General features: G+C 69.2%; 31 protein-coding genes, 1 tRNA gene and 2 pseudogenes (1 of these 34 cut by a window edge). 9 read left to right on the top strand and 25 right to left on the bottom strand.

Annotated elements, in window-relative coordinates:
- Window positions 1-1,337: 1,337 nt before the first annotated feature.
- The 8 genes from FE633_RS29460 to FE633_RS29425 all read right to left on the bottom strand — a co-directional run bounded on the left by FE633_RS29460 (window position 1,338) and on the right by FE633_RS29425 (window position 12,268).
- Complete coding sequence (locus FE633_RS29460; protein WP_138048217.1) at window positions 1,338-2,477, bottom strand: LCP family protein; 1,140 nt, start codon at window positions 2,475-2,477, stop codon at window positions 1,338-1,340.
- A 343-nt stretch (window positions 2,478-2,820) separates the two neighbouring features.
- Window positions 2,821-4,881 carry a transcription termination factor Rho gene (rho, locus tag FE633_RS29455; RefSeq protein WP_138048216.1) on the bottom strand — a complete coding sequence of 687 codons (2,061 nt, stop codon included), beginning with the start codon at window positions 4,879-4,881 and terminating at the stop codon, window positions 2,821-2,823.
- Window positions 4,882-5,266: 385 nt separating this feature from the next.
- A complete protein-coding gene (gene thrB / locus FE633_RS29450) occupies window positions 5,267-6,184 on the bottom strand; it encodes a homoserine kinase (protein ID WP_138048215.1) in 918 nt (305 codons plus the stop codon).
- A 259-nt stretch (window positions 6,185-6,443) separates the two neighbouring features.
- Window positions 6,444-7,502, bottom strand: a complete 1,059-nt coding sequence (gene thrC / locus FE633_RS29445; RefSeq protein ID WP_119099298.1) for a threonine synthase — start codon at window positions 7,500-7,502, stop codon at window positions 6,444-6,446.
- 6 nt (window positions 7,503-7,508) lie between these two features.
- Window positions 7,509-8,801, bottom strand: a complete 1,293-nt coding sequence (locus FE633_RS29440; RefSeq protein ID WP_138048214.1) for a homoserine dehydrogenase — start codon at window positions 8,799-8,801, stop codon at window positions 7,509-7,511.
- A gap of 203 nt (window positions 8,802-9,004) precedes the next feature.
- The gene (gene lysA / locus FE633_RS29435; protein ID WP_138048213.1) at window positions 9,005-10,396 is read right to left on the bottom strand and encodes a diaminopimelate decarboxylase; all 1,392 of its coding nucleotides are present in this window, start codon (window positions 10,394-10,396) and stop codon (window positions 9,005-9,007) included.
- 28 nt (window positions 10,397-10,424) lie between these two features.
- Window positions 10,425-11,537 carry an ArgS-related anticodon-binding protein NrtL gene (gene nrtL / locus FE633_RS29430; protein WP_138048212.1) on the bottom strand — a complete coding sequence of 371 codons (1,113 nt, stop codon included), beginning with the start codon at window positions 11,535-11,537 and terminating at the stop codon, window positions 10,425-10,427.
- A gap of 236 nt (window positions 11,538-11,773) precedes the next feature.
- Window positions 11,774-12,268 (bottom strand): response regulator, encoded by a 495-nt coding sequence (locus FE633_RS29425; RefSeq protein ID WP_138048226.1) that lies wholly within the window; start codon window positions 12,266-12,268, stop codon window positions 11,774-11,776.
- A gap of 232 nt (window positions 12,269-12,500) precedes the next feature.
- Between FE633_RS29425 and FE633_RS29420 the strand changes: the two genes are divergently transcribed.
- Window positions 12,501-12,572, top strand: a tRNA-Arg gene (locus FE633_RS29420).
- Between the two features lie 170 nt (window positions 12,573-12,742).
- Here FE633_RS29420 and FE633_RS29415 read toward each other — a convergent pair.
- Window positions 12,743-13,072, bottom strand: coding sequence for a winged helix-turn-helix transcriptional regulator (locus FE633_RS29415; RefSeq protein WP_246113879.1), 330 nt, complete (start codon window positions 13,070-13,072; stop codon window positions 12,743-12,745).
- 147 nt (window positions 13,073-13,219) lie between these two features.
- Here FE633_RS29415 and FE633_RS29410 point away from each other — a divergent pair, with 147 nt between their 5' ends.
- On the top strand, window positions 13,220-13,639 hold the full coding sequence (locus FE633_RS29410; protein WP_138048211.1) for a YybH family protein: 420 nt from the start codon (window positions 13,220-13,222) through the stop codon (window positions 13,637-13,639).
- Window positions 13,640-13,707: 68 nt separating this feature from the next.
- Here FE633_RS29410 and FE633_RS49325 read toward each other — a convergent pair whose 3' ends face one another.
- From FE633_RS49325 to FE633_RS29370, 8 genes and pseudogenes are all read right to left on the bottom strand, one after another.
- Window positions 13,708-14,286 carry a hypothetical protein gene (locus FE633_RS49325; protein WP_138048210.1) on the bottom strand — a complete coding sequence of 193 codons (579 nt, stop codon included), beginning with the start codon at window positions 14,284-14,286 and terminating at the stop codon, window positions 13,708-13,710.
- Window positions 14,287-14,437: 151 nt separating this feature from the next.
- Window positions 14,438-14,884 carry a hypothetical protein gene (locus FE633_RS29400; protein ID WP_138048209.1) on the bottom strand — a complete coding sequence of 149 codons (447 nt, stop codon included), beginning with the start codon at window positions 14,882-14,884 and terminating at the stop codon, window positions 14,438-14,440.
- A gap of 204 nt (window positions 14,885-15,088) precedes the next feature.
- Complete coding sequence (locus tag FE633_RS29395) at window positions 15,089-15,301, bottom strand: hypothetical protein (protein ID WP_138048208.1); 213 nt, start codon at window positions 15,299-15,301, stop codon at window positions 15,089-15,091.
- 377 nt (window positions 15,302-15,678) lie between these two features.
- Entirely contained in the window at window positions 15,679-15,966 is a 288-nt protein-coding gene (locus tag FE633_RS29390) for a DUF6881 domain-containing protein (RefSeq protein ID WP_138048207.1), read from the bottom strand.
- A 4-nt stretch (window positions 15,967-15,970) separates the two neighbouring features.
- On the bottom strand, window positions 15,971-20,368 hold the full coding sequence (locus FE633_RS29385; protein ID WP_212747294.1) for an HYD1 signature containing ADP-ribosyltransferase family protein: 4,398 nt from the start codon (window positions 20,366-20,368) through the stop codon (window positions 15,971-15,973).
- A 7-nt stretch (window positions 20,369-20,375) separates the two neighbouring features.
- Entirely contained in the window at window positions 20,376-20,687 is a 312-nt protein-coding gene (locus FE633_RS29380) for a hypothetical protein (RefSeq protein WP_138048206.1), read from the bottom strand.
- 165 nt (window positions 20,688-20,852) lie between these two features.
- Window positions 20,853-21,377, bottom strand: a pseudogene (locus tag FE633_RS29375) (hypothetical protein); the annotation flags it as partial.
- Window positions 21,260-21,826, bottom strand: a complete 567-nt coding sequence (locus FE633_RS29370) for an MMPL family transporter (RefSeq protein WP_246113883.1) — start codon at window positions 21,824-21,826, stop codon at window positions 21,260-21,262. The pseudogene FE633_RS29375 and the gene FE633_RS29370, both read right to left, overlap by 118 nt.
- Before the next feature lie 691 nt (window positions 21,827-22,517).
- On the opposite strand from FE633_RS29370, the gene FE633_RS29360 reads away from it, so the two are divergent.
- The 4 genes from FE633_RS29360 to FE633_RS29345 are packed head-to-tail and all read left to right on the top strand — an operon-like array spanning window position 22,518 to window position 29,950.
- The gene (locus FE633_RS29360) at window positions 22,518-22,943 is read left to right on the top strand and encodes a CU044_2847 family protein (protein WP_138048204.1); all 426 of its coding nucleotides are present in this window, start codon (window positions 22,518-22,520) and stop codon (window positions 22,941-22,943) included.
- Window positions 22,927-25,224: a VMAP-C domain-containing protein gene (locus FE633_RS29355; protein ID WP_138048203.1), complete on the top strand. Its 2,298-nt coding sequence runs from the start codon at window positions 22,927-22,929 to the stop codon at window positions 25,222-25,224. Before FE633_RS29360 ends, FE633_RS29355 begins: the two co-directional genes overlap by 17 nt.
- The gene (locus FE633_RS29350) at window positions 25,221-26,213 is read left to right on the top strand and encodes an AAA family ATPase (RefSeq protein WP_138048202.1); all 993 of its coding nucleotides are present in this window, start codon (window positions 25,221-25,223) and stop codon (window positions 26,211-26,213) included. The genes FE633_RS29355 and FE633_RS29350 overlap by 4 nt, the downstream gene beginning before the upstream one ends.
- A gap of 2 nt (window positions 26,214-26,215) precedes the next feature.
- Window positions 26,216-29,950 (top strand): SAV_2336 N-terminal domain-related protein, encoded by a 3,735-nt coding sequence (locus FE633_RS29345; protein ID WP_138048201.1) that lies wholly within the window; start codon window positions 26,216-26,218, stop codon window positions 29,948-29,950.
- Window positions 29,951-30,135: 185 nt separating this feature from the next.
- Here the strand turns inward: FE633_RS29345 and FE633_RS29340 are convergent, their stop codons facing one another.
- The 5 genes and pseudogenes from FE633_RS29340 to FE633_RS29320 form a co-directional block, all read right to left on the bottom strand.
- On the bottom strand, window positions 30,136-31,770 hold the full coding sequence (locus FE633_RS29340; protein ID WP_138048200.1) for a type 1 periplasmic-binding domain-containing protein: 1,635 nt from the start codon (window positions 31,768-31,770) through the stop codon (window positions 30,136-30,138).
- A gap of 5 nt (window positions 31,771-31,775) precedes the next feature.
- On the bottom strand, window positions 31,776-34,034 hold the full coding sequence (locus FE633_RS29335) for a hypothetical protein (RefSeq protein WP_138048199.1): 2,259 nt from the start codon (window positions 34,032-34,034) through the stop codon (window positions 31,776-31,778).
- Window positions 34,031-34,819, bottom strand: coding sequence for a hypothetical protein (locus FE633_RS29330; RefSeq protein WP_138048198.1), 789 nt, complete (start codon window positions 34,817-34,819; stop codon window positions 34,031-34,033). The genes FE633_RS29335 and FE633_RS29330 overlap by 4 nt, the downstream gene beginning before the upstream one ends.
- 250 nt (window positions 34,820-35,069) lie before the next feature.
- Window positions 35,070-35,318 (bottom strand): annotated as a pseudogene (locus tag FE633_RS29325) (transposase); the annotation flags it as partial.
- Between the two features lie 89 nt (window positions 35,319-35,407).
- Window positions 35,408-36,367 (bottom strand): AraC family transcriptional regulator, encoded by a 960-nt coding sequence (locus FE633_RS29320; protein WP_138048197.1) that lies wholly within the window; start codon window positions 36,365-36,367, stop codon window positions 35,408-35,410.
- Here FE633_RS29320 and FE633_RS29315 point away from each other — a divergent pair.
- Together FE633_RS29315 and FE633_RS29310 are read left to right on the top strand one after the other, a co-directional pair.
- Window positions 36,320-36,649: a pyridoxamine 5'-phosphate oxidase family protein gene (locus FE633_RS29315; protein WP_246113884.1), complete on the top strand. Its 330-nt coding sequence runs from the start codon at window positions 36,320-36,322 to the stop codon at window positions 36,647-36,649. The genes FE633_RS29320 and FE633_RS29315 overlap by 48 nt on opposite strands.
- 247 nt (window positions 36,650-36,896) lie before the next feature.
- Complete coding sequence (locus FE633_RS29310) at window positions 36,897-37,910, top strand: hypothetical protein (RefSeq protein ID WP_138048196.1); 1,014 nt, start codon at window positions 36,897-36,899, stop codon at window positions 37,908-37,910.
- Between the two features lie 256 nt (window positions 37,911-38,166).
- Here the strand turns inward: FE633_RS29310 and FE633_RS29305 are convergent, their stop codons facing one another.
- Together FE633_RS29305 and FE633_RS29300 are read right to left on the bottom strand one after the other, a co-directional pair.
- On the bottom strand, window positions 38,167-38,859 hold the full coding sequence (locus tag FE633_RS29305; RefSeq protein ID WP_138048224.1) for a methyltransferase domain-containing protein: 693 nt from the start codon (window positions 38,857-38,859) through the stop codon (window positions 38,167-38,169).
- A 177-nt stretch (window positions 38,860-39,036) separates the two neighbouring features.
- Entirely contained in the window at window positions 39,037-39,495 is a 459-nt protein-coding gene (locus tag FE633_RS29300; protein ID WP_246113878.1) for an SRPBCC family protein, read from the bottom strand.
- 313 nt (window positions 39,496-39,808) lie between these two features.
- Between FE633_RS29300 and FE633_RS29295 the strand changes: the two genes are divergently transcribed.
- Complete coding sequence (locus FE633_RS29295; RefSeq protein WP_138048194.1) at window positions 39,809-40,219, top strand: VOC family protein; 411 nt, start codon at window positions 39,809-39,811, stop codon at window positions 40,217-40,219.
- 207 nt (window positions 40,220-40,426) lie between these two features.
- Here the strand turns inward: FE633_RS29295 and FE633_RS29290 are convergent, their stop codons facing one another.
- Window positions 40,427-40,748: the end of a TetR/AcrR family transcriptional regulator gene (locus tag FE633_RS29290; RefSeq protein WP_138048193.1), read on the bottom strand. The gene runs 326 nt beyond the window's last position; the window shows 322 of its 648 coding nt (coding positions 327-648); its start codon lies off the right edge, out of view; its stop codon occupies window positions 40,427-40,429.

The following is a 40,748-nucleotide window of genomic DNA, read 5'->3' as shown; positions in this document are numbered from 1 at the left end:
GGCGTGCGGGTACCCGGCCGGGGGCGTGCGGGTACCCGGCCGGGGGCGTGCGGTTGCCCGGCAGGCACCTGTACGGGTGCCCGCCGGGGGCTCGCGAGTTGCCCGGCCGGAGCCAGTGCGGGTGCCCAGCCGAGCCCTGAGCGGGTGCCCCGCCGGAGGCTCGCGCGGGTACCCAGCCGGGGTCGCACACGGTTGCCCCGCCGGAGCCCATGCGGGCGCCCGGCAGAAGCCTCGCGCCGGTCCCCGGCAGGAGCGCGTGCGAGGACCCCGGCCGGATCCGATGCGGTTACTCGGCCGGAACCCGGACGGTTGCCCAGCGGGGGGCATGCGGTTACCCGGCCAGGGGCACCCGGTTACGAGGCCGGAGCCAATGCGGGCACCCGGCAGAAGCCTCGCGCCGGTCCCCGGCAAGAGCCCGTGTGTGGCCCGACCGGAGCCTGTGCGGCTACTCGGCCGAGACCCGTGCGGTTGCCCAGCCGGGGGGCGCGGTTACCCGGCAGGCACCTGCACAGATGCCCGGCCGGAACCCGTACAGGCGCCCCCGCCGGGGTCGCTCGGGTGGTCGGCTGGGGGCCCGGGGCAGCTGGCCGGAGCCTCGCGCTGGTACCCGGTGGGCGCGCCTGTTCGGGTAGCCGACCAGAGGTCGTGGCCGCACCCGGCCCGGGGCACGTACGAGGCCCGGAAGGCACCTGTGCAGGCGCCCCGCCGCAGCCCGTGTGAGAGCCCGGCCCGAGCCCGTGCGGCTACTCGGCCGAGACCCGTGCGGTTGCCCAGCCGGGGGGGCGCGGTTACCCGGCAAGCACCTGCACACATACCCGGCCGGAACCCGTACAGGCGCCCCCGCCAGGGTCGCGCGGGTGGCCGGCTGGGGGCCCGGGGCAGCTGGCCGGAGCCTCGCGCTGGTACCCGGTGGGCGCGCCTGTTCGGGTAGCCGACCAGAGGTCGTGGCCGCACCCGGCCCGGGGCACGTACGAGGCCCGGAAGGCACCTGTGCAGGCGCCCAGCCGCAGCCCGTGTGAGAGCCCGGCCCGAGCCCGTGCGGCTACTCGGCCGAGACCCGTGCGGTTGCCCAGCCGGGGGGGCGCGGTTACCCGGCAAGCACCTGCACATATACCCGGCCGGAACCCATACAGGCGCCCCCGCCAGGGTCGCGCGGGTGCCCCGGCAGGGGCTCGCGCGGGGGTTCCGGCCGGGGCTCGCGCGGGGGTTCCGGCCGGGGCTCGCGCGGGGGTTCCGGCCGGGGCTCGCGCGGGGGTTCCGGCAGGAGTCCGGCTGGGGCCCCTGCGGGAGCCTCCCGCGGGTGGGCGGCAGGTGTGCCTGTGCGGGGCGCCCGGGCGTCAGCCGGGACTGACGACTCCCTTTGCGCCTCCGGAGGCGGTGCCCTTCGTGGCGGACTTCGGGATGGGCCGGTCGGCCCTGAGCGCGGCCCAGACGCGCTTGGCCTTGGTCTTGTCGATGAGGACCCGGTTGGTGTCCGCCGCGTCGTACTGGACCGGCATCGTCACCATGTTCATGTTCCCGGGGCTGATGCTCTTGAGCCCGTTGGCGAAGGAGGCCAGGTCCTTGACCGAGTCGAGCTCGGAGTCGGTGGTGACGGTCTTCGTCGCGGTGTCGGCGAGATCGAACAGCTCCTTCGGGTTGCTCAGTATGCCGATCTCCTTGACCTGTTCGACCAGAGCCTTGATGAACGCCTGCTGGAGCTGGATGCGGCCGAGGTCGGATCCGTCGCCCACGCCGTGCCGGGTGCGGACCAGGCCGAGGGCCTGCTTGCCGGTGAGCTGGTGGGTGCCGGCCTTCAGGTCGAGGTGGCTGTCGGGGTCCGAGATGTTCTTAGTCGTGGTGACCTTGACGCCGCCGAGCTCGTCGATGAGCTTCTGGAAGCCGCTGAAGTCGACCTCGATGTAGTGGTCCATACGGATACCGGTCATCGACTCGACGGTCTTCACCGCGCACGTCGCCCCGCCGGTGCTATACGCGGAGTTGAACATCGCGGCCGTCGCGCCGTCGTGCTCGACACCCTTGCTGTCGGTGCACTCGGGGCGCTTGACGAGGGTGTCCCTGGGTATCGAGACCACACTGGCCTTCTTGTGGCCCTTGTAGATGTGCACGACCATCGCCGTGTCCGAGCGGGCCGAGCCGTCGTCGGTGCCACCGCCCAGCTTCTTGTTGCTGCCGGAGCGGGTGTCGGAGCCCAGTACGAGAATGTCCTGCGAGCCGTTGTCGACGTCCAGGGGCCGGTCGCTGCCGAGGGCCTGGTTGATGTCGACGCTGTTGATGTTGCCGTTGAGCTTGAAGTACACGTAGCCGAGGCCGGTGCCGCCCAGCACCACGATGCCCGCCGCCGCCCAGGCCGTGATGAGAAGGGCCTTGCGGCCCTTGGTGCGCGGCTTGCGGCGGTGGCCCTTGGCGCGGTGGCGCGGGCCGCTGGGGCCGGAGGCTTCCGCGGTGCCGGGTCCCGGCGTGCTCTCGGCAGACATGTGCTCCTCAGTTCTCGTTCGGTCGGTTACCCCCTGCTTTCGGGGTCAGGCACGGTCATCGGCCCTGACATACCCGTCAGCGCCCGTCAGGTCAGACGGCGAAACCGAAAAAAGGGTTGCACAACGCACCGTGGTCAACCTGTGGGCCAATGTGCACAATTTGTAACCACGAAGATCGTCGGCCAACCGCTCACCTGCGATTTCAGGCCAATACAACGCGCAGCCCGCGATCTGTGGCCCCACCCCGCCATGTGGCCAAGGTCTCGCCGAGCGCATACAAAAGGGCCGCCCCCGTCACGAGCGTGACGGGGGCGGCCCTCAGAAACGAACGCTGACGCCGGCCTCAGTCGCCGTTGGGCATCGGCGTCGTCTTCTGGATCTGCAGCAGGAACTCGCCGTTCGACTTCGTCTGCTTCATCTTGTCCAGCAGCAGCTCGATCGCCTGCTGCTGGTCGAGCGCGTGCAGCACCCGGCGCAGCTTCCAGGTGATGGCGAGCTCGTCGCTGCCGAGCAGCAGCTCTTCCTTACGGGTACCGGACGCGTCCACGTCCACCGCCGGGAAGACGCGCTTGTCGGCGAGCTTCCGGTCGAGCTTGAGCTCCGCGTTGCCGGTGCCCTTGAACTCCTCGAAGATCACCTCGTCCATGCGCGAGCCGGTGTCGACCAGCGCGGTGGCCAGGATGGTCAGCGAGCCGCCGTCCTCGATGTTGCGCGCGGCACCGAAGAAGCGCTTCGGCGGGTACAGCGCGGTCGAGTCGACACCACCGGACAGGATGCGGCCGGAGGCCGGGGCGGCGAGGTTGTACGCACGGCCCAGACGCGTGATCGAGTCGAGCAGTACGACGACGTCGTGACCCAGCTCCACCAGGCGCTTGGCGCGCTCGATGGCCAGCTCGGCGACCGTGGTGTGGTCCTCGGCCGGGCGGTCGAAGGTCGAGGAGATGACCTCGCCCTTCACCGACCGCTGCATGTCGGTGACCTCTTCCGGACGCTCGTCGACGAGGACGACCATCAGGTGGCACTCGGGGTTGTTGTGCGTGATCGCGTTGGCGATCGCCTGCATGATCATGGTCTTGCCGGTCTTCGGCGGGGCCACGATCAGACCGCGCTGGCCCTTACCGATGGGCGCGACGAGGTCGATGATGCGGGTGGTCAGCACCCCCGGGTCGGTCTCCAGACGGAGCCGGTCCTGCGGGTACAGCGGCGTCAGCTTGTTGAACTCCGGTCGGCCGCGGCCGAGTTCGGGCGCCATGCCGTTGACGGAGTCCAGGCGGACCAGCGCGTTGAACTTCTCACGGCGCTCGCCCTCCTTGGGCTGGCGGACCGCGCCGGTGACGTGGTCGCCCTTGCGCAGACCGTTCTTGCGGACCTGGGCGAGGGAGACGTACACGTCGTTCGGGCCCGGGAGGTAGCCGGACGTACGGATGAACGCGTAGTTGTCGAGGATGTCCAGGATGCCCGCGACGGGGATCAGAACGTCGTCCTCGGCGACCTGCGGCTCGGCGATCTCGTCACGGCCACGGCGGCCACGGCGGTCCCGGTAGCGACCGCGACGGCCGCGGCGGCCGCCCCCGTCGTCGTCGTAACCGTCGTCCTGGCGGTCCTGGCGGTCCTGGCGGTCCTGGCGGCCGCCGCCCTGCTGCTGGCCGCGCTGCTGGTTGCCGCCGCCGCCCTGGTTCTGCTGGTCGTCGCCCTTGCCGCGGCGGTCGCGGTCCCGGCCGCCCCGCTCACGGTCACGGTCACGGTCACGGTCACGGCGGCCCTGACGGCCCTGACGGCCATCGCCGCCCTGGTCACCGGCGTCGCCCTTGGCCTCGCCCTGGGGCTGCGGCTGAGTCTGAGCCGGAGTCTCGGCCTTCGGCTCGGTCTTCGCCTCGGCGGCGACCGTCTCAGGGGCGCCCGCCTCGGCGGTGGCCCGGCGACGGCGGCGCTCCCCGGCGGGGGCGTCGTCGCTCGCGGGCTGACCGGGAATCTCGATCTGCTGCTGGGCCACGGCCTTCTCGGCCTTCTCGGCCTTGCCCGCCGGCTTGTCCTGCTTGGCCTGCTTCTCGGCGGACTTCCCGGTGGGAGACGCGGCGTCCTCCCCCGTACGAGCCTTCGAGGTGGCCCGGCGCTTCGGCTTGGTCTCGGCGGCTGCCTCGGCGGTCTTCGCCGGGGCACCCCCTCCCGCCTGCGCCTCCTTGATGACCTCGATCAGCTGGCTCTTGCGCATCCGCGCGGTGCCCCTGATGCCGAGGCCGGATGCGACCTGCTGCAGCTCGGCCAGCACCATGCCCTCAAGGCCGGTACCGCGGCGCCGACGGGAGCCCGAAGCACCGGTGGCAGGCGCGGCGGAGGCGTCCGTGGCGGGCGCGGCAGCGGTCTCCTCGACACGTGCGCCCATCAGATCGGTGGTGTCGCTCACGAAGGGTCCTTCCCTGGAGCGGACGTCGGCCTGTCTGGCTCGGCGACCGTTTGTGCTGTCCGGCTTTGGTCTGTGTGTGGACCGTGCCGGGGCGGTGGTCCGCCAAAGAGGCGGAGGGGAATATCTGGTGATGGCGTTTCCCGGGGCCGTGACACTCAGGTTCGGTGTCGGTCGGCTCGGTGACGCCGGTTCCGGAGCGTGCTCAGTACTGCTCAGCGCATAGCATCCAGTGCGTGGCACAAAGCAGTTTGGGGGGCTCCCGGAAGAAGGTCTGTCCCGGACGGGGACACGAAGCACCTCGCCATGGTGGGGTCGGGTGCAGACTTGAGGTTAACACTACCGGATCCAACAAATATTCCCCCTCTCCAAATCCGGCAACCGTGTGTCAGGTGGCAAGCGGCAGCACGCTCGCTCCCTGGGCATCGAGGCTCAGCCGGTTGGCCGCCCAGCCCTCGCCGGCCAGGCGGGAGACCTTGTCGGCGGCCGCTTCGTCGGCCAGCGCGAGCACCGTGGGGCCCGCGCCGGAGATCACCGCGGGGATTCCGTCGGCCCGCAGCCGCTCCACCAGGGCGGCGCTCTCCGGCATGGCGGGGGCGCGGTACTCCTGGTGCAGACGGTCATCGGTGGCGGGCAGCAGCAGCTCGGGGCGCCTGGTCAGGGCCTCGACGAGCAGTGCGGCGCGGCCCGCGTTGGCGGCGGCGTCGACGTGTGGCACGGTGCGCGGCAGCAGGCCGCGGGCGGTCTCGGTCAGGACCGGTTTCCCCGGTACGAAAACCACCGGAACGATGGAATCGGCGGGCTCCATCCTGATGGCGCGGGCGGCGCCGCCCTCCATCCAGGACAGCGTGAAACCGCCGAGCAGACAGGCCGCGACATTGTCGGGGTGGCCCTCGATCTCGGTGGCGAGCTCAAGGAGCGCCGCGTCGTCGAGCTTGCTGTCGCCGCCTATGGTCACGGCGCGCGCGGCGACGATGCCGGCGCAGATCGCGGCGGACGAGGAGCCGAGGCCGCGGCCGTGCGGAATGCGGTTGGCGCAGACGATCTCGAGGCCGCGCGGCTGTCCGCCCAGCAGATCGAAGGCGGTACGCAGGGAACGTACGAGGAGGTGACTCTCGTCACGCGGAAGTGTCTCGTCGCCCTCACCTGCGATGTCGATGTTCAGTCCGGAGTCGGCCACTCGGACGACCACGTCGTCGTAGAGCCCCAGCGACAGGCCGAGGGCGTCGAAGCCCGGACCGAGATTGGCGCTGGTGGCGGGGACGCGCACCCGGACGGCGGCGGCGCGGAACGCTGGACCGGCCATCGCTCGATGACTCTCCTTGAGCTTGAGCTGCGAGATTTTCGAAATCCTGCGAGACGAACGGAAGACCACGGAAAGACCCTGCGGCCGCAAGGACGGCGCGGCACCGCGGCATATGCGGCGGGCGGGTTCCTTACAGCCTATCGAAGGAAGGTTCTGTGGCGACATAGGGCGCACAGGAGGCGCACGATGCGTGTCGTAAGCCCCCCGTGCACCCGCCGTCAGGTCTGGTGACAGGTTAGCCGTCAGGTGTGATGACAGGTTATGCGAGACCGAGGCGTTCCGCGGCCGTGGCCGCGTCCACCGGGACCGTGACGGGCTGCGGGGCGCCCGCGACGGCCCAGTCCGGGTCCTTGAGGCCGTTGCCGGTCACCGTGCAGACGATCCGCTGGCCCGGGTCGACCTTGCCCTGCTCGGCGGCCTTCAGCAGGCCGGCGACGGACGCGGCGGACGCGGGCTCGACGAAAACGCCCTCCTGAGAGGCCAACAGCCGGTAGCAGCGCAGAATCTCACGGTCCGTCACCTCATCGATGAACCCGCCCGATTCGTCCCGCGCGGCCAGCGCCAGCTTCCAGGACGCGGGGTTGCCGATCCGGATCGCGGTGGCGATGGTCGACGGGTCCTTGACGACCTCGCCGCGCACGATCGGGGCGGAACCGGCGGCCTGGAAACCCCACATTCGGGGGGTCCGCGCGGCGACACCGTCGGCGGCGTACTCCTTGTAGCCCTTCCAGTACGCCGTGATGTTGCCCGCGTTGCCCACCGGCAGGACGTGGATGTCGGGTGCGTCACCCAGCATGTCCACGATCTCGAACGCGGCGGTCTTCTGCCCCTCGATGCGCACCGGATTGACTGAATTCACCAGCGCCACAGGGTAGTTCTCGGACAGAGCGCGCGCGAGGGTGAGGCAGTCGTCGAAGTTCCCGTCCACCTGAAGGATCTTCGCGCCGTGCACGAGCGCCTGGCCCATCTTGCCGAGCGCGATCTTGCCCTGCGGAACGAGAACGGCGGACACCATTCCGGCCCGTACGGCATAGGCGGCCGCCGAGGCGGACGTGTTGCCGGTGGAGGCGCAGATGACGGCCTTCGCGCCCTCCTCCTTGGCCTTGCTGATGGCCATGGTCATGCCGCGGTCCTTGAAGGACCCGGTGGGGTTCGCGCCCTCCACCTTGAGGTGGACCTCACAGCCCGTGCGCTCGGAGAGCACCTGCGCGGGCACGAGGGGCGTGCCGCCCTCGCGGAGCGTCACGACCGGCGTGCTGTCGGATACCGGCAGCCGGTCCCGGTACTCCTCTATGATTCCGCGCCACTGGTGGGTCATTGCTGGTTACTCTCCTTCAACCCGCATGATGCTGGCGACACCCCGCACGGTGTCGAGGTTGCGCAGCGCCTCGACGGTCCCGTTCAAGGACGCGTCGGACGCACGGTGGGTGACGACGACGAGGGAGGCCTCGCCGTCCTTGCCCTGTTGGCGAACCGTATCGATCGAGACACCGTGCTCGGCGAATACGGTTGCAACCTGGGCGAGAACACCCGGTTTGTCGGCCACATCGAGGCTGATGTGGTACCGCGTGACCACCTCGCCCATGGGGGACACGGGCAGCTGGGTGTACGCGGAGTCGCCCGGTCCGGTCGCGCCGCTGAGCCGGTTGCGGCAGACGGCCACGAGGTCGCCGAGGACCGCGGAGGCGGTGGGCGCACCGCCCGCGCCGGGACCGTAGAACATCAGCTGGCCAGCGGCGTCCGACTCGACGAAGACGGCGTTGTACGCGCCGCGCACGGAGGCGAGCGGGTGGGTCAGCGGAATCATCGCGGGGTGCACACGGGCGGTCACGGACCCCCCGTCGGCCGCACGCTCACAGATGGCGAGCAGCTTGATGGTGCAGCCCATCTCCTTCGCCGAGGCGAAGTCGGCGGCGGTGACCTCGGTCATGCCCTCGCGATACACGTCGTCGAGGCGCACGCGCGTGTGGAAGGCGATTCCGGCGAGGATCGCGGCCTTGGCGGCGGCGTCGAACCCCTCGACATCGGCGGTCGGGTCGGCTTCCGCGTACCCGAGCGCGGTGGCCTCGTCGAGGGCTTCCTGATAACCGGCCCCCGTGGAGTCCATCTTGTCGAGGATGAAGTTCGTCGTGCCGTTGACGATGCCGAGCACGCGGTTGACCTTGTCGCCGGCGAGGGACTCGCGCAGCGGCCGGATGAGGGGGATGGCGCCCGCCACGGCCGCCTCGTAGTAGAGGTCCTTGTCGTGTTCCTCGGCGAAGGCGTGCAGCGCGGCGCCGTCCTGGGCGAGCAGCGCCTTGTTGGCGGAGACGACGGACGCACCGTGCTCGAGGGCGGTGGTGATCAGGGTCCGGGCGGGCTCGATGCCGCCGATGACCTCGACGACCACGTCGATGTCCCCGCTTTTGACCAGGGCCGTCGCGTCCGTGGTGATGAGTTCGGCGGGAATGCCCTCGCGCACCTTGGAAGGCCTTCGTACGGCGACCCCCGCCAGCTCGACGGGGGCACCGATCCTGGCGGCGAGATCGTCGGCGTGCGTCGTCATGATGCGCGCCACCTCTGAGCCGACAACCCCACAGCCCAGCAGCGCCACCTTCAGCGGACGCGTACGCATCATCCGACCTCGTTTCCTCATACCGTCACGGTTGGTCCAGTCTCACTCACCGAACGGGACTTTCTGCCCTTCGTCCGGATTGTGAGACGTCTATTTCATTTCCCCGGCGGCCGATCGCAGGAGATCTTCCGCCCCTTTTTCCCTTGGGGATTGGTTTGTTGACCCCGCCCGGGACAGGCCCCGGGCGGGGTCTTGGCGGGAGTGACTCATCCGACATCGAGGCGCAGCAGATCCTCCTCCGTCTCCCGGCGGACGATCGTCCGGGCCTCGCCGTCACGGACCGCGACGACGGGCGGGCGCAGAGCGTGGTTGTAGTTGCTGGCCATGGAGCGGCAGTACGCGCCGGTGGCCGGGACGGCGATGAGGTCCCCGGGCGCGAGGTCGGCGGGCAGGAAGGCGTCCCGCACCACGATGTCGCCGCTCTCGCAGTGCTTGCCGACGACGCGGGCGAGCATGGGTTCGGCGTCGCTCACGCGCGAGACGAGGGCGACGCTGTACTCGGCGTCGTACAGCGCGGTACGGATGTTGTCGGACATGCCGCCGTCTACGGAGACGTACGTACGCAGTCCGTCGAGCGGCTTGATCGTGCCGACCTCGTAGAGGGTGAAGGCGGTCGGGCCGACGATCGCGCGCCCGGGCTCGACGGAGATGCGCGGAGTCCCGAGACGCGCGGCCTCGCACTCGCGCGTGACGATCTCGCTCAGTGCCTTGGCGATCTCGTGCGGCTCGCGCGGATCGTCCTCGCTCGTGTAGGCGATACCGAGGCCGCCACCCAGGTCGATCTCGGGCAGTTCGACGCCGTGCTCGTCGCGGACCTCGGCGAGGAGCTTCACGACCCGGCGCGCGGCGACCTCGAACCCGGCCATGTCGAAGATCTGCGAGCCGATGTGCGAGTGGATTCCGACGAGTTCGAGCCCGTCGAGCGCGAGGGCCCGCCGTACGGCCTCGGCGGCCTGCCCGTCCGCGAGCGCGATGCCGAACTTCTGGTCCTCGTGAGCCGTGGCGATGAACTCGTGCGTATGCGCCTCGACGCCGACGGTCACCCGGATCTGCACGCGCTGCCGCTTGCCGAGGGACTCGGCGATGTGCGCGACGCGGACGATCTCCTGGAAGGAGTCGAGGACGATACGCCCGACGCCACTCTCGATGGCCTTGGTGATTTCGTCGGTGGACTTGTTGTTGCCGTGAAAGGCGATGCGATCGGCGGGCATGCCGGCGGAGAGGGCGGTGGAGAGCTCGCCCCCGGAGCAGACATCGAGGTTGAGCCCCTCCTCGTGCAGCCAGCGCACGACGGCACGGGAGAGGAAAGCCTTGCCGGCGTAGAAGACGTCGGCGTCGTGCCCGAAGGCCGTACGCCAGGCACGCGCCCGCGCCCGGAAGTCGGTCTCGTCGATGAAGTAGGCGGGGGTACCGAACTCCTCGGCGAGCTTCGTCACCTCCATACCGCCCACGGTGACGACTCCGTCGGGCGTACGGGTGACGGTCTGCGCCCAGACCTTCGGATCCAGGGCGTTGAGGTCGGTGGGCGGAGCGGTGTAGTGCCCCTCGGGCAGAACATCGGCGTGACGGGGCCCGGCGGGATGTGCGGAACGGCTCATGGCGTCTCTTCTTGGCTCTCTTCGGACTTCAGAGGTGTTCGGGTGCGTCGATGCCGAGCAGGGACAGGCCGCCGGCCAGCACCGTCCCGGCGGCTTCGGCAAGCGCGAGCCGGGCGCGGTGGGCGGCCGAGGGTTTCTCGTCACCGAGCGGGAGGACCCGGGTGGCCTCCTGGTAACGGAGGAAGGCATCGGCGACGACCACGAGGTGGCGGGCCAGGCGGTCGGGCGCGTGCTGGTTCGCGGCGGTGGTGAGGGCCGGGGGGTAGCCGGCGAGGGCGGTGAGGAGGGAGGGCGGCAGGTTGTTGGTCTCGTTCTGGCTCTCCTTCAGGCTCTCCTTTTGGCTCTCCTTCGGGCGTACGTCGCCGGGGGCGCTGTCGAAGCCGAGGTCCGCGGCGTTCCGGCTGAGGGCTCGGGCGCGGGCGTGGGCGTAACGGACCCGGAAGAGGGGGTTGGTCTCGCGCTGCACGAGGTGGTCCGCGGTGATGCGGGGCCGGTCGTGGGGGGCGGGGTGGAGGAGAGCCCAGCGACCTGCGTCACGACCCAGGGGGGTGGGGTCCTCGGGCGCCGGGACGGGCCGGAGGTTCACGTCGAGATCCTCCAGGGCGGCGGGAGTGCCGGGCCTGCCGTGGGCTTCCACGGTCACGCCGAGGGGGCCCGCCCACGCCGGGTCCAACTCCCTCTCGCAGGACGTACGGACGAGGATGCCCTGGGTACGGAGGATCCGCGCGAGCACCTGCCCGGTGACCGCGGCACGCACCTCGCACGGGTGGTGCAGCCGCTGGATCCGCCCGGTCGGCTCGTCGACGTACCCGTAACGGACCCCGCGCCGCAGGATGTCCCGGACCAGGGCTTCGGCTCCCCCGTCGAGGGTGATGTTGAGGAAACCGGCCCCGGTGATCTCGACGCCGGAGACCCCCTCGGCGTCGGTGATGTGCGTCCGCAGGATCTCCGCGACCTGAAGGGACGGGCGCCCGGCGGGCCGGGCCAGCTGCAGGGCGACGTTCGTGGCGTAGTCACCGCATCCCCCGGGCCCCGGCGGCGCGACCATCGCCCGCGAGGGCACGGCCACACTCAGCTCACCGGCGTCCACGGCGCGGCGCACGGCGCGCAGGACGGTACGGGAGAGCTCGACGGGGGTCACGGGGACAAGCGTATGGGAGGAGGGGGGCGGGTAGGCGAACGGGTTTGAGGAGGGTCCGGGATGTGGACGGGGGGCTGGGTGGGATGCGCGGGACGGGCGGGACGGGCGGGATGGGGACGGCGGGTGATCGCCGACCGGAGGTCTGGCCGCCCACCGGAGGCTGGTTGCCGACTGGAGGCTGGCTGCCGACCGGAGGCTGTTTGGCGATCGGAGGCTGGTTGCCGATCGAATAGCGGTCAGCCGGCAGCGCCGGTCCGCCCGGCACGCTCGGCCTCCCCCTCCACCCCGTACGAACTCTCGACCGACGCACCCTCGATCAACGGACTCTCGATCAACGGGCTCTCCATCGATGGACTCCCGAACGACGCACCGCGGCTCCGCCGCTCCATCAACTGCCTTACGATCCGCACGAGTTCGGCGGGCTCGAAGGGCTTGGCCAGAAAGGCGTCGACCCCCAGGTCCAGCCCACTCTCGACCTCGTACTGCGTACACGCGCTCACGATGGCGAGGGGCAGATTCCGCGTCCCCGGATCGGCACGGAGGCGGGCGGCCGTCCGCAGCCCGTCCAGCCGGGGCATCACCACGTCCAGGGTGAGGACATCGGGCCGCACCTGATGAACGACATCCAGACACTCGGCACCGTCGGCCGCGGTCACGACCTCGAAACCCTCCAGTTCGAGGTTGACCCTGATCAACTGCCGGATGACCTTGTTGTCGTCCACAACAAGCACCCGACCGGACGCGCCTGGCACAACTCGAGAGTAGGTCTCCCCCCACGCCCGCGTCCGGCTTTTCCCCACTTCCACCCCACCCGGAGTCCCCGTTCCGCGCCCCGCTCCCCCGCCCAACCCCGGGGCCGGCCCCTCCCTCACCCCCACTCCCCACCCCTCAAAACCCGTTCATGCCACCCCCAAAAGAGCTGGTAGGGTTCTACCCGTCGCCGCACACACCGCGGACCGACACGCCCCCGTAGCTCAGGGGATAGAGCAACGGCCTCCGGAGCCGTGTGCGCAGGTTCGAATCCTGCCGGGGGCACCCTGTATGAGGTGCCTAAAGACCCCGTGACCAGCGAGTTCGCTGAGTGCGGGGTCTTCGCGTATGTGCAGCTGTGTGCCGCCCGGAGCGACCGTATGTCGGGGTCCGTGGACGAGCTGTGGACGGGATCTTGGGGCATCGCCGCAGGTGAGACGGCTGGGTCCGGCGGATCACCGAAGAGGGCTTGTCGCACAACTGCTCTCAGCCCCGGTGTCTCGTGTTGAGGCTTCGGCCCCCCAGTCCCACAGAGCCTGGAGGACAGGGCCGAGGCGGTGTCCACTCGGGGTGAGCGCGTAGCGCACTCGCGGCGGCCAGCCCGGTCGACGGTCGCGCTCGACAACTCCGGCCTCGCCGAGCTGCGCCAACCGGTCGGACAGCACCTTGTCCGACAACATGGGCAGGGCCAAGCGCAGCTCGCTGTAGGAGCGGTCGCCACGCAGCAGCTCGCGAACCACCAGCGTCGTCCAGCGGCCGTGCAGGGCCGCCAGCGTGATCTCCACCGGGCACGCGGGGGTAGGCGCAGTGACGTTCGCGCGCGGGTCGTCGGGGAGCCCTGCCGGGTGACCAACCATTCGGTGAGTCACGAGATCGCCTCCTAACGTGTTGGGCACTTCGATTCTCCCGGCCCGGAAGGACGTCTGTCGATCATGCGAGAACTGGCCGATCGGCCTGAAGAGGTGCCCGCAGTGTTCGCCGAGCGGTTCAACAGCGGCGACGCCACCGCGTTGGCGCAGGTCTACGAGGACGCGGCTGTGCTGGTCCCGCAGCCGGGAACGGGGGTGACCGGCCCGGACCTGCACGCCGCCAACGGCCGCCTGCAGCAGCTCGGAGTTCCTATCTCGGTCCGTCCGCGGAATGTGTACCGCAACGGAGACCTGGCGCTGCTGATAGTCGACTGGGCCATCGACGGGACCGACCGGGAGGGACAGGCTGTGCACGTCGAGGGCACTGCCACCGACGTCGCCCGGCGGGGTTCGGACGGCCGTTGGCGGTACGTCATCGACAACCCCTTCGGCACCCGGGCACAGCAACTCCTCACCGAGGACGCCGCGGAACCAACGTTCTGAGTGAGCACACCTGGAAAACAACGAGGCCCCTGGTAGATGCCAGGGGCCTCAGACACGATCAGGCGGGGTCACTCGTACTCACGAAGCAGGTCCTCGATACGCCGGTTGGCGACGTCCTGCCGTCCGTCGAGGCACTTCGCGTAGCGGGTCAGCAGGACCTCAACGCTGTTGCCGAGGACTGCACCCTGTACTTCAGCGAGCGGCAAGTCCAAGGCAGCCCCGTCCGTCCCGCGAGCCAGCAAGACGCCCTTGTCGGCTGCCTGCGCCCCGGTGCGCGAAGGGCCGAGATCCCAACTCGAGGGGTCCGACCCGGCGGACTGGCTGTCCGGCTCCCCGAGTCCGTAGCCCACGGCATGCACCACTGCTCCGCCGGTGAAGGCGGAGACGAGGGAACTCGCAGCGGAATCGAGTTGGGCCTGCTCGCCGCGGCGCTTGCGTACGACCATGGGCAGCCCCAACACGACGACCCGCAGCGCCAGCAGGCCAGCTACGGCCAGACCGGAGGCGTCTTGTGGGCGTGCGACGACGAAGACCACGGTGACGATGGCAGCGGGGCTGAAGAGAGCCGCGTAGAGCAGTGCGGGATGAATTCGCATGCCGGACAGGTAGGTCTTCGGTGACTCGGTCGGCGTCAGTTGTGCCGGCACATTCGCGTTCCCGCCCATGATCCGGACGGACCGCAAGTGAATGCCCGAGGCCCTGGCCCATCTACCGTGCGGCGGATCACCGACGCGCTCACCGTCGCAGGACACTGCGTGCAGGCCATTCCCGCCCTTCACCACGCATCAACGACCAGGATCATGAGGACTTCCAGGAATCTACTTCCTCATCCGGGCTGATCCGGATGGTGCGGGCGAATTCGTCAACATCGTCGAGAGCCCGGAGGATCCGGCCGGCGTCGGGATCGGCCAGGATGATCAGGACGTCCGCGGCTTCCTTGCCCTTCTCGTAGCGCCAGGCGTAACGGAGGCCGACGTGCACCTCGTTGCTGTCCTCGTCCTGGTAGTAGCGCAGCACCCGCAAGCCGGCTCCCAGATGCGGGGAGTCGAAGTCCTCGACGATGGGGGGCTCGACGGCGTAGCTCGCATCGGCGTGGGTCAGCTCACGCAGTGCCGTTTTCCGGTCTTCGCCCTCCTCGATCTCCACCAGGTCGACATACGCAGGAAGCGGGATCTCCCGCGGGTGCGGGAGATGGAGGAAGACCTCGAAGTCCGGAAAGGCTGCGGGGGCCCTGATCGCGTACATCAACAGGATGTTGGTCAGCAGGTCGACTTCGCCCGGTTTTGGCTTCTCCGACGCGAAATCCTCCCAAAGACCCTCGGCGAAGTAGCGTGCCCACGCCCTCAGGCGTTTGTGCCTCCTCGACGTCCTCAAGACCCGGTTCCGGCCACATGAGCGGGATGCGGATCCAAGGGGACAGATCCATAGCGTGCTTGACGTTGAGCCAGCTCACTCATAACTCCATCTGAACGTGCCGACCACCGCGTCGAACAACTCGACCAGCACGCCGGTGAATTCACTTTCGAGATCGCCGTCACCCGGTGTGGAGAAGTTGATGCTGATCCAGCGACCGGGAGCGGCGGCGGTCGTGCACCGTGAATCGGTGATTCGGCTGCACGGGTCCGCTTCCGTGATGGAGAAAGTAGGCGGCGCCCCAGTCATGCGCCCCGTCAGGGACTCGAACCCGCCACTAGCGCCCCCGGCCTACCGGTTCAGCTGCACCACCGTCTAGATGACCAGCTGCCCCACCGCCGACCAGCGGTTCCGCCCGCCCCCATGCTCCGAGTGCCTCGCCAGGGGATTCCCAACTGTGAGAGTGCCAGTAAAGGCCTGAAGGACTCACCGACCCGCTCCCGGGTCGATCGGAACGAGCCGAGATCACCCCTCCACCATCACCGTGGCACAAATACGCAGGTCCTAGACTCCTGCGTCTGGGCGCTGACTTACCTCTTCCTCGACGCCTCGGTACCAGGTGCGCCTTCACGTCCCTCTGACGGTCGCCTCACGGGTCGGCGTTGATCCCACGCTGAGCGTCGACCCTACTGCCTTCCGCTGAAGCGGGCGCGATTCCACTCTTCCTCGAATTCATCGCGGCTGATAATGAATGCAGAGAACTCGGGTTGCGCTGCGACCTCTTCGATTGGGCCAACAGGGATTTCACTGAGCCCGATCTCACCGGTTTCGTGAGACGAGTCCGCCTTCAGCAGACGTCCATCCCGATACCGTTGAATCTTACGGACTTCGTATCCGTCCTCGCCGATTTCGCTGAACAGGGTGACTGGCTCGACGTCGAAATCGTGCAGCCAGTGCACCTTCCAGTACTCCACTTGTCTAGCTCTTTCCATGGTTGACGATGCGTCCGGCAAGGTCCAGGGGGCCCTGGTTCGGCACGACGAAGACGTCCGGGCGCTCAACAGACCTCATCACCTGAAGGCCGCGCACATCAACCTCGATGTAGTGACTGAACTTTTGACCCGCCCAGGGTACTCGAAGGAACGCGAACGAAAGCTGACCAGGCGTCTTCGTCCCCGGCTTGATATCGGACAAGTACTGCCCGTCGCCGAATCTGGCGTCCTTCGGGTTGTGTTCCTTGAGCGATGGGCGGAGCGCGCCGCTCTCGAGGATGCCCTTGTACCCCTTCTCGTTTGTGTAGTGGAACAATGAGGTGATTTCACCGTCAGGAACCTGCTCAACACGATAGGCGCAGGCGTCCGGAGCCAGCCCCAGCGGATCTGTCGCAGCGTGAGGATTATCGACGTACGTGTTCGGGTTCGGTGCAGGCATGAGACCCAGAGGGTCGGAACTGACATACCGCGCCGTCTCGGGGTCGTAATGACGGAAATAGTTGTAGTGCAGACCGGATTCGGGGTCGAAGTACTGTCCGGGAAATCGGAGAGGCGTGTACGCCGCGCTTTCCGAATCCCACGCGGTAGAGCCCCAGAGGGTGCTGCGCGTACGCCAGGCGACATCGCCGTTATCGTCGATGAGTTCGACGGGCGTGCCGACGAGGTCGGTGACGATGGCGAAGAACCGGGCGTCGATCTCTTCCTGAGGCGCGTCGGCGGCGGTGATGCGTTCTGCCTGAGCGACGGGCTGGAGGCCCTGGTGGTCCCAGGTGAGAACGATGGGATCCGGTTGGGTGGCGGAGACGGTGCTCTGCTCGCAGAGGGTGGTGCCGTCCCAGGTGAAGTCGACCTGCTCGACAACCGATTCGCCGTCGGCCGCGAGGCGTTGCTTGGCTGTGCGGCGGCCCAGTGGGTCGTAGAGGTAGCGCCAGCGGCTGCCGTCCGGTGTGACCACGGAGACCAGGCGGTCTTCCGCGTCCCAGGTGTAGCGCCAGGTGTCGGGCTTGCGGGACAGGCGCCTCTTCTGACGTAGGACGACACGTCCTTGGGCGTCGTGTTCGTAGCGGACGTTCCCGGCGCGGGTGATGCGGGTGCCCGCGTATGCGCGGGTGCCTGTCGCCTCCTGGCCGGGATGGGCTGTCGGCCATGCGGCTTCGGTCTGGTTTCCGGCCTCGTCATAGGCGTACCGCTCGGTCCAGTCCCGGGCGTGCACGGCGGTTACGCGGCCTGCGGCATCGAGATCGAAGGTGCGTGTGCCGTTCAACCGGTCGTCGTGCCGGATCAGGTTTCCGTCGGGCCGGTAGGTGTAGGCGTGTGACTGAACGATTCGGCCGGCGCCGTCGACCACCGACTGGGAGGTCAGGCGGCCCGTGCCGTCGTAGGTGTTCGTCAGGCTCATGGTCCCGTCGAGGTGACGGGTCAGTTCCCTGCCGGCCGGGTCGTATGCGAACCGGAGGGTGTGTCCGGCCGTCACCAGCCCGACACGGTGGCCTGCCGCGTCGTAGTCCCATTGGCTGGTTGTTCCCGTGGGGGTGGTGCGGTGCGTGCGACGGCCCAGGGCGTCGTATCCGTAGTGAATGGTTCGGCCGTTGACCGTTTCGGACAGCACCCGGCCGACAGCGTCGCGTTCCAGGGTGAGAGTCGCATCCGGTCCGACCGCTTGGACGAGTTGGCCGCTGGGGTCGTAGGTGTAGGTGATGACCGCGCCGTCGGCGTCTTTGCGGATGATCTGGCCGAGTGGGTCGTGCTCGAAGCGGCTGATCTTGCCCAGGGCGTCGGTGCGGGTTTCGATGCGTCCTGCTGGGTCGTGAGCGTAGGTGAGGGTGCGGTTGTCGAAGTCCGACTCGGATATCAGCCGCCCGGCCGGGTCGTACACGTAGTCCCAGCTGAGGCCCTGCGGGTTGGTGACCTTCGTGAGTCGCAGTTCGGTGTCGTGGGTGAACTCGTGGCGTACGCCGTCGGAACCGGTGCGGGCCGCTATCAGGTCGAAGTGGGTGTACTCGAAGCGGGAGACCGCTCCTGTCGCATCGGTGTGGCTGGTGCAGTTGCCCTCGCCGTCGTAGCTCCAGGACTCGGTGGCTCCGTCCGGGGCGACGGAAAGGGCCAGCTTGCCTTCGGTCGTCCATTCCAGGCGTGTTGTGGCCCCTGAGGGGTCTGTAATCACGGTTGGACGCCCGAAGGAGTCCCGCTCAAACGTTGTGACGGCACCCAGCGGGTCGGTGACCTTGAGTGGTAGGCCAGCTGCGTCGCAGCGGATGAGCGTTGTGTTGCCGAGCGCGTCGACGGTGGATGTGTGGTGGCCAGCTCGGCTGTACGTGACGCGCGTTGTGGCGCCGGTCGGATCGGTCACGGCGGTGCGGTTGCCGCGCTCGTCGTACTCCAGATGCCACAGAGCGCCGTCGGGGCCGGTCACTGCTGTGGGCAGGTCGAGCCCGTTGTATTCGGCGACCGTCCGACGGCCGTCCGGGCGGAGGACGACCGCTACTCGCCCGCTGGGGGTGTAGGTGTACCGGGTGGTGTGGCCGAGCGCATCGGTGACGGCAGTCAGCCTGTTCTCGTCGTCCCACTCCTGGAGGGTCACCTGCCCCAACGGATCGGTGGAACAGATGAGACGGAACGCCTCGTTGTGCTCGTATCGCCTCACGTGTCCCAAGGAATCGGTGACCGTGGTGGTTCGGTTGGTGTCGTCGTAGACGAGGGTGCCGGACAGGAAGCCGTCGCTGCCCTCGGTGTGGACCACCCGGCCGCGTTCGTCGTAGGTGTAGGCGTAAGTGGTGCCGTTGCGGTCGCTCCACGAGGTGATCCGGCCCGCCTCGTCGTAGGTGAACCGCATTGGTAGGCCCGAGGAGTTGGTGACCTCGATGAGGTGTCCGTCCTCGTCGTAGCCGTACGAGACCAGCGTGGTGCTGTCGCCTGCCGGCCGCTCGCGGTCGAGCAGCCGCAGAGCTGCGATGCGAGGGAGATCGGGGTGGCGGTCGATCGCGATCCGGTAGCCGCCAGCGTGTGTGACCTCGGTCGGCGTGCCGTCGTCCGCGTAGTGGATGGTGATGCGCTGGCCGTTGCGGTTGACGATCGCCTGCAGGGGCAGGTCGACCGAGTCGCCTTCGTCCGTGGCGAGTGGGCTGTGGAAGACATAGCTCAGCCCGGTGTCCGGGTCAGTGATGCGCAGAGCGCCGTCTGCTGTGCTGTCCCAGGTAAGGGGTATTCGCGGGCCTGTCTCCGGGTAGATGGGTTCCTCGGCGTCGGGAGCAGGGTGGGAGTAGACCAGACGGGCTCCATCAGGAGCGGCGTAGATGATGCCTTCGTCGTCGGCCTGCAGGCGCTGGTCGAGTGTGGAGGCCCAAGACGGCCCGAACCAGCCGCCCCACCGGTAGGAAGAGAGATGGGTACGCTGCAGAACCAGCTCAAGAGTGCCCGGCAGCTGGACGTCGGTCTGCGGCAGCAGCATGTCGCCAGTGGCCACGTCGATGGGGTCGAGATCGCATTTCTTGAGCGCGGCCCGGATGGAGGCGGGCAACTCTTCCGCCTCCGAGGGGCGCAGCTTGAGCCGTGACAGGCCCGAGCCGTCGAGCTTCAACGTTTTACTCAGCTTGGCGAGTTCACTGGGCTTGAGGGCCTTGAGCCCCTTGCCCAGGCCCTTGGCGAGCACGCCGAAGCCGACGCCCAGGATGGCGCCCTCGGTCAGCAGAGTGGCCAGCTTCTTGGGGTCCTTGAACGCGCCAGGGTCCTCAAGGGCAGCGGCGAACGCGGAGAACTTGGCGCCCTCCTTGGCCATCTTGCCGACCGCGGCGATCGTCTTGATCTCCTTGAGCGCCTTCAGCGCACGCTCCAGGCCCCGGATGGTCTCCAGGACCGTACGGACGACAGTGCCCATCCGAGTGCCGGCCTGCTCGATCCTCGTGACCAACGCGGCGATCCTCAGGGCACGTTCACCGGCCGCGAGGCTCGTGGCGACCGTCGAGAGGCCGGCGGTGAGCACGGAAAGGGCCAGGCCCGCGATCTCGAACTCGATGATCTCTACAAGGATGACGCCGATCTCGGAGAGCAGTTCGTGGGCCTCATCGGCGAACTTGTCCAGTGCCTTGGCGCCCTCGCGCAACGCGTGCGCGGTGTTGTCGGCCTGCGTGCGCACCTTCTTGGCCCGCTTGTGGAAGGCTTTGGCGGCCTTGCCCTCCCACTCGACGTCCCGCAGCGCCTTCTCGGCGTCGCCGCTGGCTTCTTCCAGGGCCTTGGCCAGAGCCCGCCACTTCTTGGCGATCTCCCGGATGCCGTCCGGGTCGACCGCCGGGTCGGTGATGCCGAGGAACTCCAGACCGCTCGCCAGGGTGTCGCCCATGGCGTGGTTGGCCTCGTTGATGTAGTGCAGCGGGTTGAGGTCGACCACGCGCCGTTCAGCCCTTCTTGGCGCGGGCCGCCGCGGCGATCAGTATGTCGAGCAGGTCGAAGGCGTCGGATATCTCGCCTATCAGCTTCGCCTCGGCCTGCCACTCCTCGTCCAGGGCCTTGGTGACCTTGGTGAGGGTTTCCATGCCATCACGTATGTCGTCGGTGGCGCTGAGCAGGGACCCCAGCGCGCCGAGTGCGGACAGGTCGTGCGAGGCGGCCTTGAAGTCGTGCAGCGGCTTGGTGGTGTGGTCCGGCACCTTGCGCAGCGCGGAAGCCGCCTTGTGCAGCGACTCCGCTTCCTTCTTCAGATCCGACATGACGCCTGCCCGCCCCCATAGTTCGCTGTGTGCACATGCCAACCGATCGACCCTAACGAGAATGGTTTTGCCGCAGTGATGGACAACACCAAGATCAGGTAAAGGGTGGCAACTGCATGAGGTTTCTGCCGGGCGAGGAGCGGTGCCCCGCCCGGTGTCCGCTGTTCAACGGTTGATGGACTGAATCTCCTGGACGTTCATGTCCTGGGCGGTCTCGAAGGTGCCGTTCGGGAGGTCGCCTTCCGCGCCGCCGGAGCCCTCCCAGGAGATCTCCCAAGTGACGGACGCCTTCAGCTGGTAGGGCTCCCCGCCACTCGCGCGCAAGTACGTGATGCCGCACGGCGGGGTCTTGCCGGCGTTGCCCTTCGTGTACGGAGTGCCGATGGAGCCGTCGTCGTTGATCTCGCAGTCGCCTGAGGCTGGGAACGTCTCGGCGTCCTCTGTACCGGGCTCCACATGCAGGGCGACCGGCTTCGCTGTGGTCTCCGCCCACACGCCGGTGTTGGGCAGTTCGGCGCGGACCTTGACCTCCTTGAAGGTGCCCTTGTCCAGCCACACCCAAGTTGGCGCGTTCACCGTGGACTTGGTCTCAGGCTTCGACTCGATCTCGGTATCGGGAACCTTGATCTGGCCATAGGCGTAACCAGCGAGGACATCCGGCGTGGGCGCGTGCTCATCGTCGGGGAGGGTGACCCTAAGGTGAGGACCAGCACCACCGCCGCCACCACCACGCCGATGATCTCCGTCGTACCGCCCGGTGACTCTTCCGATTCCAGGGCCGAGCCGCCGATCTCCACGGTCAGCCCCGCGTCCCGGGCCTGGCTCGCGGCGTCCTCGAGGGCGCTCTTCGTCGGCTCGGTCAGGTCGACGGCCTCCGCGGTGTAGGTGATCGTGGAGTAGGCGATGGTGCCGTCCTCGCTGACAGCGCCGGTCTCATAGGGGTCGGTGGTCGACGCGACCTGATCGCCCCCGTCCAGCGAGCCGAGCGTGTCCTCGACGGCCGCCTTGTTCTCCGTGGCCGTCACCCGCTGCCCGTCCGGGGCCTGGAAGACCAAGCGGGCCTCGGCACCCTGGGAGTCGCTCTGGGGGAAGCGCTCGTCCAGCAGGTCGAACGCCTTCTGCGACTCGGTGCCGGGCATGTAGAGGTCCTCTTCCTGCCCGGCCGGCGCCACGGCGGCGGCGACCCCGGCCAGCACCAGGGCACCCAGCCACAGACGGATCACGAGCCGGCGCCGCCGGAAGCTCCACCGTCCGATCCGGTAAAGAAATGTCGCCACCTGTTGATCACTCCAGACACCGCTAGGCAAGGGGAACGCGTGAGATTCACGCGCCTCCCACACTTCCCTCCGGCGCCCCGCCGGGCATCGTCCCCCGTCGCCGTCTTCCCCTGGTGCACCCGGACCAGCCACTCACGTGTCCTGGTGCCTACGCACCACAGGCCAGGCCGACTTGGGCCTCGGGAGCGGACCCCGTTGGCGTGGGTGAGCGCGATGAACGTGTCGTCGTCGGCCGCCGCACCCGTCCTGCGAGGTGCTCGTATGCGCGGCCAGTTGCCGGGCGGAGGAGGGCAGTCCGCGTACCGGTTCGCCGTACTGGGGGTGGGCCTGGTCCAGGGTGGAGACCAGGCTGGGGACCGTTCGGCAGGGGCGCGTTGCATGCGGCAACGCCAAACCCCAGGGCCCGGAGCGCCGAGGGATGTGCGACAAGACGCCCACACCGAGCCCACCGAGCCCACCGAGCCCACCGAGCCCACCGAGCCCACCGAGCCCAAGAACGATCAGATCTCGCGGACTGTTCCACCCTGCGCGACTCTTCGGGCAGACTGACGGAATGGCAGACTTCGTCGAATTCGCCTTCGATGACGGGACACTTCTCGCACTTCAGGTCTTCGCTCCTCTCCCGGCCTCCCCTGCCGGCCCGGAGGGCGGGCCCGATGACGCGGAGGCAGTGCCCGGGTTCGGCCGGTCCCGTCCGGTGGCGAGAGGCACGCGTGTCGTGGCCTCCGCCGAGGGAGCGCTGAGCGCACTGCTCGCTCCGCTGGTGCCTCTGCTTCAGCGCGTCCACGACACCGTTGCCGCCGTGCCGGATGCTCCCGACGAGCTGTCCGTCAGTTTCGGACTGCGCGTCAGCCAGGACCTGAAGCTCGGCGTCGTCGGCGCCGCCGGCGAAGCCACCATGACGATCACCGCGAACTGGCACCTTGCCGCACCCGCCGACGCATCCGCCGGGCCATCCTCCGATGGCGATGCGCAGTAAGGGCCAACGCTGGCTGCGCACGGGGGCCGCGATGGGGGCCCGGGCGCGGTCGTCCCTCGTCTCCTTACTCGGTTCCGCCCACGGCGAGGTCGTCGGCAGCGGCGTCTACCTCGGTGAAGGCCTCGTCCTCACCTGCTCCCATGTGGTCAATGAGGCCATCGGCCGGGACTGGTTCGCCCAGGACGAGCCGAAGGGCCCATCGGTCGAGGTGGCCTTTCCGTCTGCGGAGTCCTGTGACCCGCTCGCTGCCCGTCCCGTCACCTGGATACCCGCTCGCCGTACGGCCTCCGACGGTGCTCCACCCGAGCCCGCACAGACCGGGGACGCCATCTGGTACGGCGACCTGGCACTCCTTGAACTGCCGGCCGGCGCACCGGCATCCGTACGTCCGATGGACTGGGCCAAGATGGCCCAGGGCCAGGAGGTACGGGCGTGGTACGGGGGCGGCCAGCCCTTCACCTATGCCGACGGCTCGGTACAGTCCTGCGACGAGTTGCTCGGCTTCGTCGATTCCCAGCTGCGGGGCGCGGCCATCAATCCCGGCTACAGCGGCGGTCCGCTCTGGTGTGAGGACCAGGGCGCGGCGGTGGGCATCGTCCTGGGCACCATGGAACCGCCCGCGGGCTCATTCGGTTCCGGCCAGGTAGTCCGCAGGACCATCGTCCTTCCCTGGCAGACCATTCAGGCCGAGCTCGGCGCTGCCGGTACGCATGCCACGTCGACCGCGTCCGGTGCTCCCGCACCCCACAACTCCCCGCACCGGGACGGCGGACAGCCTCTCGCCCCGGTGGATCCAGCCACGCGGCACAGTCTCACCGCTCTGGTCACCAGCCTCCTCGCCGATCCCGGCAAACGCACCGAGCAGGGCCGCCGCCTGGCTGACGAACTGGACCTGGAGACCACGCAGGCCGCCCCCTCGGTCGAGGACATCGTGGAAATCCTCGTCACCCGGCACCGCGCCATCGCCGCCTTCACGGAAGGGCTGCCGGCCGGCGACCGGGCAGATACCCAGAAGCTGCTGGCCCTCGGCCAAGCCGCCCTCATCCCCGGACTGTTGTCCGTACGTGAGCATGCATGGCTCCTGGACCTGCTGTCCACGGACGTACGAGGCCGCTTCCCGGAAGCGGCCCGCGAAGCCCTTCCGTACACGACGCTCTTCGACGGCCCGCCGGTCCTCGCGGACCGGTCGCACGAGGCGTCAGACACCAGGGCCACCGACGCCACCGATGTGGGCCGGCTGATCGCGGCGCTCGAGGAGTTCTGGGGCGACAGTGCGCCCGTGCCCGACGGATCACCACGGGTGCCCGCACTGCTGCGCGCAGTGGAGTATCTGGCCGCTACCTGCGTACCAAAGCAGATGCATGACTTCTGGGAGTGGTCCGAGCAGGTGGCGTACCGGCTCGGGGTGGCGCGGGAAGCGCTGAGCGAGCGCAGGGACGACGCCGCCGAGTGGGCACGGCGGCGGCGCGAGCGGACCGGGCCGCCCAGCCCGCGGCTGACCGTTCAGCTCACCCGCTGCTCCGAAGAGACGTACCGCTGCGCCGCCTGGTACGACCCCGGAACCGGAAGCAGCGGCGCCGAGCGGCAGGTGGTGGCCGATGACGAGCCGCGCGAGTCCGCGGAGATCGTCCGTCTTCTGCACCGTGTCCTCGTCCGCGAGTCCGCGTCGGCCGAGCCTCCCGCGGCGGTACCGCTCGTCGAAGTCCTGCTCGACCCGGAGGACTTGGACGTAGCTGTCGACCAATGGGAGAACCAGGCGTCCCCTTATGAGGTCCCGCTCGTCCTGGGCGCGGAGTACGCCGTGGTCGTCCGCTGCCCCGAAGTACGCCGCCGGGCACCGGAGTCCTTGCAGCACTGGCGGTCACGCTGGGCCGAGATCGACCGCGGTGGACTACTGCGCCTCGACCACAGGCATACGACGCCCCGTCAGGTGTACGGGCTGCTCAAGGCCGATCTCGCCGTGGCCCGCGTCATCATCGACTGTCCGACGCAGCACCGGGAAGCCCTGCGGGCCGCATGCCTCGTCCTCGGCGTTCCTGTGGTCGTCTGGGACCGGCATGCCACGCCCGGCACCACCAGCGACCAGCTGGCCGCGCTCCTGCTCAACGGGCCGGTGCGGGGCCTGCCCCACCGTGTACGGCGGCAGCGGGCCCGCGCGCTCGCCGAGAGCGTCGGGGCCGGGCCCGCCGCACTCGTCCCCGCCTTGGTCTGGGACGACGCGTCGCGCCCGCCTCCCCGTCCCTTTTGGAACGATCCCACCGCCGAGGAGCCCACCCCATGACCGGAGTGACAGACACGCGGCAGCGCGCGGAGGGCGATGGCTGGCGCATCTTCAGGGGCGACGGCCAGGTACGCGAGGTCGTCATGCCCGAGCCGCCTCCCTGGCGGCGGTTCGGGCACGACGACACAAGTCAGCCTGGTACGGCGCCGAGCGATCCGCACCGCCCCTACCTCATCGACCAGCCCCAGATCGACGTGGTCAATGCTGCGCTGCACCTGCGCCGCCCGCTGCTGGTGACCGGGCACCCCGGGACGGGAAAGTCCTCACTCGCCCACGCCATCGCGCACGAGATGGCCCTGGGCAAGGTGCTGCGATGGCCGGTGAACAGCCGGTCCACGCTGGCCGAGGCGTTGTACCAGTACGACGCCGTGGGACGGCTGCGGGAGACGAGCCTGAGCCACGACCGGGGCGAGCAGCCGCCGGACATCGGGCAGTTCATCCGGCTCGGCCCGCTCGGCACCGCACTCGTGCCGAGCGATCATCCCCGGGTGTTGCTCATCGACGAGCTCGACAAGGGCGATGTCGATCTGCCCAATGATCTGCTGACCGTCTTCGAGGAAGGGGAGTTCGAGATCACCGAACTCTCCCGGCTGCCCGCCGGGCAGGACCGGGCCCTCGTGCACACCGCCCATGGCGCGGACCCACAACTGGTGGTCGGCGGCTTCGTCCGCTGCCGCGAGTTCCCCGTAGTGGTGATCACCAGCAATGGAGAGCGGGAATTCCCTCCCGCGTTTCTGCGACGCTGTCTGCGCCTCGACCTGCCCGACCCGGACGAACGACGACTGCGCGCCATCGTCGCCGCCCATCTCGGCTCCGACGCGGTGTCGCAGGTGGACGATCTGATCCGTACGTTCCTGGCCCGTCGTGCCCCGGGTGAACTGGCCACGGATCAGCTGCTCAACGCGGCACACCTCCGCCTCGGCGGCGTGGATCTCGATGCCGAGGGGCTACTCGAAGCGGTGCTTCACCAACTGGGCGGAGCGGTATAGGCATGCCTGAGCGAGTCCTTCGCATCCTCCAACTCCTCGGCGAGCAGCCAACCGCCGAGGAGCTGGCTGAGGTGTTGTGGCTCGCACAGCGCGTACCCCGGGGAGAGAGCGCGCCGCTCGCACGCGCTCTGATGCGGGAGACCGGGGATACCGCTGCCTCGTCTTCCGAGGAGACCGATACGAGCGCCGCGTCGAAGCGGGTGAATCCGCTGCCCCTGCCCGAGGAAGAGCCGCCGTCCGAACTTCATGCGGCACCCGAACTGTCCGACGCCGGGGATGAAACGGAGGACGACAGCAACGCGGCGGATGCCGACGACAGTGCCCCCCATACGGACGCCGCCCCCGAAGGTGAAAGCCAGGCGCCAGAGCCGCAGCCTGCGCCGGAGCTCCCCAGAGCCCGCTCCATCCGCATCGCACACCCCCGCTCCCTGTCCGGCTCGCTGGCGACAGCCCGGGCGCTCCGTCCGCTGAAGCGGTACCGGCCCAACTCCCGCCGGCACGAGATCGATGAGGCCACCACGGCTGCCCGGATCGCCCATACCGGCGTACTGGATGTCGTCACACGCCCGGAGCAGGAGCGCTGGCTGGATCTGGCGCTCGTCGTCGACGACAGCGGTTCGATGCTCCTGTGGCAGCAGCTCTGCACCGAACTGCACGCGCTCTTCGAACGGTTGGGTGCCTTCCGCCAGATCCGCACCTGGGGGCTGAGGCTGCGGGACGACCGGACGCCCATGCTGTCACCCAGGCCCTTCGGGGCATCACGGAGCCTGCTTCGGCCCGCGGTTCTCGACGACCCCTCCGGACGCACCATGACGCTCGTCATCTCGGACGGCGCCGGCCCTGGGTGGCGTACGGGGGCGATGGGGGCGCAACTCGCCCGGTGGGCCTCGTGCGGACCCACCGCCGTGATCCACGCACTGCCCCCGCGGATGTGGGCAGGTTCGGCGCTGCCCACACGACGATGGTCGGTCCACGTCCCGCATCCCGGCGCCGCCAACAGCGAATGGCGGATTCGGGACACGCTGCTGCCACCCGAACTCAGCCCGTTCACCGGCAGCGCCATCCCGGTCCTCGAACCGAAACCGCGCGAGCTGGCCGCCTGGGCGCGTTCCACCGTGGCCGGCGGCGTGAGCACCGTACTGCCGCTGTGGGATCACCGGTCCGCCCGCGGAAGTACCGAGTCGGCCGCGGAGTCCAGTCATCAGGCGGTACGGCAGTTCCGCCAGACCGCGTCCCCGGAGGCGTACCGGCTCGCGGGGCATCTCGCCGCCATCGCCCCCCTCACGGTGCCGGTGATGCGCCTGGTCGCCGAGGCCGTTCCATGGAGCGCCACGACGGCGCACCTGTCGGAGGTCTTCCTTGGCGGGCTGATGCGTCTGGCGGAGGACGCGCCCTCCGACTCGGCCGTCCTGCGGGGCACCAGGAGCTTCCTGCACAGTCAGCGGATCTTCTCTTTCACCGATGAGGCTCGCGACATCCTGCTGGACGCGGTGCCAACGGCGGAGGTCGTCGAGACGGCCCGCCACGTGTCGGTCCTGATCGGTGAACTCATCAGTCAGGCACCGGAGTTCGCTGCTTGGCTGAACCGTCCGGACGGTACGGATCTTCTGCCGGAGCACGCGCAGAACTTCGCCTGGCTCGGTCCCGCCCTGCTGCAACGTCTTGGCCTGACGGGTGTTACAGGCCCGGACCGGGAGGAACCGCCGACCGTACCGGAGGAGGAACCCCGTGGAACGCGGAACGCGTTCTATCTCCACATGCCGTACGTAGGGTATTCGACCGATCCCAGGCCGGAATTCCCCTGGCAGCAGCTCTCGTCACAGGATCCCAAACAGGTCGGCGACTACCGCCTGTTGGGCTGGGCGACGGCCTCAGGTCTCACAAATGTCTATCTCGGGCGCGACGCCGAGGGCGCCACAGCAGCCGTTCGCCGTGCAAACCCCCGTTCGGGCCACGGTGCCGAGATCTCGAATGAGCTCGTGCGCGTGGAAGTCGCCGCGCTCGGCAGATTCGACCACGCGTGCTTGCCGACCCTTTTCGACCATGGGGTGAACGCGGCCCGCCCCTGGGCGGCTGCCTCGCCGGTCACCACTCGGTCCGGAGGCAGAGCGGCAGATCTGACCCAGATAGTCTCCGCGGCCGGGCCGCTCGGCGTCGACGCCACTCTCTGCCTCGGTCAGCGTCTCGCCTCCGCACTGGCGCACAGCCACAGCGTCGGCGTCGTCCACGGCCGACTGTCGCCCCGCCACATACTGCTGACCGGCGACAACCCCGTCATCATCGGCTGGCACCGTGCCACCGTCGACGGGCAGCCGCCCCAGCCGGACCAGGCGTCGGCCCAGCCCGCTGACGACCTCAAGGCGCTGGCGGCGATCCTGGCCCATGCGGCGCTCGGTGCCGACCTGGTCCATGAGGCGCTCGGTACCACCTGGTGGCCCGCGCCCCGCTACGACTACTCCTCCGGCCGCCTGGAGAGTCTCGACGTGGCCAACTGGTCCTCGCCCTCTCCCCCCTGGTCAGTGGATCCGGCGGTCCACGCGCTGATCGACCGCTGTCTGCACGGCCCGGCCGGCACACCTCCCACGGCCGTGGGAGTCCTCGCACTGCTGCGCGACCGGTTGCCGCGGCAGGACTCCGGATCCCCCGGACTCCGGGCATGGCTCTCCCCCTCCGCGCTGGAGTTGGTCGACGGCGCAGAGCTCGTCCGGACGAGGCCACGGCCACGTACCACCACCGGCCGGCAGGAACCGCTCGGAGCCCAGGTCCCGGTGACGCCGCGCGAGGAGCCGACCGCCGACGAGAAGCCGTCCCCCGGCGCCGGCAACTACCAGAAGTGGCAGCTGTTTCCGGGATCGGTCCAGCCCCCACGCGGACTGAAGCGCCTGTCACGCCGTTCCTCGTCGCCCGCTGTACTGCAACCCCGCCCAGGAGGTGTCCCCGGCCACTGCGTCGCCGTCATCAGCCCGCATCCCTGCTCCGGACGCAGCACCGTCGCAGTACAGCTCGCGTCCGCGCTCTCGGCCAGGGCGACCTCCACGCGCCGCGGCGGGCGTACCCCCGTCGTCATGCTGCCGCTGCACCGGCAGCTGGGCGTCTTCGGATACCGCATGCTCGACGCCGAGCCCTCGGCCATCACGGCCCGGTTCCGTGCCGGCACCGGACACATGCCGTCCCACGCCAAGGGCTGGGTCACGCTCGCCGACTCCCGAGGGGCGCAGTTCCTGTACGGGCTGGTGCCTGCCAACGCGGTCGTAAGTATGGACGCTTCGACCGTCCGGCGGGGCGTCGACTGGCTGAGGTCGTTCGGCACGGTGATCGTGGACGCCAACGGCACCTTCCTGCCGCCCGGCGACAGGCTGCGTGGTCTGCTGGGTGCGGTCAGCCACATGGTCGTCACGACGACCGTCCGGCAAGAGCATCTCGACGATGTCCAGGGCCAGTTGGACTGGCTGTCCGGGCACGGCTACCAGCAATTGGTGCGCGCGGCCACGGTCGTCCTGTCGGACGTGGACGGACGGGCGACGAAGAGCGATATGCACACAGCCGGCCAGCAGTTCGAACGCTCCGTGGGGAGCGTGTGTGCCGTCCCCTACGACACCGCCATCCACAGCCTGGGCCTGGTCGACCATTCCGCTCTCGACGCCGCCACCCAGCTCGCGTTCGACGAACTCGGCCGTACGGTTCACAGCGCCCTGGATTCCGAAGGAACCGGCCTTCGACAAGGAAACGGACGCTGAGCCATCAGGTCATCGTCGGCTCGTCCACACCTCGCCCGCCCTCGACGGGTGCCGCTGGGCGAACGAGCGCCAGAGGCACCACACGTCGGGACGCCCTCCGGCAATTCGACGACAGGAAGCAGCAACTCGCCCCAGGCCGAACGCGGGACAGGTTTCCGCCGGTTGCGGCTCCGCTCGCCGCGGGATCACGGTCGAGGGCAGGTGTTCTCCCCCTGCTCCTGATAGGTCCGGTAGAGCGGTGACCTACTGCGCAGCTCCTTCGGAAAGGTCACCACGGGTACCGGTTTGCACACCGGCCACAGCCCAGTCGCCGCCGCGTGCCGGGCGCCCTCGTCGGTCCCGATGCTCTCGTCCGCGAAGGTGAAGACGCCGCTCGCGCCCGGCACGCAGCCCGCGGCGCAGTTTCCGCCTGGGCTGCCCCGGCGCAGTTCGTTGTAGACGTCGTTGTGGTCGACGGTGTTGATGCCGTTGTCCCGGGCCTCGGTCACGGCGGTGCCCACGGCGGTGAGGGCGTCGTGGTACATCACGGCGTAGCCGTCGCCCAGGGCGTTGGTCTTCTCCTCGCCGAAGTACCGGTCGTAGGAGTCGGCGAAGAGCGCGAAGGCCTTGGGGACCTGCTCGTCGCCGCTCCTGGCCGCACGCCAGCGGGGTGCGTCCACGGCGGCCGCGGTCACGATCTCGAGGTTGTTCCGCTCGGCGATGGCGCGCATCTCGGCGGTCTCGGTGACCGGGTCGCGGCCCGTGCTGACGCGCAGGATGCGCGTCGGCTCGTCGTCCGGGCCCCGGTCGCAGGAACGCGTCCGGTCGATGGTCTCCAGGAAGGGCGGCAGGTCCGCGTCACGGCCGGCCAGGAACACCGTCCTGGCTCCGACCGCGCACATCGCGGACACGGCCCGCCGGAAGATCTGCGGTGTACCTTCCGCGGGCCCTTTGATGCCCTGGTACGTCTCGGTGCGCCGCTGCACCTCGTCGTCGGTGATGCCGTACTGTGCGCCGAACTCCTGGCGGAAGACGCGGCGGAGGTTGGCGACGTAGTTGTCGTCTCGCTCGTCGGCGATCATGAACGTGTCCTCGCGGTTCACCTTGTTCGCGCTCACATAGCGCTTGAGGGCGTCGACGAGCTGGTCGGTGGAGGGCGAGACCTTCAACAGGTAGGGGTGCTCCATCTCGCGGGAGCTGAGCACAGCGCTGACGGCCGGGATCTGCGCGGGCCCAAGTCCCCGCCGCACGGCGGTGAGTGTGGCGGCGTCGCTGTTGGGCAGGCCGATGGCGGCGACGAGTGGGCTCTCGCCGTCGCGGCGGGCGGCCAGTTCGTCGGTCACGGTCCGCCAGCGGCTCAGATCCTCGCCAACGTTGGCGAAGAGGAGCTGGACGGCGGTGTCGCCGGTGGCGGGCCCGTGGTTGTGGCCGCGCTGGGCGAGGTAGGCGCCTTGGAGCGAATGCCGGATCAGGTCCTTCGACATGGCCGCACCGGGGGTCCTGGAGGTGTACGGCATGACGACGGCGACGCTCACCGTCGGCTTACCGGACTCCCGTGCCGCCTCGTTCTCGTCCTCGATTCGGCCCAGGACGTCGGCGAGGTCCTGGTCGAAGGGGTACGCCGCTGCCGTGACGCCGATGCACTCCTCGCCGGCGCCCACGCGCCGCAGCTCCTCATTCTGGGTGCAGTAGTCGCGGTTCTCCTGGTAGGTGTCCAGGCCCCACCAAGCGCCTGCTCCCACCAGGGTGGCGACCAGGGCCCACAGGGCCACGACATCGATCAGGCCGAGCACCCGGAAGCGGAGCCGACCCGGCAGCCAGGCCCAGTTTCTGCGGTCCATCCCGTTCATCGTCCCCGTCGCGTTCGTGGCTGGTCGCCCTGCCAGCGGCGGTCGAGGGGCCAGTCCTCGCCGTCCCGCACCGCGCGCGGCCAGCGGATGGCGGCCTGGGCCAGCACCGCACGGCCGGTCAAGTGCTGGGCGGAGAGGAAGGACAGGTCCTGGCCGATCCGGTCGGCCAGGGTCCGGTCCGCCTCGGCCAGTTCGTCCGCCGCGTACCACAGGGCGTGCAGAAGGCGGTTGACGGCTTGCTTCTCCAAGTCCACTCCCGGGTCCGCCTGGAGTTGCAGCCGGTCCCGGCGGCCCTTCGCGACCTCTTGGCACTGCTCGAACCAGACGTCTCCCGGCGGGCGTGGCGCATGGGCCACGGTGCGCAGGATGTGCAGCCAGTCGAGCGCGTCACCGTCGTCTCTGAGGAACTCCGCGTGCAGCCAGTCGACGACCTCCTGCGCCTCTCCCCCGGCGAGCCGGTGCCACAGAAAGCGGGACCGCTCGTCCCGCTCCGCCTGCCCCGACCGGCCGGCAGCCCGCTGCCGGTGGTGCTCGGCGAGCAGTGCGTGCGCGCTGAACCAGTCCACCCCGCTGCCACCGCGCCCGCTGCGCATCTGATGGACCAACAGGGTGCGCAGAAAACGATCCGTGATGAACGGCCGGCTGCCCGTTCCACGCGACCAGCGCTCCCGCTCCAGCTGGGCGGCGGCTCCGTCGGCCGCGGCCAGGCCGTCGATCCGACGCGGCACCCACCGCTCTGCCAGCTGCTCGGCCGCCTCCCGGTCCCAGGCCAGGGAGAACAGGCACAGCTCGTCGTGGTTCTCGCTGCCGACGAGGGTGTTCAGCAGCCGCCAGATGACGGATTCGCCGGTGCCGCCGGGATGGGTCAGGTCGAGGAGTTCCTCGGCCGCCACCCACTCCTCGGTGCGCGCCTTGTGCACCACGGCGTCGCACAGTCGGCGGGCCCCCATGGGGTGGCCTCGGGTCAGATCGTGTACGGCGGTGGCGATGTACGGGTCGAAGGAGGCCTGGTCGTCGCGCTGGAGCATCCTCTCCAGGTGCTCCGTGTCGAGCGGCGGCAGCGGCACGACCAGCACGCCCGCCGAGGAAGCGGTGCCGTGCCGGGTCCACCTGGAGTTCCTGCCGACCTCGTGCAGCGACCGGTATACGGCGGCCGGGTAGGGGTCGTTCTCCTCGTCGGGGTTGTCGTCCCGGGTGGCCGGGCTGTCGTCGCCGCGCAGTTCGGTGGCGATCACGACCAACTGGTCGCGGGCGCCACGGCTGAGCCGCGCCCGTTGTTCCAGGAGCAGTTCGAGGAAGTCACGGCCGGCGTCGATGTGCGCGTTGTCGAGGAGGACCAGCGGACGCGGGGCGCGGTTCCCACGCCGGAAGGGCCCGTAACGCACATCCGCGAGGAACGCGGCCATCAGCATGCGCTCGACACCGCGCCGGAATCCGCGGCCCTGGTGGAACTCCTGGCAGAGCCGGGCCACGGCCTGCGCACGCTCCGCGGCCGGCACCGGCTGCGGCTGCGCGGCCGCGCCCGGGGGCATACCGCGCAGCCGGTTGTCGGCCTCGCTGCGGTAGCTCTCGTACCAGCGGACCAACTGGCGGGAAGCGAGTCTGCGCGAGCGCCATCTGTACTGCCGACCCAGGTAGGTGCGCACGGCCGCCTCGGGAAACTCCGCGGGGTCGGGGGAAGCGGGCAGCGCCGCGCGGAAGAGCGTGTCCCAGGTGGGGGGCGGGTCCGTGCCCGACACGGGCCCCATCAGGGCGGCCGTGTGCTGGTCGGCCACCCGCAGTTCTTCGTCGTTGCCGGGGCGCCGGGCGGACACCACGGCGAGCAGTCCGGCGGTGGTCCGGGGAAAGCAAAGCCGCCCGAACCCGGCGACGGGGCGGGACAGTTGGGTGACGAGCTCGGCCAGGACCTCCACCGCGTAGGAGTTGTTGGAGATCTCCGGGCCCACCCTGGCCCGCTCCTCCAGTGTCGCGCAGTTGATCCGCGCGAACGGGACGCGCGGCCCCGGCCAGGGACCCGCATCGGGCGCGTACGCCTGCTGGAGGTCGCCCAGCAGGGCGCTCTTGCCGGTGCCGTGCCGCCCACTGAGCAGCACCACCGGCAGGTCCTCGCCGAACTCGTGATGCCGCCGTCTGCGGTGATGGTCGCGGTCGAGACCGACCAGGCGCGGCACCAGCTGCCGCAGCAGGGGCTGGCGCGCGTACGCCTCCGGAATCTGCTCGTCTGCCCCGGCTGCGGGGCCCGCGGGGGCGCTCATCCCAGCCTCAGCATCGAGTTGATGATCTCCGACACGATGCCGGACGCCATGTCCCTGCTCATCGAACCCACCGACCTGGACCCGACCTGTACCAGATCGCTGCTGTGCTTCAGGAAGCGCTGCAACGTGCCCGCGTCGGGCTCGGCACCGCGCTGGGCGGCCTCGGTCAGAGCCCCGGCGAGCTCGCGCACCTGCCGCACCTCGCTGTCGGCCTCCGACAGGTCGGGGCGGGACGCCTGCACGAGCAGGGCCAGTTGCTCGAAGGACAGGAATACCCCGGCGCCCTGTTCGGCGACGCCAATGCGGACCGGGGTGGGCAGCTCCAGATGGTCCTTGGCGTACTCCAGGTCCTCGAACTCGAGCTGCCGGCCGCAGTAGAAGGCCTCCCGTGCCCAGAGGAAGTCCTCGGGGTTCGGCTCGCCGCTCTGGTGCCGCCCGGCCCGGTCCCACCAGGCGAACAGGGCCGCCTTGGCGTATCGGCGCCGGGCGTCCCGATCGGCGTACGCCTCGTCCCAGGCCCGAACCTCCGCGAGCCCGGTGCCGGTGGGGCTGACCAGCGGTGGCACGGCACCGGAGTCGTTGTGCACGGCTATCCAGCCGAGTGTGGCCAGACGGTCCACGACACCCTCGACCAGTTCCAGGCTGCACCGCTCATGGGGTGCGTATTCGGCGCTGGGCACTCGGTTCCCGGCGCCGCCGTCGGTCTCGCCGGTCAGCCACCGGAGGAAACGCGCGGAGGCGGCACCTGTCTCGTCGTACACGGGGGAGAGGCCGTTCGTGGGCACTGCCCGGGATCTGATCAAACTTCTGCCCCCAACTCCCGTGACCACCATGCGCGTTCGTTCGCCTTCCCCGAAGTGGGATGTCAAACACGTGACATACGAGGTCCCACACCGGGTCGCCCGTGAACTGTAGTTACTCTTCGCCGTCTGGACCGGCGCCTGACGCACCTGTCACAGCACCCCGCCAGAACGAATACCAACCTGCACCAAGCCCTTACGAATCGTGACGTGGTCGTAGCCGCGGTCGTATGGTGTTTACTGCCGGTTCTCGGAAATCCAGGGCGCCTGCGCCGGGGAGCTTGGCGAGCAGAATCGCGTGCAACAGGGGCCACACACCGGCCTCGGTCCACTCAGACAGACGGCGCCAGCAGGTCATGCCCGAACCGAAGCCGAGTTCCTGCGGCGGGTGTTCCCAGGAGATCCCGGTGTGCAGGACGAACAGGATGCCCTGGAACCCCAGCCGGTCCGGATGCCGCTTGCGCCCGGGATGCCGCCACGGCCTCGGCCGAGCCACCACGATCATGGTCAAGTGCAGGTGATCTCGGCATCCGGATCGGAGTGGATCGCACCCTGGCTTGACTCACCCCTGGTTCAGGCGTTCGAGCCGGCCGGAGTGGTGCGGGCTGGAACGGGCCGCTCGGCCGCCGGGGAGGCAGTGGTCACGGTGCGCCGGAACTCGCTCGGGTTGGCGCCTCGGACCCGTTTGAACGCTGCGCTGAACCCGAACGGGTCGGAGTAACCGACGGCACGGGCAATGTCCGCGACGGTTGCGGACTCCTGCTCGACCAGTAGGTCTGCCGCGAGCGTCATGCGCCAGCGGGTGAGGTAGGTCAACGGCGGTTCCCCGACCAGGTCGGCGAACCGCTTGGCCGGCGTCGAACGCGACACCCCGGTGCGCTCGGCCAATGCGGCGACCGTCCATGGCGCTGCCGGTTCGGCGTGCAGCAGACGCAGCGCCTCGCCGGCCACCGGGTCCCGCTGGGCGGCCCACCAGTCCGGGGGCTCGCCGCCAGGCCGGTCGAACCACTCGCGCAGCGTGTACACCAACATCCAGTCCAGCAGCCGGTCCAGCACTACTTGCTGGCCCGGCGTGTCGACGCAGACCTCGGCGGCGAGGTGGTCCAGCACGGGGTCGGCCGTGCCCCCGCCGCCCACGCGCAGTACGACGGGAAGCGCGTCCAGCAGTCGGTGGCTGATCTCGCCGCGTACGGGATAGGCGTCGACGATCAGGGTCGTCGCACCACCGCCGTCACCGGCGTCCCCGCCGCGGTCGTTCCAGCCGCGCCGGTGCCGGGTTCCGCCCTGCTCGGGCGTCGCGCAGTGCTCGCCGCACGCGATCGGTTCGGCCCGGGTGCCTGGCTCGTCGACGAAGGTGAACGTCACGGGGCCGCGCACGACGAGCGTCTCGCGGGCGCGAAGCGGCTCGGGCGGACGGTGCTCCGGCACGACCCAGCCCGCCCCGGTGAGGACGGTGCACAGGGGCAGCGGCGCACCGTCCACGAAGTGCAGGGCCCAGGGCGGGGACAGGCCACTACCGAGGGCACGGTCCAACTGTTCACGGCCCCGGACTCGCTCAAAGTGCGGCGCCTACGCCGCGACCCCCGCGCCTCGATCGTCGTCGCCGCCCCAGTGGGTGAACGCGAGCGCTGGCTGGCTGTCGCCGGCCGCACCACGGTGGAACCCGACGGAGCACACGACCTGTGCGCCCGCCCAGCCGCTCGCTACTGGGACCTCGACAACCCGGCCCGCGCCGACGACCTCACCGGGATCCTGGCCGAAGACTGGGTTCGTCTCGTCATCCACCCGGAGACCGTAAGTCGCTGCATGTTCTGACCTCCGCGACAACCTGTTCAAGTGCGCCGCCGTCCGGCGGCACCCGACGCCGCCCGGGCGATGACTGGTGGCCCCGAGGCGCCCCCGACCTCGATCCGGTCGGCGCCCTGACGGGCTTGGGAGTCTCCCCGGAAGGCTGTACAGGATTCACACAACGACCGTGGGAAAGGCGACTCATGAGCCGCTAAACTGCCGCGCTGTCGCCGTGCGACACAGCAATTGGCCGAAGATGAACGGGGGAAGAGACATGGCAAGCGGGGGATGGGGGCCGGGCCCAGGATCGGGACAACCCGGCGGCAACGGACCGGGCGGCCAGGGCTGGGGTCCTCCCGGGCCGCCGGCCAACAACCCCTACGGGCCACCGCCCGCCGGCGGTCCCTACGGTCCGCCCGCGCCGCATCCGTATCCACCTCAGAACCCGTACCCCTATGGCCGGCCGGCCCCGGCGCCCGCTCGCCCGCAGCGACGCCGCAGCCGCCTGTGGTATCTCTCCATCCCCTTCCTCGTCGGCCTCGTCGTCCGCTCGGCGCACCGCGTCGCCACCCGCCTCTTCGTGCAGGAGGGCGACGGCCGGATCGAGGACCGCACCGTGGACCGCGTCCAGGTGGCCCGCACGGTGCTCGGCGTCGTCGCCACCCTCGCGCTGATCCTGGTCTTCGGCGTGGATGCCGACCGCTGGGAGAACGCGGCGGCCGAAGGCGTCGCCAACATGATCATCACCCCGGTCCTGCTGCTCTGCACCGGCCCGCTGGTCATCCTCGGCTTCATCCTCTACGCACCCTCACACCTGCGCCCGTATCTGCGCTCCCGGCTCCATGCACCGCTCAAGGCGGTCGGCTGGTACCTGCTGACGGTGCTCGTCATCGCCGGCGTCCTGTACACGGCGGCCCAGGTCGCCGTCGGGGATCGGAAGGACTGGTTCGTCTATGTGATGCTCCTCTTGTCGCTGGCCGTGATGGTGTGGGGTTTTCCCTTCTTCTTCCTGGCGTCGCTGTACTCCGCCCGCAGTGCCTTCAACACCGCCCACGTCCACCCGATGCTGCCGCCCGTGCTCACCGCAGTGCTGGTGTGGGTGCTCGTGGTCTTCAACCTGATCGACAGCGGCATGCCGGAGGGCCCGCCGGTCCTCCAGTTCTGCTCCCTGCTGGGCGGGCCGCTGTCGGTGACCGCCGTCTCGCTGTGGGAGCTGCGGCGGATGCGGACCCGGTTCGGGGTCACCGTCCGCGGCGGAGCGGGACCGGCCGCCTCCGGCATCCGGTGAAGGCGGTGTGAGGGTTCACTGGTGATCCGGGGAGTCAGGTGTGCGGTCGTGGGGCCCCGCGTCCGGAGGGTAAGCCGGATCACGGCCGATGCAGCCGGTTCGAGCGCCGAGGCTGGACAGCTCTGGGAAGTAGCGTCTGCCCACGTCGGGATCACGAGGGAGCGAGCTTGTAAGGCGGTAGTCAGCGGGCCCTGCGGTACATCAGCGAAGTTCAGCCACCGGTCCCCGATGGCAGTCCGTGCATGATCCTCGCCGACTACGGCACGTCCGCGGGGCGGCCGCAGAGCGCGCGTCCTTCGACTGGCTTGCGCAGGGGCGTGTTCTGGAGACCTCCAACGCGGTTGGCCCACCAGACAGTCAGTTCGCGTACGAAGAACATCGGCAGTCGCCGGTAGCGGCGGGGCTTCTGGAAGACCCCGACGGAATCACCCCAGTAGGCATGTTTGGCGTCAATGGCCGCGTAATTGTGCCGGATTCCCGTCATCGGCGGGAAATCGGTGTAGGCCTCGCGCAATTCGAGTCCCGAGTACGCAGCCATGGCGCGGAACCCGTCTGGGTAGTAGCGCCAGCAATCCTGTGCATCGTGCACATGGCCGCGCGACGGTGCCGTGATGAATGCCATTCCCCTGGGCTTCAGCACGCGCGCGATCTCCATCATCGTTGCCCAGAAGAACGGGATGTGTTCGAATGCCTGGCCCGAGAGCACAAAGTCCGCACTGTTGGACTTCAATGGAATGCGGTAGGGCTTGGCCATGACCGCATCCACATTCTGTCCATCGAGCACATCAACGCCCACATAGTCGATGTCGTGCTGACCCAGCATGTCTTTATGCGTGACACTCTGTTTGTCTGACACACGCGATCCCAGATCCACGACCCGGTGCCGCCGGTTCGTCGGCATGTACTCCTTCACACAGAGTTCCATCTGTTCATATGCAGACCTGTGCATCAGTGTCGCCTCTCGATGCGCCCCCCCACCCTGAATGGACATGTTCCACAACTCCCATCGGCAGAAGGAGTGACGCGTCTAACTGCGTGACAGCGAGGGCGAGTGCTCGATGAGCAGGAGCTTGCGACCGCGGGTTACGCATCGTGGCAGCCAGGTCTCGCTTCAGGTGCATCGGTCTCAGGTCGACGCATCCGACGACATCAGCTCCTCAAGCTTGTTGAGGCTTTGAGTCCAGCCCTCCTCGTGGAGAGCTTGGCGCCGCTCAGTGGCGAAGTCGCCCTGGCTCAAGACCAACTCGGTCCGTGCAGCGCCGATTTCGCGAAGCGACAGCTTGACCACCGTGTCCCGATCCTCGGGATCGGGGTCCTCCCACCGGAAGGTGTACGACAGGCGTTCCGGAGGGTCGACCTCAACGAACTCCCCCACCAGGTAGAACAGTTCGCCTTCCGGAGGTCGCATCGCGATCCGGTAGCTACCGCCTGGCCGCAGGTCGCTTTCCACACTCGGGATGGCGAACCCGTCAGGGCCCCACCACTTGGCCAGTTCCTGCGGTTCGGTCAACGCTCGGAATACGACCGCGCGCGGAGCGCGGAGGACACGCTGCAGATGCAGTCTCAGCTCGCCATCGTGCGTCATCACGAACCTCCTCCAAACCGAAGGCGCCGAGATTGACCAGCACGCTTCATCCTACGCAGCCCAGCCGTGGACCACGCGCCGAGCGGGGGCGCGAGCAGGGATGCGAGCAGGGACGCGAGCAGGGACGCGAGCAGGGACGCGAGCAGGGGCGTTGTGAGGACAGGCGCGGCGGCCACCGGTGATCATCACGTGCTGCCTGCCGGGCTGTCTGCTCACCTGGACGCAGGGATGCGGCAAGACAACGGCTGTTGTCAGTGGGCGCCGCTAATCTGCCTACAGATCCGACCGTTTACTCCGTTCCAGGAGGTATGTCATGGCATCTCGGCTCAATCCGTATCTCATCTTCGCCGGCGACGCCCGGCAGGCGATGGAGTTCTACAAGGAGGTCTTCGGCGGCACCCTGGCGCTCAACACCTACGGGGACCTCGGCCAGCAGGACACCCCGGACTCCGACAAGATCATGCACGGCATGCTGGAGACCCCGAGCGGCTTTACCCTGATGGGCGCCGACACCCCTGAAGGGGAGCACAAGCCGGGCAACAACTTCTCGGTGAGCCTCAGCGGCGACGACGACACCGAGCTGCGCGGCTACTGGGAGAAGCTGTCCGCCGACGGCTCCGTGTCCGTCCCGCTGGACAAGCAGATGTGGGGCGACACATTCGGCATGTGTACCGACCGCTTCGGCATCTCCTGGATGGTCAACATCGGCCAGCCGCCCAGCTGACACAGACCATCCTCGCCCGGGCCCCGGCCCGATCGCACATTCCCGGGTCCCGCCGACCCGACGGCCGGCGGGACCCGGCACGCCGTGAACCGCCAAGCGGTGGGCGACGGCGTCAGTTCGTGGAGTTCGTACGTCACGGATGAGTTCCTGGCCGCCATGAGGGCATGGGCCCGACAGCCTGAATTCCGGCTTCTGAAGCAGCCCTGCCTACTGCCGTTGCGGGCTGTAGTACCCCAGGAACATGTCCACGCCGCTGACGATGAGGCGGTCCGTGAGGCCGTCCTCGATGTGGGCGCCGTACGTGCTGAAGACCATGTGGGGGAAGACCAGCAGCGCGTACAGCTGGGTGATCGCGGCCTCCAGGTCGGGAATGACCAGCCGGCCCTGGTCCGCGAGCGCGCGCAGGGCGCCGGCGACGGCCGGGTGGTGCCCTTCCGGACCGTGCCCCTGCCACGCATGGCCGAGCTCGGGGAAGCGGTGCTGCTCGGCGGCCACGAGGTTGCGCAGGGCGATGACGTCCTCGTTCGTC

Origin of the sequence: Streptomyces montanus, from assembly GCF_005786655.1 — a bacterium.
GTDB classification, from domain to species: domain Bacteria; phylum Actinomycetota; class Actinomycetes; order Streptomycetales; family Streptomycetaceae; genus Streptomyces; species Streptomyces sporangiiformans.
Note: the sequence above shows the minus strand (reverse complement) of the source record. Positions and strands in the feature narration are given on the sequence as shown.

What these genes read in the sequence shown, in the direction of transcription:
- FE633_RS29460 (WP_138048217.1), bottom strand. Translation starts at nt 2,477, where the DNA reads ATGTCTGCCGAGAGCACGCCGGGACCCGGCACCGCGGAAGCCTCCGGC.
- thrB (WP_138048215.1), bottom strand. Translation starts at nt 6,184, where the DNA reads ATGGCCGGTCCAGCGTTCCGCGCCGCCGCCGTCCGGGTGCGCGTCCCC.
- thrC (WP_119099298.1), bottom strand. Translation starts at nt 7,502, where the DNA reads ATGACCCACCAGTGGCGCGGAATCATAGAGGAGTACCGGGACCGGCTG.
- FE633_RS29440 (WP_138048214.1), bottom strand. Translation starts at nt 8,801, where the DNA reads ATGATGCGTACGCGTCCGCTGAAGGTGGCGCTGCTGGGCTGTGGGGTT.
- lysA (WP_138048213.1), bottom strand. Translation starts at nt 10,396, where the DNA reads ATGAGCCGTTCCGCACATCCCGCCGGGCCCCGTCACGCCGATGTTCTG.
- FE633_RS29410 (WP_138048211.1), top strand. Translation starts at nt 13,220, where the DNA reads ATGCGAGAACTGGCCGATCGGCCTGAAGAGGTGCCCGCAGTGTTCGCC.
- FE633_RS29400 (WP_138048209.1), bottom strand. Translation starts at nt 14,884, where the DNA reads ATGTACGCGATCAGGGCCCCCGCAGCCTTTCCGGACTTCGAGGTCTTC.
- FE633_RS29395 (WP_138048208.1), bottom strand. Translation starts at nt 15,301, where the DNA reads ATGACTGGGGCGCCGCCTACTTTCTCCATCACGGAAGCGGACCCGTGC.
- FE633_RS29380 (WP_138048206.1), bottom strand. Translation starts at nt 20,687, where the DNA reads ATGTCGGATCTGAAGAAGGAAGCGGAGTCGCTGCACAAGGCGGCTTCC.
- FE633_RS29370 (WP_246113883.1), bottom strand. Translation starts at nt 21,826, where the DNA reads ATGCCCGGCACCGAGTCGCAGAAGGCGTTCGACCTGCTGGACGAGCGC.
- FE633_RS29360 (WP_138048204.1), top strand. Translation starts at nt 22,518, where the DNA reads ATGGCAGACTTCGTCGAATTCGCCTTCGATGACGGGACACTTCTCGCA.
- FE633_RS29355 (WP_138048203.1), top strand. Translation starts at nt 22,927, where the DNA reads ATGGCGATGCGCAGTAAGGGCCAACGCTGGCTGCGCACGGGGGCCGCG.
- FE633_RS29350 (WP_138048202.1), top strand. Translation starts at nt 25,221, where the DNA reads ATGACCGGAGTGACAGACACGCGGCAGCGCGCGGAGGGCGATGGCTGG.
- FE633_RS29345 (WP_138048201.1), top strand. Translation starts at nt 26,216, where the DNA reads ATGCCTGAGCGAGTCCTTCGCATCCTCCAACTCCTCGGCGAGCAGCCA.
- FE633_RS29340 (WP_138048200.1), bottom strand. Translation starts at nt 31,770, where the DNA reads ATGGACCGCAGAAACTGGGCCTGGCTGCCGGGTCGGCTCCGCTTCCGG.
- FE633_RS29335 (WP_138048199.1), bottom strand. Translation starts at nt 34,034, where the DNA reads ATGAGCGCCCCCGCGGGCCCCGCAGCCGGGGCAGACGAGCAGATTCCG.
- FE633_RS29310 (WP_138048196.1), top strand. Translation starts at nt 36,897, where the DNA reads ATGGCAAGCGGGGGATGGGGGCCGGGCCCAGGATCGGGACAACCCGGC.
- FE633_RS29305 (WP_138048224.1), bottom strand. Translation starts at nt 38,859, where the DNA reads ATGCACAGGTCTGCATATGAACAGATGGAACTCTGTGTGAAGGAGTAC.
- FE633_RS29300 (WP_246113878.1), bottom strand. Translation starts at nt 39,495, where the DNA reads ATGACGCACGATGGCGAGCTGAGACTGCATCTGCAGCGTGTCCTCCGC.
- FE633_RS29295 (WP_138048194.1), top strand. Translation starts at nt 39,809, where the DNA reads ATGGCATCTCGGCTCAATCCGTATCTCATCTTCGCCGGCGACGCCCGG.